Origin of the sequence: Microcoleus sp. CAWBG640 (assembly GCF_020883015.1) — a bacterium.
Classification (GTDB): domain Bacteria; phylum Cyanobacteriota; class Cyanobacteriia; order Cyanobacteriales; family Microcoleaceae; genus Microcoleus; species Microcoleus anatoxicus.
The window spans coordinates 1-43,506 of record NZ_JAHRFC010000047.1; the positions used below are offsets into that span (position 1 = coordinate 1).

Here is a 43,506-nt window from a genome sequence, read left to right on the forward strand (position 1 = left end):
AACACTCTTTGAGTCTCGGATGGATGTTTTTCAAGATATTCTCGGAGCTGGCTCATGTTTTTTGAGGTAAAATTCCATTATAATTTAAGAGCGATCGGCAAACTATTTCTTTTTGGGAGATGTCTATTACCTAGTACCCACCTAACTGAGAAAGGCTATATATGCTGACGATCGCCCAATAGTTGCAAATATATCTCACGTCATGACTTTTTGACAAGACAACTCCCGCACTCAGTCAATTTTCGGCTATGGTTGTGGCCTAGGCGCGATCGCATAGATTTTACTATACTATTGGAATTGACCTAGCTCATCTTTGGAAAAAACCGCAGCAATCCTATACAATCTAAATGCAGACCCAGCTCTACCAGACCACCTAAACCCATACCTCATGAGGTCGTTATTGTCAATGGTAAATTTTTTAGTTGATAAATTGCCTGAGTATTTTCAACCGATTACCATCCGTAAAAAACGCATGATTCAATTTTTTATAGCATTTCTCATCACCTTAATTAGTTATCAAGTAATCATAGAATTAATTACAGTACAAATTCCGATTTTCGGCTTTCACGATATTGTCGATTTGCAAAATCCCCAAGAAATACCTCCGCGACGGCGAGACTTTCCCGGCGACTATAGCCAGCAAAAATTAGAACCTTTTTTAGAGTCTTTAGTGGTCAATAACTATTGGTTTTTGTCAACCCAAGAACTTTATGATTATTTTTTAGCAACTACCCCAAAAATAGTTCCTGCTGAATATCGCGATCGCAAAAAAGTCATCATTTCATTTGACGATGGAAACAAAAGCATTTATACACACTTACTACCTATCTTAGAAAAACTAGAAAATAAATACGGTAAAAAAATTAAAGTAGTAGTATTTATTAACTCCGGCTTTTTCGGAACTCATCATTCCCTAATCAAAAAAGTCAACTGTCAAGACTTGAGAGATGGATTTAAAAAAGGATTTTACGATATTCAATCTCACGGACTAAATCACGAAAATTTAACCAAAATTTCCCTTCAAGCTTTAGACAGAGAACTGTCACAAGACCAAATCCGATTGAGAAAATGCACCCAAGACTTAGACCCCAATCAAACAGTCGCCTCTCACATAGCCTACCCCTTTGGCGCAATCAACAACCAAAGTGAGAAATATGTTGCCAAATACTACAAATCTGGATATTTATACGACAGTTTAAAATTAAAACTCCGCTTTTTCCCCCACAACCCCTATCGAATTTCCCGCTTGACTATCAACAACAAACACTCAACAAAAAAACTTATGAAAATGGCTTCAGGAAACTGGCTACACCGAACAATTGGCAAGTGAATTTGCTGAACTATATAGTTATTAAAAATACCAGAGGTTAGTGCATTGGAATACACAAAATCAGAACCACAAAACACAGTAAAAAACGAAAAAATGTTTCCTGTAGCTGCGGTTGCGAAACGCGCTGATGCCCTAGATGCACTGCGTGGCATAGCCGTTTTAGCAATGGTTTTATCAGGGACAATAGCCCGCAAAACATTACCCGCATGGATGTATCACGCCCAAGAACCGCCACCCATCCATGTCTTCAATCCTCAACTAGCTGGACTAACTTGGGTAGATTTAGTTTTCCCCTTTTTTCTGTTTGCAATGGGGGCCGCTATACCACTTGCTTTATCTCGTCGCATTGCTAAAGGAGAGAGTATAAATAAAGTGATTAGTTCTCTTTTACAAAGAGGATTTTTACTAGGTTCATTTGCGATATTCCTGCAACATATTCGACCCACTGTCATCGATCCCAACGAACCAGGCCCGCAAAAATGGTGGTTAGGCCTCTGTGGATTTTTAATCCTATTTTTTATGTTTCTTCGCTGGCCAACTAAGAAGTTTTCCTGGTTGCAAAAAGTCATAACCATTGCTGCTTGGAGTGCTGGATTTTTATTTGTATCTCGGATCAAATATCCCAACGGAATTGGGTTTGATTTCAACCGTAGCGATATTATCTTAGTTGTGCTGGCAAATATGGCCGTTTTTGGATCGGTAATTTGGCTGTTTACTCGTTCAAATACCTGGTTGCGAGTGGGATTATTAGGATTGCTGTTAGCCCTAGGACTATCTGCCCAAACTGATGGTTGGATTAAGTCAATTTGGCTGTATTCTCCTGCACCTTGGATTTTTCAATTTGATTATTTGAAGTATTTGTTTGTGGTGATTCCCGGTACTATTGTCGGGGATTTACTGTGTCGGTGGATAGAATATCATTCGCCAGAAGATGATAGGTATTCTCACTGGAACAATCGGCGATATTTCTGCATCATGGTTTTGATGTTTACGATTAATTTAGTGTTGCTAGTGGGATTACAAGCTAGATGGGTGTGGCAGACTAATTTAGTAGTTTTTGTGCTGTGTTTGTCTGGTTTAGTTTTTTTGCAAAAACCAGGAAATGTCACGGAAAATTTATTAAATCGCCTTTACGAATGGGGTTTTTATTGGGTGGTTTTGGGTTTACTATTTGAGCCTTATCAAGGTGGCATCAAGAAAGATTCAGCGACAATGAGTTACTTTTTTGTAACTACAGGTATGGCAATTTTTATGTTGATTGGCTTGACAATAATTATCGATGTGTTTCACCATAAACGCTGGTTGCAGCTATTTATTGACAATGGGGTGAATCCGATGATTGGTTATGTGGGATTTGCGAATATTGTGTGGCCAATTCTGGTGTTAAATAACTGGGAACCTGTGATTATTGAGATGACGGCAACCGATCCATTTATGGGTTTTTTGAGGGGATTTGGGTATACGGCAATTGTGGCGGTAATAGTGATGGTGTTTACTAGGTTTAAATTGTTTTTGAGAACGTGAGTTAATTAAAGGGCAAGTTTATCTTCAGGTATTGTATCGGAATGATTTAACTTTTCTAGAACACAGAGGACGCAGAGGGAGAGAATCGGACTCCGACAGAGAAACCGGGTTTTTTACTGAATCTGCGAGTAAAAACGGAGTATTTTTGTAAAAAACCCGGTTTCTCAACCCCGTGCGTAACTCCTATGGAAGTGATTTTAAAATGCCACTTTCTAATTGATAAATTGCTGCCATGATTCCGGTTTCAGGATTTTTTAGGAGTGATATTTTGACATCTTTTAAGTAACTTACAATGTGTTCCCGCAAAATCGGTCTTTCGACTTTCACTGTGTGATTGTAATCCCATAAATCCCACATGATAATCCCGATGCCGACAATCGGATCGATTAAACCTACTCCCAATTGACTCGCAACTGTACCGCCTGTTTTTGTAGCCATCTTGGCTGCGGCTTTTGTGGCAACTTTTGCTGTAACTTTGCTGCCAATCTTGCTAGCAATCCCCAAGATTAATGGCTTGGCAACTAAATAACCGCTGCCACCCACTAATACTTTTAATGATAAATTTGAGGGGTTTCCGTTATTGCTAATTGTGGTGGCAATATCATTGAGATATTTATCCCACTTTGCTTGAGGTATGTTATAATTACTTTGAACTACTTTGACATTTTTACTGATTTCTGCGATATATAGATTAACGGTATCTTGAGTGATTAATTGAAACCGCATTTGAGAGTTTCTGGGAACCAAGACGCGGTTGGCAAATTCTCTTTGAAAGTCTTCGGTTAATTTTTCGGAAACAGCTTGAGAGGCTGCATTCATATCAAATTTGTTGAGTACGGCTGATTTGAGGAAGTTGAAAGGTACGGTAAACTCCATCTTTTTTTGATTGAAGTAATCGAAGTACCAATCCAGGAAACTGTTGTCAACTCGCGCAATTAGTTCTGTTTCCCATTTGTCCAATTCTTTTGAAGCGAAATTTTCGGCAGTTGTATGGGCGGTTTGGATGGCGTTTTTAATGTCTTGGTTGACTTTGCTAAAATCGTGCGGCGGGGAAACTATGACTGCTGTGGTTGCAGTATTTGTTAAGGACTTGGAAATGATAAAATTACCTAACAGGGGAATAATTACTACCAGAATGACGATCGTCCAAATCATCGGTGTTACAGTTTTGATAAAGTGAGCGATCGCCTTGAGGCGTTCTGTTTTCTGTGAATAGGTGATTTTTTCCCGATCCTGATTCATGGTGATTCTGCAAGTGAGAAGAACTACTGGCTTGTTTCAATTATAGGTGGCGATTTGTGCGATCGTCTGAGATAATCTGGGCCCAGTTGGAACAAACTGCGTAAAACGGAGCTATCCGAAAGGCGATCGCGATTTTATATTCTCAGGAATTTTCGCGTCGCGTAAAAATTATTTGCTCGTCAGGTTGTCTGAATTCAATGTTGAAGACATCGAAGACAACTTCTCTTCCTAAAAGCAATTGTTCGCCACCTGTATCTTTTTGTAACCATGCCGTAGGAGCAACAAAACTATGTCCGTCAATAGTCATTTCTACATTTCGGATGACATACTCAACTGTTCCTCCAATGGTTTCTGCTAATAAACTTGATTCTGAATCAGCCAAAGCGTATCCTAAATCTTGACCAACTTTTAGCGATATTAAACTTAGTTCAGCACCGGAGTCTACTAACATTGCTGTGGATAATTCTATATCTCTATGCTTCAGTTTAACATAATAGTTTGGCTGCCAATCAGTGCGAGTAACTGCTCGAAAGCGAATCGGCAAAATCTGAACAGAAGCACAGTAGCGGGGAACTAAGTAAATCGCAAAAAGTTCTCCTGAAGCTTCAGCTAATCCCAAAACTTCTTGCAAGTTTTCACTGTGAGCGATTAATCGATCGGCATTATGGGCAATATATTGATTGCGATATAAATCTAATAACATCCGGCGGTTGCGCGTGAGCCATTTCAGCATTTCACGGCTTTCGCTAGGAGAGGGTGTTGTACTCATATATTTTGCGGGATGTAAAAATTAGTATAATAAAAACGGCTGGCTAGTTTCGATTATACTAGCTCGCACTTGCGATCGTGTGTTAAAAGACGAAAGTTGCGGAAAAAGTCTATAAAGCGGAGCTATTCCCAGAAAAACACTCATTTTAAATTCTTGACTCTATAAAAATTAAAGTGGTACTATCCTTGAATATACTTCAAGGTTTTAAATATGACCTTAGATCCTTTTGTCCGCAAGCTAGCTGCGATAAATCAAGCTTTATCTGCTCTTTCAGCAGAAAGCTGCACAACACCGGGATGCAATCAACCAGTGTCAAAACCAGGTCACAAATTATGCTATGACCATTGGAAAGCTAACAATGTTAAACCTGTTCAAGCTGTGTCACCGCCCAAACCTAAACCTCAACAATTTTCTGCCCCTTCACTTCTCTCCGCTACCACTATCAGCGAAAAACTAGAAATATCAAAACACAAAGTCAACCCAATTTTAGCAGAGTTAGGATTGGTGAATAAAGAGGGTAACGGCTGGGTAGCAACTAAACGGGGGATGGGTTTTGGGGCAGTGCAAAAAACCCACCCTCAAGACAATACTCCTTATGTACTTTGGCCAGAATCTATACTGACAAATCAAGTTTTTCTGGCGACTATTGAGAGCCTTAAAGGTAACAATTCGGAACCTATAAAAACAGAAGTAAACACAAAGCTAGGGTTCCGCGAGAAGTTTCGGGCTAGCGCACAGCATCGGACAACCGATGGTCATTTTGTGCGGTCTAAAGCTGAAGTTTTGATTGATAATTGGCTGTATATGGCGGAGCTAGTTCACGCCTATGAACGTCGCCTACCCATAGAGGAAGAAGCTTACTGTGACTTTTATATTCCTGGGGGGAAGGTGTATGTTGAATACTGGGGATATGAAAACGAGCCGGAGTATGCGGCGCGCAAGAAAGTGAAGCAAGAAGTGTATCAGAAGTACGAACTAAATCTGATTGAGCTTAATGATGAACATATCAAGAATTTGGATGATTATTTGCCGAAAATGTTATTAAAATTCGGCATAATTGTAAGTTGATTTAAAAGTGCGATCGCCCTTGAAGCGTGCCTCAAACTCGATCGCCCCAATCCGATTATCTTTTAGCCTGCTTTACTTAACACAAGCAGAAGGTACTGGTCAAGACTAACTCCTTCCCTTTCCGCTTTTTCTGCTAAACTTAAATGTAGAGATTTAGGAATTTGTAAAGATAGACTTCCACTATACTCAACCTCCGTTGCAGGTAAAGGAATCTCATCCCCGCACTCATAAGCAGTCTCTATCCACAATTCCCTAGCTTCCTGAATATTCTCCATCGCTTCGGACAAAGTTTCACCCTGAGACATACAGCCAGGAAGGTCTTTTATTATAGCTGTATAACCTTCAAGTTCTGGATAAAAACTGATAGCATATTTCAGGCTCAAGTAATAGTCTAGAGATTTAAGCTTGACTTTCATCTTTTAATTAAACTGTATCAGGAGCAGCTTGAATCCCCTTCAAAATACTCACTTCTAACTGATTAATTGCTGCCATAATGCCACTTTCTGGATTTTTTAGCAGTGAATTTTTAACTTGATCCAAGTAGGCTAAAATGTTCTGACGCAAAATCGGTCTTTCTACTTTGACTGTGTGATGGTAATCCCAGAGATCCCAAATCAATATACCTACAGCCACAATAGGATCTATCAGACTAACCCCAAGCTGACCGGCAACGGTTCCACCAGTTTTTGCTGCCATTTTTGCCGCAGCCTTTCCAGCAAACTTGGTCATAATTTTACTTCCTACCTTGCCTGCTAATCCAATAAGTAAAGGTTTAGCAACTATGTAACCGCCGCCGCCAATTAATACTCTTAATGAAAAATTGGATAGAGTGCCCTCCGTGTCATTAATGGTTACAGCAATATCATTCAGATACTTTTCCCACTCTCCTTGAGGGATGTTATAACTGCTTTGAATGCCTTTAATGTTATTGCCAAGTTCCGAGATATACAAGTTAGTGGTTTCTGTAGTGATTGACTCCAATCTCATTTGTGCAAGTTTGGGAACCAGTACCCGCTTAGCAAATTCTCTTTGAAAATCTTCAGTTAACTTCTCAGTAACCTTTTGAGATGCTGCTGACATATCAAACTTGTGAGTTACAGCAGAAACAATAAACTTAAAAGGAGTCGCAAACTCCATTGTTTTCTGATTAAAATAATCAAAGTACCAATCTAAGAAGCTATCGACGCGCCCGTTTAATTCTCCTTCCCATGTATCTAACTCTTTAGAAGCAAAATTCTCAGCAAGAGCGTGGGATTTGTTGATAGCACCTTGAATCTCTAGGTTAACTTTGCTCAAGTCAGGGGGTGCGGGAAGCGTAACTTTTGATACTGGAGATGATAATGAGCGGTTAGAAGTTACCGACTGTGAAATTATCCAGTTACCTAAAAGTGGAATAATTACCAGCCCGATAACACCTGCCCAAATTAGAGGGGTCACTGCTTTGAGCAACTTAGTTATGACTTTTAATCTATCTGTCTTTTCAGCATAAGTCGCGTTTTCATTTACTACCTGCTGCTCTAATTTAACTTGGCTATTTGAATCGATCGAGGGGCTGTCGGCTTGATTGGTAACATTAGTAACTAAGGCGCTCGCAGGTTCGCTGGCAGGCACTGGCTCTAAATTCTGGCTTGGCTCATCGTTCATATAAATTCCTTTGTTAATTAGAACTAAACGTTCATCTGCGTCAATCTGTCTACATCAGCGGTTCGTAAAAAAAATAAGGTGAGCAACGCCCACCCTACTATCTTACTAAAAACGACTAAACCTTCGCTTCATTCTTCACCAAATTACCCCAACCCAAATCCTTCAGCGAATTATTCCGGCGCAACGGGCGAGTCACCAACTCCAAAATATCCCGCGCATTTCCAAAGCCGTGAATCTGAGCAAAAGTAAACTCAACAGACCACTTAGTATTAATTCCCCGCGCTTCCAAAGGATTAGCGTGGGCCATACCGGTAATTACCAAGTCGATATTCTGCGCGTAAATCCGCTGTAGCTGATTGTAATTGTCCGGTTTTTCGACAATCCGAGGAGTCGGAACTCCCATCTCGTGACAAGTCTTTTCTAACAACGCCAATTCGGCGGCTTGATAGCGCTTGTCCATGTAAGGAATGCCGATTTCTGGACAAGTCATGCCGCAGCGAATCAAGAAACGTGCTAAAGAAATCTCCAGCAAATTGTCACCCATGAAGAAGACTGATTTGCCGCGAATTATTTGCAGATAATCTTCTAAACCAGCCCAGATTTGGGCTTCCCGTTCGTCTAAACCTTTGGGTTCAATTCCTAACACTGAGCAAATCTTTTCAATCCAAGCGCGGGTTCCGTCAGGTCCGATCGGGAATGGGGCACCAATTAGCTTACACTTACGGCGGCGCATCAACGTAGAAGCGGTACGGGACAAGAACGGATTCATGCCAGATACATAATAGCCTTCTTCCAAAACTGGCAATTCAGTGTAACGCTTGGAAGGAAGCCAACCGGAAACTTTGATTCCTTGCTTCTTCAATTCTAAGGTGAGCTGAGTGACAACCGGATCGGGTAAAGAACCGAAAAGTACCAGCGGTGTGTGCTTGACATATTCCGATTCATCTGCTGCAACTTCCTCTTTTTTCTTGCCGAAATTCAGCAGTTGAGAGATAGCATTGCGTTCTACTTTCTGAGATTCCATGACAGGTGCTTTTTCAGGGCACTTAGCAGCCATGGCGGCCAAAACGGTATCTTCCCCTTGGGTAAAGGCGTAGTCTAAGCCATTGGCGCGGGCTGTGACGATGGGAATGCCAATTTCGGCTTCCAGCCTTGGTGCTAAACCTTCCAAGTCCATTTTGATGATTTCGGTGGTGCAAGTGCCGATCCAGACAATTACACTGGGGTTGCGATCGCGCTTAATTTGCAAACACAGCCGCTTTAACTCTTCATAATCATTCAATTGAGCGGAAATATCACCCTCTTCCAACTCAGCCATCGCATAGCGAGGTTCAGCAAAAATCATCACACCCATGGCATTTTGCAAGAAATAGCCACAAGTCTTAGTACCGATGACCAAGAAAAAGCTATCTTCAATTTTTTGATAAAGCCAAGCTACGCAGCTAATCGGACAAAATGTGTGATAATTACCAGTTTCGCATTCAAAATTTAAAGCTTCAGGTTCAGTAGTAGTAATAGCAGTCATAGCCTAAATTTTCTCCGTTTAAATTAATTGTTTTTTGTCGGGAACTGGAACTTACGCAAGAGAATACAAAATTTGAGCAAATAAGATCTGTGTGAGGGGGAAACTGCCCTCACAGCAGGCATTTAGTTTATCTAAACCCGTGAACGCAAAATACCTTTTGGTAGTTGTGAGTTTGAGCTGATTAAGAATTAATAACTCGAAACTCACAACCGCAAGATTCCTGAAGGAGAGGAGAGATTAGGAGAGATTTGGGCGATCGCCAAAACCTTACTTAAAATCCGACAAAAAGCCCGAAATTTCTTCATCCTCGTCGTCGGAATCCAAATCACTCAGACCTAAAGCATCTAAATCATCTTCATCAGGGTCTCCGGTGGTCGCTTCCCCCAAATCATCAAGTCCCAGATCGTCGAGATCGTCGTCATCAGATACAGAGAATTCGTCAATTCCATCTTCATCCAAGTCACCTAGATCGAGTTCCAGGTCATTGGAGGTCGCGTCTCCAAAAGGGTCGGGTATCACTTCCGCCACAAAATCTTCATCTTCTTCTCCAAAGGGATCGGATATCTCTGTTTCGATATCCCCTGAAGTCAAAGTCCCAAATTCTGAGGCTTCATCTTCGTCGTCATCACCTAGGTCAAAAGCGCCCAAAGCCGAGGCTTCTTCATCTTCGTCATCATCACCTAAGTCCAGGCCCAAAGCTGAGGCTTCTTCATCCTCGTCATCATCCATGGCGAAGTCGGAGACAGCCTCTTCTTCGTCATCATCCATGTCGAAGTCAGAGACAGCCTCTTCTTCGTCATCATCATCCATGTCGAAGTCAGAGACAGCCTCTTCTTCGTCATCATCATCCATGTCGAAGTCGGAGACAGCCTCTTCTTCGTCATCATCCATGTCGAAATCGGAGACAGCCTCTTCTTCGTCATCATCATCCATGTCGAAGTCAGAGATTGCCTCTGCTTCATCATCATCATCCATATCGAAGTCAGAGACAGCCTCTGCTTCATCATCATCATCCATATCGAAGTCGGAGACAGCCTCTTCTTCCTCATCCTCAAACCCATCCAAGGATTCCTCATCAGAGGAACTAAGTGCTGACGCTACCGCGGCAGCACCGGCTACTCCAGCGACCAATCCTGCTCCCGCTAAGACCGCAGCGCCTAATGGATTAGATTTGGTGGCTGCGGGGGCTGCTGGCTCAGGGGTGGCTGCCGGAGCAGCGGTGAGAGTTGCAGCGACAGGGGTCGGAACGGCGGTCGGTGCTGTGACAGTTAGAGATTGACCAGCAGTAGGTTGAGCCGTAGGTTGAGCAATAAGTTGAACAGCATCTGAGGACATACCCAGAGCTAAGTCTGGGTCAAAATTTAGCCCCAGCACTTCGATGAGGCTGTCTGCATCCGGCTTGAGTTTTGAGAAGGGCAGCATTAATTGCTGGAGTTCCGGCTCCAGAGCAGCCGCAATTCCCAGGATGAGGTAAGAAACAGGCCTTTTCCCGCCGTCGGGTGTGGCGACCGTGTTGTCAGCCGTCATGTGCAGGAGCAGCCAAGCTCGATTTGCCTGGTAGTAGTCCAACCACTTCTGTTTGAGAGCAACTGAAAAAGTATCAAAAAAAGCCATAACCTCTTTATCCTCATCCTGATCGCTAGACCTATTAAACCATCATCAGGTTTAGCTCATCTTCCTCTTTCTTGACCACAGGTTGAACTGGATTTAGATAAAAATCTGACAGCAAGGAGAATAATTCGCGATCTGGCGTGTCATTGGGAACTACTCCTTCAGGTCTTGCCAAGATTTGGTCGGCGATATTGAGGTAGTAGTCGCAGACGTAGTTGAGGGATGGATCGTGCTCGGCCATTTCAAACAATGTTTTGCCTTTGACGCGAGAAACGCGGATGTCTTCAATTAGGGGCAACACTTCCAGCACCGGCATGGGTACTGTGTCTATGTATTTGTCAATCAAGTCACGCTTGGAGGTGCGGTTGCCAATTAAACCAGCGAGTCGCAGGGGGTGAGTGCGGGCTTTTTCGCGGACTGAGGCGGCGATGCGGTTGGCGGCAAATAGGGCATCGAATCCGTTGTCGGTAACAATCATGCAGTAGTCAGCGTAGTTCAATGGGGCGGCAAAACCACCACACACGACGTCGCCTAGTACGTCAAACAGGATGATGTCGTATTCGTCAAAGGCATTGAGTTCTTTGAGCAGTTTGACGGTTTCGCCCACGACGTAGCCGCCACAACCAGCTCCTGCGGGGGGGCCGCCTGCTTCTACGCAGTCAACGCCGCCGTAGCCTTTGTAGATGACATCTTCAGGCCAAACGTCTTCGTAGTGGTAGTCCTTTTCCTGAAGGGTGTCAATAATTGTTGGGATCAAGAAGCCAGTCAGGGTAAATGTGCTGTCGTGCTTTGGATCGCAACCGATTTGCAAAACTTTTTTGCCGCGTTTGGCTAAGGCAACGGAGATGTTGCAGCTTGTTGTCGATTTGCCAATTCCACCTTTTCCGTAAACTGCTAGTTTCACTCTTTGTTCTCCTATAGGTTTCTCTGAAAACGATCGGGGTTTGGGGTTTCACGCATTCATGTTGCGATCGCCCGGTGCGGCCATACCCAACTCCTGTGCCCTTAATGCAATGCCCCACTGCAATGCTTTTTTTGTCTCTTTCGGAGTCGGCTTTGTTATCTCTTTGAAAGCATTATTAGCTAACTTGCTGGGAAAAGAAAGGGGGCACAAAAATGAAAACGCTAGTAAATTAGTTCATTTTGCATCTTTGGGAATCATAGCTGGTTTTTCAATCTCACAGTCTATTTTTAGGTTTTTTTTAGATTTAAAAGCTATTTTATAGTATTACTTTTAAATAAATAGGTACAAAAATAAAACAAAACTTTACTTATGAAACAATCTGGACTTTGAGCTTTGAGTCTGGGATACAGACAGTTGGGGACTTGTGCGGGGAATTACTGCGGGTAAAAAGCGACTGATGGATGGGGCGAACTCGGAGTGAGTTCGACTAATGGGCTCTGGCGAGGTCAAATTCAAGTTAGCAGAAAGGGATTGCAGGTGATTTTGATGCGCTTTCTGGGATTTTGTAAAATATTGTAAATTTTTAGGAATACTTGGCTGATGACGGTTGACATTCCTGGATGCAATCCGACTAAAGAAACAGGGTTTTTTACCGACTGTGCGGGATGCAACCTGTGTATTTTTGCTAAAAAACCCGGTTTCTCAGTCCCCATGCGTCCAGAACTATGTTGACTAATGTTATGGGTTATTAGCAGCCCCAAGGGAGTAACAAATAACCAATAACTAATGACAACTGACGATCGGAATTTCGATCGCAAACTCAGTACCTACTCCAGTTTCAGAAACGCATTCCAGCCGCCCCCCGTGTTGTTCCACAATTAAGTGGTAAGAAATAGACAGTCCCAACCCCGTACCCTTACCCACAGGTTTTGTTGTAAAAAATGGGTCAAATAATTTAGAGCGAATACGATCGGGTATGCCGCCACCATTGTCGGAAATTCGGATCGCCACAAAACCCTTGTCAATCACTTCCGTGCGAATAGTAATAGCGGGAGGACTCAAGGGAGAACTAACAGTTGGCTGGGGTGGATTTGTGCTATTTCCCATGAACCATTTACCCTTCTTGATTTCTTCATCCACAGCATCTATAGCATTACTGATAATATTCATTAACACTTGATTTATCTGACCTGCACAGCACTCAACCTGGGGCAAATCGCCGTATTCTTTAATGATTTGAATAGCTGGATGTCCGCCTTGAGCTTTGAGTCGGTGCTGCAAAATCAGCAAAGTGCTGTCAATGCCTTCGTGAATGTCCACTAGCTTGATGTTAGCTTGATCCGATCGCGAAAAATTACGCATTGACAAAACTATTTGGCGGATGCGATCGGTTCCTACCTGCATGGAAGACAGAATTTTAGATAAGTCTTCCACTAAAAAATCGATTTCAATATCTGCTGCTGCTTCCCTAATTTCAGACACTGGTTCCGGGTAGTGATGCTGGTAAAGTTCCAAGAGTTGAATTAATTCTTTGACGTAATGACTGGTGTGGGAAAGATTGCCATAAATAAAATTAACTGGATTATTAATTTCATGGGCAATACCGGCAATCATTTGTCCCAAAGAAGACATTTTTTCTGTTTGGACAAGTTGACTTTGAGTTTGCTGTAACTTCCGCACAGTTTGCTCTAATTCCTGGGCTTGTATCTTCAAGGAATTTTGCTTGCGTCGCAGCACTTCTTCAACTCGCTGACGTTTAATAATGTCTCGTCTCAACAATTCATTAGATTCTAAAAGTTGAGCAGTGCGTTCTTCAACTTGTTTTTTCAAGTCGTCATGAGCTTGGCGTAGAGCTTCTTCTGCCCGTTGTCGCTCTAAAATTTCTTGCTGCAATTGCTGATTTGCCAGTTGAAGTTGGGAGGCTCTATCATCCACTGCTTGTTGCAAAATTTCGATGGTGCCGTACATTTCAGATGGATTAAAAACGGGCGGCAAACTTGACTGAGACACTACACCCAAAAGCTCTCCCTGAGTGCCAATTACGACCAAGCGGCGGACACAATGCCGCTGCATTTCCTGGTGAGCTTTCCACAGGGAATCAGTGGGAGATACACAAAATAGGGGGAAACTCATGGCATCAGCCACGGAGATTTGGGAGAAATTTAATTCGAGGGCGTGAAACTGCACGATATCGCGCTCAGTGACTATACCTACAGGAATTAATGGTGCGGAATTGGTGGTGAGAAATGGACTATTTTCGGTTGGTGCGATCGCGGGTTGTGGATGGTCAATTGGGGTGTCAACGATCGCGATGTAATTGACTTGATGCTTGACCATGAGCTGCGCTAAATCGAGGGCTGAGGCAGTTTTTGGCGCATAAATGACTTCTTTGGTCATCACATCTGCTACACAGCGTAAATTGCTTTGTAGGTTAACTGGTTGCAGAGCTTCGTAAATTGCTTCGCGGGTGATGATTCCCAAAAGTCGATCGTCGGCGTCCACTAAGGGTAAATGCCGGATTTCGTGTTGTCGCAACAGGAAGATGGCGGTGAAAATATCTGGAGAATCGGATTGTTTGAGAGTAATGGGCGATGAAGTCATCACGTCAGCGATCGTCAGACCGATCGAACAAGCGGATGCCGTGGTTAACTTGATGATATCCCGCTCAGTGAAAATACCGATGAGTCGCGATTCTTTGACTACTAACACGCAACTGCGTTTGGTAGAGTTGGAAACTGGGTGTGGTCGATCGCCCGAAATGTGACAGGATATCCGCATCGGGTTCATCAGAGCCAATACCTTGGCGATGGGAGTTTCTGGAGTAACTATGAGAGGATGGCGATCGATCGCGCTATCTAAAGGTGACGAATAGAGGGGGCGAGTTTTTTGTGTGGTGGTTGATGAACAGGATTTAATGGGTAATGGCTGTGGGTCACAATTTCGGAAATGCTGCAATTTGTGTTCCTGGAGCATAGTTTTTTATTAATTTTTCTTAATGAATTGTTACAATTTTGAAGAATTTTCTGGTCAGACGCCAGTATTAAGTACAGAACTTATGCAAAAGCTAAGAAAAAAAGGGTTTTTGAGTTAAGCGTTGGGCTTAAATCACACCAGGTTTGTTGTTCAGAAACCCAGTTTCTGAATCCTTCGTGAAGTAGTAGATGAAAGATGTTCGATCGCCTTAAATCTCATTTTTGGCCAAACCCCTTGTTTAATTTTTAATTTTTAATTGTTATGTCGTGGATGCCCTTAAGTCACCGGATTCATCATTTGCCCCTGATTTTAGCTGGTCCAATTTTACGTCGGACAGAAAGCCAGGCTGTGACTGTTTGGCTAGCTCTGAAAGCACCTCGCCAAGTCGAACTCCAGGTTTACTCGACGGAGAGCGGAACTGGCGAAAAGATCGATCGACCTTTGCTCCAAGGTACTGCTTCTACCGTGCCACTGGGCCAATACCTGCACGTAGTGGCCGTGACTGCCAAGCCGATCGACAGCAATTGCTTGACATCTGGGCAAATATATGCTTATAATATCGAGTTTGCTGGTTGCGAGTCGTCGGCAGTTCCAGGAGTGGAAAATGAGACAGAAAATCTCCTTTCTTGCCTGTGGCCTATCGCCGAGGATTTGTCGTGTTTGGGACCTGGGACGATCGGTTATTTCGATCACCAGTTGCCCACTTTTGCCCTACCACCGCAGGATTTAAACTATTTGCGGATTGTTCACGGTTCTTGTCGCAAGCCCCACGGAGGCGGACGAGATGCACTGCCAATCTTGGATAGTTCGATCGAACAGTTCGCAGGAATGGCAAATTCCAGACCTCACCAACTGTTTTTAACGGGTGACCAAATTTACGGGGACGATGTTGCCGATCCGATGTTGTGGGCTTTAACCGATGCTGGTGATGCACTATTGGGCTGGAAAGAGAATTTGCCCCTGACGAATGTTCAAATTCAAGATAATTTGTGTACCAGTATACCTAAAAATCGGGAAAAAAGAAATAAGATTCGCGATCGAGTAACAGTTTCTACGGAGTCCCAATTTCAGCAACAGCGAGAAGTTGAGTATAAATACAAACAACCAGTTGATTTGAAACCGGGAACTCGCACCGATATTGCTAGAGATTTTGGTGGCTTTACAGCAATGTTGGTGAATAAACCAGACAATGCGAAAAATCATTTGTTTGGTTTGGGCGAATATTGTGCGATGTATTTGTTAGTTTGGTCCCCTGTGCTTTGGTGCAAGGGTTTTCCCAAAGGTAAGGATATTTGTGATAATGCCAAGCAGGCAAAAGTGTGGGATCGAGAAGCTTTTGAACTGGAAAGTTTTGCTCGCAATCTGTGGAGAGTCAGGAGGGCGATCGCCAATATTCCTACTTATACCATTTGTGACGACCATGATGTGAGCGATGACTGGTATTTGAATCGAGAATGGTGTCACCGGGTGCTGGGTAAACCCTTGGGGCGACGGGTAGTGCAGAATGCTTTGCTGGCTTATGCTGTGTTTCAGGGTTGGGGAAATACGCCACAACAGTTCGATGCAGGAAATGTGGGAGAGAAATTATTAACAACTGCTGCAAAATGGTCGGATTCTGCTGGGAGTGATGATTTAGCTTGGGAAAAAGTGGGTAAGTATTTGGGGATTCCGGCTGTTGATATTGAGACTAATTTGCCCAAGTTTAAATTAGATCGAGATGTTTTAATTTTGGATCGGGATGATGAGGTGTTGGATTGGCATTTTACGATTAGAAGTTTTAAGCATGAGGTGATTGTGCTGGATACGCGGACTTGGCGGGGCTATCCGACGGAAAGTGCGATCGATCCGCCAATGCTTTTGACTCATAAAGGTTTTGAGGAGCAAATTCAGCAGCCTTTGAAAGAAACGGAATTGTTGAATGCAACTGGGAAGTTGGAGATTGAGGCAACTTTGGTTGTTTTACCTACAAATTTGGTGGGTTTGTGGATTATTGATGCAGTGCAAAAGTGGGATGTGGAGCACGGGAAGGTTTTTAATAGTGATGCGGGGGATGCTTGGAATTTTCATGAGTTGGCTTTTGTGAAGTTGTTGGCGGAGTTTTTTAAGCGGCGCGGGAGGGTGATTGTGTTGACGGGGGATATTCATTATGCTGCTGCTGTGCGATTGAGTTATTGGTCGGATTGTCATTTTGGGGATTCTAGGCCGGAAATTAACAGGCAAGATGCCTGTTCCACAGGGGAGGGGAATGAGGGAGTTTTGGGTTTGAATTTAGCGGGGTATAAGTCGAGTTGTCAGTATTCTGTGTTGGCACAGTTGACTGCTAGTGCTTTGATTAATGAGGAGTGGAAAACTCATTTGATTCATACTAAGATTAAGTCATTGTTTCCTGAGCCGAGTCACGAGTGTTTGGGATGGAATGAGCCGCTGGAATTGGTGAAAGTTTCGAGGGTTAATAGAAAGAAGTCTGTGGCGGCGGCTGTTAAAAATAAACAATCTTTGCCTGATTGGGGTTATCGGATTGATTGGATGAAACGACAAAAAGCTCGCGTGTTTTTGCAGCATACAGGTGAGGGTTTGTCAAGTAAATCTGCTAAGTTGTCGTTGGTGCAGAGATTGTGGCAGATTGTGTCGCTGTTGTGGCGCAATCGCTGGCTGCAAGAGGGTGATGAGATTGTGGGATATAGCAATATTGCGATCGTTAGTTTTCAGTGGCCCGGTGATGGTGATGGGGAGAAAGCAGTGATTCAAAATGTTTATTGGCGGCCTGTTTGGGCACCGGATAGTGTGGTTTATAGTCAATATTTTGTGTCCCTAGAAACAAATCAGGATGATTAGAAACCAGGCGGTTTTAACCGCGTCTACACAGTGATAGTTATGGGGGATTATTCGTTATATCAAATCCGTTGACATCGGAATTATTATTTCTCTCTTCTCTTTCTCTGTGTCCTCTGTGTTCTCTGTGGTTAAATCATTCCGATGCAACGGTCAACGATATTATAGGGAAACATCAAGAAAAGCATCAAAAGTTGCCCGATCGCACATAGCCACTTGAGCACCCATTTTAGTCACGCACAAAGCGCCCGCAGCAGCCCCCCAAACCACCGCCTCCTCCAAGGACAAACCAGCATCTAAGGCGGCCGCCAAACCGCCGTTAAAAGCATCACCAGCACCCACAGTATCGATCGCCTCCACCGCAAAAGCCGGGACAAACAAAGTCCGATCGGCAGTCACAGCAACCACACCGCGATCGCCCAATTTGACGATCGCATTCTTCACACCCCGCTCCTGCAATTTTTTGGCCGCTTTAATCGCAGTTTCTGTATCATGCACCGCAAAGCCGACTAATTGACTAGCCTCCACTTCATTGGGCGCGATCGTATCAATTAGCGGATAAAGCTCTAGTGGCAAATCGGAACGAGCCGGAGCCGGATCTAGAATCACTCGCACCCCCGCTTCACAGGCAATCAAAGCAGCCCTGTGGACAACTTCCAGGGGAATTTCTAACTGCAACAACAAGCTTGTAGCACCGGGCAACAGTTTTTGGAGACGTTCGATATCGGCATCACCAAGATGATTATTCGCGCCCGGAATCACAATAATATTATTTTGCCCGCCATCGTCTACGGCGATAATTGCTACACCTGAATGAGAGTTTTGGTCGATCGATATATTGTCTGTATTTAAACCAAAAGATTGTAAATTTGTCAACAATTCTTCCCCAAAATTATCATTGCCGACGCGCCCAATCATGTGAGTAGAAACGCCAAGACGGGCGGCTGCCACCGCTTGATTGGCTCCTTTGCCACCGCCTGCTGTCAAGAAATTGCTACCAATAATAGTTTCCCCTGGTACTGGCAACCGAGGGGTTTTAGCCACCAGGTCGAGATTGATACTTCCAAATACGATGATGCTCATAGGGGATGGGGGATGGGGGATAGTTCAGGGGGCGATCGGGCATGGGGACGAACAACTAACAAATAACTAATAACAAATTAACTAATAACTAATAACTAATAACAAATAACAAATAACGTGTTACAACAGGTATGATCTACATCGGTCAATTCAATGGCTGCACTCACTCTCGATCGCAATCCCTGTGTCCTGCTGGTGGAAACCGACGAAGTTCTCGCCGGACACTTGAGTCTGGACTTGAAATCCTCTGGCTACGAACCGATAGTGGCTTCTAACATCGCCACGGGGAAACTTTTAGCCCAGGAATTGCACCCAGCTTTGATTGTGATTGACAGGATGTTAGGCCCTGAGTCGGGACTATCCCTATGTTCTCACATCAGGAGTGGGGGGAGTCGAGTGCCGGTGTTGCTGTTGATCGGGCGTGATACAGTGGACGATCGGGTGGCTTGTCTGGAAGCTGGCGCTGATGATTATTTTCTTAAACCTTACCGCACTGAGGAGTTTTTGCAGTTGGTGCGGTTGTATTTGCAGCCGGATACTACCAGCAACAACCAATTGAGGTTTGGCGATTTAGTCTTGGATTTGGCTAGTCGGCGCGCCCTACGCAACGATCGCGCGATCGACCTGACTATGAAGGAATATGAACTGTTAAAGTATTTGATGGAACATCCCCGCGAGGTGTTGACTCGCGAACAAATTCTGGAAAATGTTTGGGGTTACGATTTTCTGGGTGAATCCAACGTAATTGAGGTTTATATTCGCTATTTGCGGCTCAAGATTGAAGATGAGGGTGAAAAGCGGTTGATTCAGACGGTACGTGGTGTGGGCTATGTGATGCGGGAATCTTGAAAAAGTTTGAGGGAAGCAGAATTGCAGGTAGTGGAAAGTAGAGAAACCGGGTTGATTTTGCCAAACCCGGTTGGGGCTACCTACCAGCCTTAAAAATGCTTGACAATCTCTTCTATGGCCGATCGCAACTGGGGATATTCATACTGAAAACCACTAAGTAAAGTGCGTTTCGGCAACACTTGTTGACCTTCCAAAACAACTTTTGCCCCATCTCCCAACAGCAATTCTAAAGCAAAACTTGGCACCGGCAACCAAGAAGGTCGCTGCAAAACTTCTCCTAAAGTTTCGCACAATTCATTCATCCGCACTGGATGGGGTGCTGTTGCATTCAACACACCTTCAACTTGGGGATTTTGCAAAGCATACAAAATTAAATTCACCACATCATCCCGGTGAATCCAAGAAAACCACTGTTTCCCAGTGCCAATGGGCCCGCCAGCAAATAATCTAAAAGCAGGTAGCATTTTTGCCAGAGCACCTCCCATTCCCAAGACGATTCCCAGGCGCAAAATTACTAAGCGGGTTCCGGTATTTTTCACTTTTTCGGCTGCACTTTCCCACTCTTTGCAAACCGCAGCTAAAAAATCATCTCCCCCAGGGCTATTTTCCTCAAACTCAGCGGTTTCGCTAGTGCCGTAATAGCCGATCGCCGATGCACTCACCAACACAGATGGTTTAGGATTAGCATTGGCGATCGCCTCGACCAATTTTGCCGTTGTTAATTTGCGACTATCAAGAATTGCTTGTTGGCGCGCCGCCGTCCACCGTTCCTCAGCAATCGGAACTCCCGCTAAATTTACCACACCATCGCAGCCCCCGATCAAATGCTGCCAATCACCAGACTCGGCCGGAGAGTAACCGACAATTTCCAAATTCGGATAAGCTGAAGCGGGAAAAATTCGCCGAGCTCGCTCCGAGTCGCGGGCTAAAACCAGTATGCTATGTCCTTCCGAATGTAGCCTTTCTACCAAAGGGCTACCTACAAATCCCGTTGCTCCCGCGATCGCTACTTTCATCTTTTACCCGCAATTCACATTTTTAGTATTTTAGACCATCGTCCAAACAGTCTTAGATTATACAAAACTAGAGAACCAGGTCGATCGCCTCACCACAAGCCAAAGCTTGTTTTTTCGCTAAACTGATAATGAATGCAAGGATCGCAAACAATGCCTGGAAAACAACCAAAGCTTCTAATTGCTGCCACCATCATCGCAGCAGGTAGCGCCGCGGTCTACTTTTACTTCAAGGGTTTGACTGAACAAGTATCCAACCCTCTCGAAAGTGCCAAAGTCGTACCGGAAAAAGCAATCATGGCCGCGTTCATCTCCCCCAATCCCCAAGCGCTGTCACAGTTGGAGCGATTTGGCACCCCAGGGGCTCAAAAATTAATCGGCCAGGGTTTGAAGACTTTTCAAGAACAAAGCTTAGCAGGCACTGATATTGACTATGACAAGGACTTAAAGCCTTGGCTGGGTGGCGTGATGGTGGCTTTACTCCCCCCTGATGGGGAGGCGAAGACTGAGCCTCCCAAACTGCTGCTAGTTGTCAGTGTCAAAAATAAAATTAGTGCTTGGAATTTTGCCAATAAATTAAAATCTCAGCAAGGTGCAAAAACTCAGGAAAGCGAATATCAAGGGGTAAAAATTTCTGAGATTACAGAACCAACAGGAAAGGGCTACAGCGTGGCTTTGCTTGACGATAAATTAGTTATAGCTCCGTTGAAAAAGCCTGTGCAATTGGCGATCGATACTTTTAAAGGACAGCCTTCCCTCGCCACTAAGCAGAGTGCAACTAAGTTTTTGTCTGACAGTGCAGGGGTAGAAAATCCGATCGCCACTGTTTATATTGCTGACTACCAGGCTGCAATGCAGCAATTTCAAGCTAATTTGCCTCCTGATGTTAAGTTACCTTCCACACTGTTTTCCCAGTTCCAGCAAGTCAAGTCAATGGTTGCAGGAATTGGGGTGGACAGTGCGGGATTGAGGGTAAAAACTATTGCTCAGTTAGACCCCAATTTTCCTGGGCAAAAGCCCCAAGTTGCCTCGAAATTGTTACCGAGATTTCCTGGTGAAACTATCGCTGTAGTTGGCGGCCAGGACATCGCTAAAATCTGGTCTCAAGCTACCGCAGATGCCAAAGATATCCCCGAAGTTGACCGGGGAATTCAGCAAGTGAGGGATAGTTTTAAGCGGTTGAATTTGGATGCGGATCGAGATGTTTTTGGGTGGATGAATGGGGAATTTGCGATCGGGGCGATCGGTTCCAATCAAGGCATTTTGTCTCAGTTGGGGATGGGGGCTGTGATGATTTTTGAAACGAGCGATCGCCCCGCAGCCGAAACCATGCTTACCAAATTAGATGCGATCGCCAAAAGCAATCCCACTGTCAGTGTCGCCCCCAGACAACTTCAGGGTAAGGAGGTGACGGAATGGAAAATACCCCAGCAAGGAACTTTATTCGGGCACGGCTGGCTGAATCAAAATACCATGTTTGTCGCTTTCGGCGGACCTTTAGTTGAGGCGATCGCCTCACCACCGCCACAGCCTTTAAGCACGAGTCCGAGTTTTCAGGCGATCTCGACTTCTGTGTCCCCTGGCGATCGGGGTTACTTTTATTTGGACATGGACAAAACCATGTCCTGGGCTAACCAATATTTGCTCAAAGCAGCACCAACTTTAGTTTCACCACCCACCGCCGAAGTGCTGAATTCTCTGCGAGGAGTTAGCGTTGTCACCAGCGCCCCAGAACCGTCCATTACTCAATTGGAAATGCTGTTTTCTTTCAAATCTAATTAGCACTTTTAACCTGATTCCTGGGCGAAACCTCCATTTTTCAATTACACAGATGTTGAGTTTTGTCAACCCTCTGTTAAGCAAGATGATTATGGGCAGTTACAAACACAACTCTAGACACAAATCTGCCAAGTCAAAAATTAAGTTGATTTTGTGGTAAGTTTGCCAAAAATTGCGTCTAAATGACCACAGCCACCTAAAATAAACTTTGTAGTTTGTTCAAGGGTATGCAATCTGACTGCTTTCCAACAAAATTAATGCAACTTTCATGGTGCTAAAAATTCTCCTGCTGCCCCTAGGGTTTCAATTTACATCCCCAGGCCCGATCGTCTTTGAATTCGGCCCCCTAGCTGTCCGGTGGTACGGCTTGTTGATTGCTTCTGCCGTCTTGATTGGGGTCAGTCTTTCCCAATATTTAGCCGCCAAGCGTCGCGTCAACCCTGACTTGCTTGGCGATTTGGCAATTTGGCTAGTTGTGGGCGCTATTCCTTGTGCCCGAATTTATTACGTTGCTTTCGAGTGGCACCAGTATGCCCAGCGCCCGGAGGATATTATTGCGATTTGGAAAGGGGGAATTGCTATTCATGGGGCGATTTTGGGCGGCACGATAGCCGCTTTAATTTTTGCCAAAATTCAGCAAGTTTCTTTTTGGAAATTGGCCGATTTAGTTGCCCCTTCGGCAATTCTTGGTCAAGGGATTGGACGCTGGGGAAATTTCTTTAACTCTGAAGCCTTTGGCCGTCCTACAGATTTACCTTGGAAACTGTATATTCCTCTAGAACATCGACCACAGGAATACGCGAATTTTGAATATTTTCATCCCACATTTCTCTACGAATCTCTGTGGAATTTGACAGTATTTGGGTTGCTACTGACTTTGTTTTTCCGTGATTTGCAGGGTAAGATTCGCTTGAAAATCGGTAGTTTATTTTTGGTTTATTTGACCGCTTACAGTTCTGGTAGAGTCTGGATTGAAGGGTTGCGAACTGACAGTTTGATGTTTGGGCCGCTGCGGACAGCACAGATGGTAAGCTTGACTGGGATTGTTTTAGGTTTGGGCGGGTTGGCTTGGCTTTATTATTTCGATCGCGCTTTGCCTGATGTTGTTTCCCCTAAATGCGATCGGGCAGAACTCCCTCAGCAGTCTCCGGAAGATCAATAAAAAACCCCAGAGATTAATCTCTAGGGTTCAAACCAGGGTGCATCTACCATCCCTTTGTTCTAGCCGAAACAGGTGCATCAGGAAGATCGGGTAAATTGAGCACTTTTTGTTTAAAGTTGAGTTTGACAGACCAAAATCAAAGGAAAGACACAATCCCCAATGCAGAGTGAATCCTTGATGCCAGGAGTATATATTGTCGGTGCAGGCCCAGGAGACCCGGATTTATTGACTGTTAAAGCTCAAAAATTACTGGCTGTCGCCGATGCCATCTTGTTTGCTGATTCCCTAGTACCAGAGCAAATTTTGCAGGGGGTGCGCGCCGATGCTGAAATTATCCAAACTGCCGATAAGACTCTCGAAGAAATTGTACCTTTGATGGTGGAGCGAGTGCGGGACGGCAAAAGTGTCGTCCGCCTCCATTCAGGAGATCCATGTCTCTACGGGGCTGTGGGCGAACAAATGCAAGCTTTAGCCTCTGCGGGCATTCCTTTTGAGGTCATACCGGGAATTAGCGCTTTTCAACTGGCCGCTGCTAAACTAAAAATTGAGTTGACGGTGCCCGGAATTGTCCAGACAATTATTCTGACCAGAATTAGTGGCAGAACTGAAGTGCCCCAACGGGAAGAATTGGCCAGTTTAGCGGCTCATCAAGCCAGTTTGTGTCTGTATTTGAGCGCCCGCCACGTCGAAGCTGCTCAAACTAAATTGATGGAACATTACCCATCTGATTTACCTGTAGCGATTTGCTATCGGTTGGGCTGGCCTGATGAAAAGATTTTGTTAGTTCCCCTTGACAAAATGGCTGTTGTTACTCGCGAAAATAACTTGATTAGAACGACTATGTATGTGATTAGTCCGGCCTTGGGTCAAAATGTGGAAGGGCGATCGCGTCTTTATCATCCAGAGCACGATCGGCTGTTTCGTCATTAGTCATTAGGTATTAGTCATTAGTTAGTTGGCAGTTTCCATGCCCGATGCCCAGCCCCCAAGGGGGGAGGGAATTGGGAATTGGGAATTGGGCATAGTTTCTTCCTTCTTCGTTCTTTTATTAATTACCAAACCGGGTCAACATAAAGATTAATTGTTACTTGGTCTTTTCCTGAAGGTATGCCGGAAATACAAGCACAAATTACCTCTCCGTCTTCCAGTTCCACTTCGCAAGCGTGACAAGAACCCATGAGACAGCCGGTGGGAATAGAAATTCCCGCACGTTTAGCGACATCCAGCAACAGTTCTCCCGGTTCAGCTTCAACCGTTACATTTTCTGGTAAAAAACAAATTTTTGTCATTCAAACTTCACCTCATATTTTTATGACTGTTGACTAATGTTATGGTTTATGGTTTATGGTTTATGGTTTATGGTTTATCAGTTATCAGTTATCAGTTATATCGTTTCCGGCTGCATCGGAATGATTTAACCGGACCTAGAACGCAGAGAACACAGAGGGAGATAAGAGAGATGAATAATTCCGATGTTACCGGATTTGATATTATCAGTTATCAGCAACCCCAAGCGAGTAACAAATAACCCTTCGACTTCGCGGTTCCTGAGCGTAGCCGAAGGACCCGGCACCGCCAAGAACCAATAACAAATAACCAAGAACCAATAACCAAGAACTAATAACTACCCTAAAATATGTTTGATATCTAAATGCTTTTCAACCGTATCTGCAAGACGGTCCAACAGAGCTTCCCGATGTTCCCGGTAATTAGGAATTCCTGTAGGTAGGGCTTGCAATCCTCGCTGGTGCCGCAAGTGATTTAACCAAGCCCGCCGCCAAGCTCCGTTATCAAAAATACCGTGCAAGTAAGTACCCCAAATAGATTGGGAATTATTGACCATTCCTAAACTAGGATCGTCAAACAGGGATTTAGTCAAATCTGACTCCAACATTTGGGTTATTCCTTGGTGGATTTCGTAACCTGAAACTGGTAAACCCGGTTGAGGATAATTAGATGTTACGGTGCGCTGACGGGCTATTTTATCAGGTGCGATCGCTGTTTTTAAAGGTAACAATCCCAAGCCTTTAAATTCTCCCTGTTGTCCCTCAAGGCCTTCTCGATCGACTATACTTTCTCCCAGCATCTGAAACCCCCCGCAAACTCCCATGACAGTACCGCCAGCCACTAAATATTTTTTTATGGCTTCTGCCATACCCGTTTTTCGGAGTACCTGCAAATCAGAAATTGTAGTTTTAGAACCTGGTAAAATTACTGCATCTGGATGGCCTAACTGGTCTTTGGGGCTGACATATTTGACTGTGACAGTAGTTTCCGACTCCAGGGGGTCAAAGTCGGTAAAATTAGAAATACGGGGCAAGCGGATGACAGAAATATTCAAGTCTGTGTGAGAATTGGAAGAACGTCGATCGAGTAAATCGAGAGAGTCTTCGGCAGGAAATACTTCGTCTATCCAAGGAATTACACCAACTACGGGAATGCCTGTACGTTCTTCTAGCCAAGTTAGCCCTGGATCTAAGATAGATTTTTGTCCTCGGAATTTATTAATAATGAAGCCTTTAATTAAAGCTCGTTCGTCTGGATCGAGCAATTCCAAAGTACCGATAATGTGAGCAAAAGCTCCGCCGCGGTCTATATCAACTACTAGCAAAGTCCGAGCATTCAAATGTTTAGCTACGCGCATATTTGTTAAATCGCGGTGCTTGAGATTAATCTCCGCAGGGCTGCCGGCTCCCTCGCAAACCACCATGTCAAATTGGTGACTCAACAATTCTAAAGATTCCCGAATAACTTGCCAACCTCGATCGAAATATTCTTCGTAATATTGAGTAGCTCGAATATTGGCGATCGCCCGACCCTTCATAATTAATTGAGAAGTCATATCTCCTTGGGGTTTGAGCAAAATGGGATTCATTTCTACCAAAGGTGCTACACCGGCGGCCCAAGCCTGAACTGCTTGAGCGTAGCCAATTTCTCCCCCAGCCGCAGTGACATAGGAATTCAGTGCCATATTCTGACCTTTAAAGGGAGTGACTCGCCACTGGCGGCGAGCAAAAATGCGACACAAAGCTGCAACCAGTAAAGATTTCCCTGCGTGAGAAGTTGTTCCCACTACCATAACTGCTTTCATAATATTGATTTCACCTAAATTTAATCCAAAAATTATCGAAGATTTTGTGAATGCTGAATACAAAAAGAAAAAAGTTTTTTCTAAAAAATCTGTTTTTTTACCTGGTTATGAAGGCAGAAAGCAGAATCTAAAAAGTTCTAATTTCTACCTTTTGGTTTGTGTTTTAGAGAGTCTTTTGGTCAGAGTCGGAAAGATTTTCCGACTTGGATTCATCGGCAGGTTTGTCAGTTTTCAGCAGATTGGGAGTTGGGGGATTGGGATGAATCAATTCCGGTGTATTTGCTGAGGCGATCGACTCTACCTGCTGTTTTATGGAATTGTCGATCGCCTCTGATAACAGTTCCACTTCCGCAGGTGTTGGCGAAACCACATCCACCACTGTAATTTCAGTAATTTGAATCGGAGAAATCACTGTTTCTTCTGAAATCAATTCTGCCATTGCTTCCACATCCAGAGGAAATGGTACTCCTGGAATTTCATCAGGGACGGTGCTGCTAGTTTCTGCCGCCACTTCTAGGGCTGCTTCGGCTAATTCAGATGCGAGAATTTGGTCAAACTCCGGTGTAGAAATTGCCCCTACTTCAGATGCAAGTTGTTCGATCGACTCTGAAGGCACTTTCGGTGTTGTCACCGGAGTATTGGGTATGGACTTGGTTTTCTCAGCCCCCCGGCCCAACAAACCGCCCAGACTATTTTTGATATTGCCAAACAGACTGCTGAAACCCGCCGATTTTTTAGGGGCTTTGACAGCAGTTGATTCGGCTGCTGGGGCTGCCGTTGGGGTCGCAGACGGGGACCCTTTAGCTGCTACCCTCCACATCTCCTCAAAGTCATCGACTTCTGGCTCTTGTTTAAGGTCTGGTTGAGCCTCTGCTGTCTCCAAAGTTGGTGTGGTGGCAATTTCTGAAACTTTTGCCCCGATTGTCGTGTCGCTAGTTGGTGCTGATTCTACAGAGGCTAGCGAGGTGTCAGCCACAGGAATTGCGATCGACTCCTGTATTTCCTCAGTTGCTGGTGGTGTCGAGTCTGGAAGTGGCAACAATTCAGGGGCGATCGCACTTTCTGCCACGATTTCGGGTAATGGGGAAACCACCGCAGGTTCCTCTGTTTTTACCAGGCGATCGGCAACAGGTGCCGGCACCACATCAGATTTCGGCTTGGGCGCTCTCACAAACTTAGGTTTTTTCCTTGCTGGTTCTGGTTTTTTAGCAAACATCCCCGTCAACGCGCCACCCATACCCCCCGGCAAATTTACCGACTGAGGAATCGGCGTTTGCTGAGCAATAGGTGTAACTTGTCTGCGTAAACTCAAAGTTTCCCAGGCGAACCAGCCCAAAAGAGCCACGGCCGCCATTTGACCAAGCAGGAGAGCACCGGTAATTCGCCCCGCACAAGCCCATAAAATTAACGCATAGAAAAGTCCCACCCCACTCCAGGCAAAATCGCTTTTGCGGTGAACTTCTGGAAAAAAGAAAGCAGCCATGTAAATACTGAAGCTGCCTAGACCGACCGCCAACGCTAGAAAGTATGCAAGCATATTGTCGGCACCTCCGCTTTGTCAAATAACCTCTACGGGCTAATTCTACCTTTCAGGGGTGTCCGGTGGCAGCTTTCTCTAGGACAATTTTTGACTTCTGTGAGGGAATAGGCAAGAGGGAAGAGGGAAGAAGGGGAGGGGGTAGGAGCAGTCGCGGGGGGTAGCCCCTACCAGAGAATCAAACAGCCCTGCCCTCTCCCCCTTCGGGACTATGTGTAACTTGTGATACATATCACTGATATAGATCGATGCGATCGCACGGAAAGGTGAAAGATGTTTGTATCTTGATGGTGTAAGAGAAATGATGCCAGAGTGCATCTTAATATTGGAGGCAGTGCCATGTTGGAAAAAATGTTGTTAGCCCTCGGCTTAACCCTATCACTGCAAGTATTTGCCGGACTAAGTACGTCCCCAAAATCACCTCAAAATTACGTATTTCGCTCGAACCAAACTTTGACTCAATTCCTAAAACTTCCCCTCGTTGCATTACCGAACCGTGCCGAGAGTGAAATCTAATCCTAATTTTACTTGCCAGTGCGATCGGACTGACCAAGAGTATTTTTTTGATATTTTCCTTGATAGGTTCTATTTTCGTTGTAGAGTATAGTCACTGTTAAACCTAGGAGAGTTAAAATGGCGCTTAGCGATATTCTATTAAATGAAAATAACCGAGACAATTTTGTTGATGATTGTGTAAAGTTGATCGACGAACAAGTTGCTTCCGCGTCGGGATTGGGTGGTTTGGCTCTGAAAGCGGCTTACTCTACTGTCAAGGGGATACGAGCTGATTATTGTGCCCAAGTCGTAGATCAACTGCTGCCAGACATCTCTAGCGCACTCGATCCCATGTGGACTGAAGCAGTAACCAATGGCAACCCCGTCGAATATCTTGCCCAAAGAAAATCTCAAGTAGCTGACGAATTGCTCCAAATCAGCGACGCCAGAGTCGAAAACAGCACCAGAGCCATGGTAAAAGGAGCCTATGGCAAACTGCGCCCCTCAGCTAAGAATTACGTGGAAAAGGGAATACCTGATTTAGCCAAAATCATTGATAAATATAATAGTGCCGGCTGATAACTAAGCCAAATTCAAACAACCGAATACTCACCCCGAACCCCGATTTTTTATAAAAAATCGGGGTTCTAAGTAAATCCACTTAATTAAACGTAAAATACCCATGACCGAAAAGCTGACTGCATAAGTCTTCTTCCTGAATTTCCCCCCTAGGGGGGGCAGGGGGGGGTTCTTCTTCCTGATTCCTGATTCCTGAATTTCCCCCCTAGGGGGGGCAGGGGGGGGTTCTTCTTCCTGATTCCTGATTCCTGAATTTCCCCCCTAGGGGGGGTTCTTCTTCCTGATTCCTGATTCCTGAATTTCCCCCCTAGGGGGGGGCAGGGGGGTTCTTCTTCCTGATTCCTGATTCCTGAATTTCCCCCCTAGGGGGGGGCAGGGGGGTTCTTCTTCCTGATTCCTGATTCCTGAATTTCCCCCCTAGGGGGGGCAGGGGGGTTCTTCTTCCTTCTTCCTTATTCCTTATTCCTTATTCCTTCTACTTAAAATAATTAATTCGCAGTCAATATCTGCAACATTGCCTGTCCCGTAATTCCCAACCCCAATAACATTACTAACATCGCACTAATCCCCGGTAAAATTTTCACTACCGCCAGTTGTTTTGGTAATTTATCAAACTTCCCTTTCGCATAAACTAAGATTAATCCGATCGCAGTCAAAACCAAAGCCAACCCCAAACTAAATGCTACCACCAGAGTCATGCCCAAACCCACACTACCCAAAGCTGAGGCACTCAACAGCATCACCAACGCCGAAGGACAAGGCAACAAACCGCCAGAAATGCCCAAGGCTAATAAGCTTTTCCAAGTAACAGGAGAACCGTCAGCTCCTGGTGGCAAATGTGAGTGAACGCGGCCGTCTCCATGATGGTGATAATGATGATTTATCTCTGATTTAACAGGCTTAAATTCTCTCTCCCAAGTTCCCCTGTTTAAAAGATTAACTGGTTCTTCATAGTTCAGGGTCAGCACTTTATTCCTGACACCCCAGTTTTGATTAAATTTTTTATTATTGAAATATTTGAGGAAGATCGTACTCAGTGGAAACTTATTTTTTGTTCTTTCCATAAGTAGCTTGAAGCCAATTAAAGCCACCAAAAACCCAGAGATTAAATTCAACCAAAGATTCAGCTTTTCTGGATTAATTAAATGAGAAGCAAACAGAGTAATTCCGCCCACAGCAAACACGCCCGCTGTGTGAGTAATTGTAGTAGTTGCTGCTAAAAATACAGCGTGTAGGGGAGTAGCCCGCGCACCTACTAAATAAGCACCAACAATGGTTTTTCCGTGTCCAGGTGACATCGCGTGCATGGCTCCCCAAGCAAATGCTCCGGCTAAGGCTAACAGCCAACTCCAAGTTTCATCCCAAGTTGATTCATTTTGTGTTACTAAAAATTCTCGATTTTGTGGTGTGAATACAAAACTTTTAACCGTGCCTGCTTGGACAATTGTTGCTTGACAGCTAGCTGTGTTTATTCCTGGTAAAAATAGATGATAATTAATCAAAGATTTATTTTTGTTAATTAAGTTTGAAGTAGGTAATTTAGGTTGAGATGTTTGAGATGTTGTGGGCCATGTATAGTCTAAAAATAAAGTGCTGTGACTATTAGGCTGCTGAATTAATGTGGCTGTTTTGGCTGCTATTTCTAGCGGTTTTACTGCTAGTTTTCCGGGAATTTTGCTAGGATTTTTGATGGTGATATTTTGGCTGAAAAATTTTTCAAGTTGTGCTTGGTGGTTGCGAATTTCAGCGGGTTGTAGCTGATTGTCTTGGTTGTCGTCTGCAAATTTTGTTAAGCCGGTTGGGAATGTTAGGGTTATTTCGGTTTGGGAATCGTTGATTACTATTTCTGCTACTGATAAATCTGCCCAGTGTGAGTAAGCTGGATTGGTTGAGGTTGTTAGTAATATTGAAAGTGTTAGGAAAAATAGGATGAAGAGTTTTTGGGATCGCTTTGATCTGTTTTGCATAAATATTTTTTTTAGATGATTGAACCGCAGAGGACACAGAGAGCGCAGAGGAAGAGAGGAGAGAGGATAATTCTGATTGGTCTCACAATTGATCGTTTCCTAAACTTAATGCTTGACTCGATCGCCTTTTGAAGGTAGGGTCGATTTCTTTGGCTGTTTGGAAATAGGCGCGAGATTCACGATTTTTGCCTAATTTAAGGGCGATCGCACCCGCCCGATCGAACATAGCGGCATCTCGAATGCCCGATCGCACTATTTGGGCCATCACATCCTCGGCTTTTTGCCACTCCCCAGCGCCCGAAAGCGCCCAGGCTAAGGTATCCAGCGTCGCAGCATCGCGCCGGATTTTTACTTCTGCTTGCATTAAGGCTAATGCTTCTGTCACATCCTGCGATCGACCTTTTTCTAGTAGCAAACTCGCCAAATCCCGGCGGTGCCCGAAACCGCCAACTCCAGAAACCTGTTCCTGTCGTAGCGTAGCCTCTGCTTTGTCGAGGAGTTTTTGGGAGGCGATCGCATCTCCTTGTAACTGTTTTACTCTCGCCATACCGCGATCGACAAGGCGATCGTAGATCGTCGCAGCCCCTCCCGAATAAGCAGAAACCTTGCTGTAATAACTTTCTGCTTCCCGGTAATTGCCTTGTCGCACTTCTAAATCCGCCATGTAAATCAACGCTAGCGGGTATCGAGGTAGCAACCGCAAAGTTTCCAAAAACAGCGCTTTCGCCTGCACAAACTGCCCACGACGGCTGTAAAATCGACCCAAGAGCGATCGGGTACGCGCCGAACCCGCCACTTCTCCTGGTTCCTCCAGGGCCAAAGCTTGTTTGTAATCCTGCAAAACCTCCGCATCTCTACCTTGAGATTCCCTCACCAAAGCCCTCAAAGTCAGAGAGCCCAAGTTGGGAAGCCGTTTGACTAAGGCTTCTGCTGCTGCATTCGCCTCCTTGACTTTTCCCATTGCTAAGTGAGATGTGACTGAAAGGGCGATCGCATCCTCATTGTCAAAACCCACTTGTTTAGCCAAACGCAAAGCAGTGGCAAAATCGTGTCTAGCCTCAGCAATTCTAGCTAAAACTAACAGCGCACCTTTATTATCAAAAGACAAATCCGCGATCGATCTTTGAGCAGCCTGTTGGGCCAACAAAAACCAACCACCCTCCCCAGTAGCCCGACCCATTTTCAAATAAACCCCAGCCAATGCAGCCCGGTTCAAACCACTTTTTGAATCCACAGCCAGCCGCTGCTGATAAAAAGTAATTTCTTGTTGAATAGCATCTTTCTGATTCGGATTATTTCTCAATACATCCGAAAAATGATATCGGTAATTAGCATCGAGATTTGCCGGACTTTTTTGGGAAAACTGATCCGCAATCTCACGAAAATTAGGTGGCAAATTAATCACCAAAACACCAACCACAGGAACTGCTATCAGCAGCCACAACCAAAAAACATCCGATTTAATTCCTAGTCCAGTTTTTGTTTTCATACATCCGCGTTCATCTGCGTTCATCTGCGGTCAAAAAAAGCATTTTCTATTATGGTAAGGTGCGTCGCCATCTATAATCTGCAAGTTTCACTAAATATCTGACAGCGACGCACCCTACATTCATAGAGCTGACTACCATCAACTGTCAACTGTCAACTGTCAACTGTCAACTGTCAACTGTCAACTGTCAACTGTCAACGGACTAATTCGGCAAAGCCAAATAAGGAAAACTCGGTTGTAAAGGCTTATGTCCCTGAGCCGGATTTCCGGGCGTTCCTTCATAAGAAACGTTATCGCCCACGGGAGAACCCACCAAAGCTCCCAGAGTGATATCAATCACATCATCCAAAAGCATCCGACCCCCGATCAAACTTCCTTGAGCATTTGTCGCGCTACCATAACCGCTTGGTTTGGTCGTATCAATCCGCATCACATCTGGTAAAAAAGCTCCTGCGATCGCATTTGGATCGACGTTATCCTTACCATCCAAAAGATCCACAGCATTCAGAGTCGCAACAGCTTCCTGGCGCACCGGAGCCGCAGCAGGACTCAAATCTAATCTGGGAGAAATATTATTAAATGCCTCCATAAACCCAGGAGTTACGATTAAACCTTCATTGATTGCAGGTCTAGCCAAGCGCTCAAATTGTTTGAAACCACCAACTCCATCCCTGATGGAAACCGTTGACCACACATCAAAGGTATTCGCCCCAGTTCCTGCTTGCAAAAATGCTTTCGGAACCCGCACAGCAATTGTATTGACGTTGTAACCTTTCGCAAAGTCGATCGCTTGACTTGGTTGTTTAAAACTTACTTTCGGTCCAGTGCCCAAAGCCCCAGCCCGCACTCGGAAAAATTGTTCAACATCAAAGAAGAACGGATCTTCCCGCAAACCTGCAAATACCGTCAAGTTAGAACCGCTCACAGGTACTGTATTTAAAACAGCATTAGAATTCAGCGGTGTTGTGGTAATTAAGCTATTATTAACTGTTGTCTTTGTAGTGGTTTCTACACCGCCACGAACCACGGTAACAGCCGCCGCTTGTATACCTTGATTATTAGGCGGACTAAATGCCAATCTCAGAATTATATCTGCTCGTCCCGTGGGGGTAGAATTCACATCACCTACCTGTGTGATGTGAAATTGGTAAAGAGCCGTAGTGCTGAAATAATATTGATAGCGAGCTATAGACCGCGGATTTGAATTCATGATGAATACTAAATCTCCGTCCGCAGCGCCAGAATTCTGGTCTTGTTCGCGAAACACGTACAGGTCTGTTAAATTGACTGTGCGACCTTTGATGTCTACTTCGCCGTCGTCGTGATCGGAAGCTGCAATTATCCCTGGGGTTAATACGGCAATTAGAGCTAATTCTATCGCTAGTATTGTGCGCCGAATGTTTTTGGGTAGTTTCACAGTTATCACCTTTATTGCACAGATAGTATGGATATAACTTAGTAGCACGGCTGAGGGAAAAACTCGATGGGTCATGAGTTGGCGAAGTTATATAGCAATCCTTGCAGGAGTCGTAAAGTTTTTTACCCCACCCCAACCCTCCCCTTATGAAGGGGAGGGAGTAAGAAATTCACAAATGATTTAGGATTGCTATAGCTGTCGCCACCATTACCCTGAGAACCCGAACCTAACTGGTATACGAAGGTTTTGCTATTTTGGATCTATCGGTTTTGTTAAGTTATGTAAAAATTCCTATTTTCAGATTTGCCCTCGGATTTTCTGGGAGTCAACCGATTTGAGATTTGAGATTGCGGAAGTGATAAACTGCAATATGAATTGGGAATCTCATAATTCAAAGCAGCGTAAAACTAGCCTAAAAAGGCATACTCCAGCTTTTACACCCAACTTCAAACTTACAATTATCTTTGGGTTATGTAGTGATATACGCTGAATTTTTAATTTTGGATCTGTGCAGTCAAAACACATTTTTTTCGGTACACTGAAATGACAGCTCAAAAGTCAGGGGATGAATCGCTACTATTAGTGCAGATTGCCCAGAAAGACCAAACAGCCTTAGCTAAACTGTACTATCGCTATGGTCGCGCTAGTTATGCTCTCGCTTACAAAATTCTGGGTTCGGTAGAAGAAGCTGAAGAAGTTGTACTAGATGTTTTTTCTCAGATTTGGCAAAAAGCATCAAGTTATGATGTTTCCCGCAGTCGAGTTGATACTTGGTTGTTTCTGCTGACGCGCAGTCGTTCCCTGGATAGACTTCGAGTTTTGCAGCGCAATTTTCGGACGGTTGTTGCTTCTTTGGAAAATGCGAAAGTCCCTATTTCTGCTATGGCAGAACCGATGGCAGATGCCATACTAGAAGAACGGAGCGAACAGGTTAAAGCAGCGCTGGAAGCATTGCCACCAGAACAACGAGAGGCGATTGAATTAGCCTATTATCAAGGATTGACTTGTGCTGCGATCGCTACTAAGACGGGCATTCCTGTGGGTACTATCAAAACCCGAATTCGGTTAGGTATTTCTAAATTGCGTCAAGCTTTGAGCGAAATAGTTTAAATTATGGACATCATGGAGTATGAGGAATTTAATATCCTTGCAGCGCTTCGAGCTCTCGATACTATGGACGAGTCAGAAAGTCGCGCCCTTAAAGAGAAATTGCAAGAGTCTCCACAACTTGAAACTGAATTAGATGCTGTTGAGGCTGCGGTTGCTGCGATCGCCTATACAGCCCCTCCCGTACCTGTCTCCCCCAACCTCAAACACCGTTTGTTTCAGCGCATCGCCGAACTTGCGCCAACTCCCACGGAGTTCGTTAATTCACAGCCAGTTATTGCTGCTACTGAAAACAATACTCCTTCTGTAATTGTGCGATCGCAGAATGTGAAATGGAGAAAATATAGAGTTTCAGGTATTTCGTTTGCTAACCTTTATGTCGATGGAGACAAGCGCGAATTTACCTGTTTGATGCGGTTAGAACCGGGAATCAAGTTTCCCCTACATAGACACACTGGAGTAGAAGAAGTGTTTATGTTAGAAGGAGATTTAGAGGTGGAGGGAGAAGTTTGTTATCAAGGGGATTATATTCGCTCATTTCCTAACTCTATTCATGCACCTGTAACTCGTGGCGGATGTTTATTGTTAGTGAAATCATCCATAGATAACGAAATGTTGAGTTGAGTTTTGAGTGTTTAAAACTAACAAACAACAAATAACAACTAAAAATCAACAAAGGAGTTCTGTATCATGCTAAATAGCTTGCGTTTAAGTGCGATGATAGCTGTGATGTTGATTCAAGTCCTAGTCAGCAACACCAAAAGTGCGATCGCCCAAGAACGGGAAGGATGTTTTATCGTCAACTCAGCGGGAGAAGTGATTAATTTAAATCAGTTGTGTTCTAATCAGGAACCAACAGTTAAAATTACTGGGAATGATGGGAAATTTATTGAAGACTACAAACGTTTAGCTAAAAGCTACTCCACAGCGACAACGGATAGTTTATTGCAAGCAATTCAAAGCCGCCCTGGTCAAAAAATTGCAGCAGCCAAAAGGATGTGTGCGGAGGCTAAATCGGGAGTTTCTCTGCCGGAATTAAAATTAAGAGCGATCGGGGAAGCCGCGAGTATGGAAAATCCCATTGCTAAAGAAAGTTTTCTGGCGGATACTGATATTACCGTGACTCTGGCGTCGAATCACTACTGCCCGGAATTAGCCCTTAGGTAATCAGTCAGGACAGGGTAGTGCCCTGTCATATCAAATCCGTTGGTATCGTCCTGTATTCATCTCTCTCTTCTCCTCCTCTGTGCCCTCTGCGCTCTCTGCGGTTAAATCATTCTGATGCAACCGTAAACGATATCACAGTTTGCAAAAATTAATGGTTTTGGCAATTAAAAAGCGATCGCCTTTTGAGTAAAAAAGCGATCGCCATCGGTTTAATAATTAGTTAGCAACTATGACTAATTACTAATTAAGCTGCTGGTGTTGCTGCTTCTGAGTCATCTTCAGAACCGGCTTGAGTACCAAGTACGCTGACAACCACCTGATTTGGTTCACCAATAGCTACTACTCCTGCGGGTAACACGAGTTCGTGAATGTGCAGTGCATCCCCTACATTTAAATTAGAAATATCTACTTCAATGGCATCAGGAATGCTGTCAGGTTTACACTTAACTGCTAGTTGGGTCATCACGGTATCCAAGATGCCGCCTCCCAACTTGACACCGACAGATTCGCCGACAAAATGCAAGGACAACTCAACTTCGAGGCTGTCTTGACTTCCTACCGCAAAAAAGCTGAGGTGATAGGGAAAACCTTTCCAAGGATGGCGCTGCACTTCCCGCAACAAAGTTTTTCCTTTCCAAGAAATTTCTGGAATATTCAGGTCAATTAAGACGTTGTTGACAACGCGCTGTTTGAGGAGAGTTTCAACGGCTTTGGCAGGGATAGTAAGAGCAAGGGATTCAGATCCTTGATGACCGTAAAGTACGGCGGGAATCAATCCTGAGCGACGGAGGGCATTGGGTTTGCTGCCTTCAGCTCGCTTTTGACATTCAACTGCGATTTCCATTTTCTGACTTTTGGCTTATTGTTTTCACATTTTACCAAATTTGTGGTAGTGCGATCGCACTTAATTAAATTCGCTGAAGGTATTGATAGTTTTCGTTTTCCACACACTTGAGCAATTCCAGCATTTTTCTCAAACGGTACGTTCCTGTTTGATACTCTTCTTTTTAAAGGACTCTCTGAAGATACTGATAATTTTCATTTTCCACACACTTCAGCAAGTCTAACAATTTCCTGAGACGATACGTTTCTGCTTGGTATTCTTCTTTGAGAGGGGAATCACCCAGCTTAGCAAGGACGGTATCGCTTTCGCAGATAATTGCGTCGCGGAAAAAATTTCTAAACTTCTGGCGAATATCTTGATCTAACTCAACTAAAGGTAGCTTTTCCTCCTCTTCATCTATCAAAATATTTCTGGGGACAGATTTGCCAATTTTGGAAAATTCTGATTTTGCCAACCACTCGTAAACGTCTTCAGACATTCCGACATAGTGCGGTGGCTGATTAGTTTTGAAGGCATAAAAAATCATGTCTAACATTAGCTTTCCTCCTGACCTTCCTGATTCAATAACTTACTCTCTGGAAAATTTTCTACCCAAGCTACATCTGCTTTGTCGAATACAACCTTAGCTGGTTTAGTAATTCCCCCTGTGCTAATAACTCCAATCACAGTTCCTTTTTGACATATTTCCTTAGCTTTTGTGGAATCTATTTTTTTGTTTTTCCAGGCTTTGATTTCAATATGCGGTTCATTCATTATTATTTATACTTTTTATTGTTTTGATAAATTAACTATTGAATTCTATCTGAAAATTGCGGAGTAGCTGTTTGACTTGCGGAACATCTTGCTGGTTGACTATCAAAATATCACCTTTGGGATTGTTTCCGGTTGTTCTTTTGGCTTGTATTCCTTCTTTGCTTAACTCCATTATAAGCCATCCAATCATATCTCTGTGAACTTCTAGCCGTGCTATCAGTTCATCAAAGAAAAGCCGTCCTACAAGGACGGGGCTTTAGACCCAATTTCTTGGTAAATAAGGATACACTTGACCTCGCCGTGGGTCAAGTGCACTAAATCTGCTGGAACTCTGAACTAAGTTGGTCGCGGCGAGACTGCCAAAAATTTTGAGTATGATTGGTTGATACCCAAAATGATATTTTAAGGCAACGTTAGGCTGGTGTACCATCAACAGACAATAATCCCCGCTTTGGTCCGTGAATTGGGTCTTCGACAATGATAGTTTGGTCGCGGCCAGCACCAAGAGAAACGATCGCGATCGGTACGGCCATCAAATCTGCCAAAAACTTCAAATAATCCAACGCTTGCTGGGGCAAATCTGCCAAAGTACGGCAATCTTCCGTTGATTTTTTCCAACCGGGAAGGGTTTCATAGATGGGTTTGCACTCAGCAAAAATGCGAGAACTCTTGGGGAAATCCACACAGCGTTCGCCCTCAATTTCGTAAGCAACGCAGACTTTGATTTCGTCTAATTCATCCAAAACATCTAGTTTGGTAATTGCTAGACAGTCAAGTCCGTTGATGCGAACGGCGTAGCGGCCAATGACTGCATCGAACCAACCACAACGGCGTTTCCGACCCGTAGTAGTGCCGAATTCTGCCCCTCTTTCGCCCAAAACAGTTCCAATTCCATCTACCATTTCGGTAGGGAATGGGCCTTCTCCCACACGGGTGGTGTAGGCTTTTGCGACTCCAATAACGCGATCGATCGCTGTGGGGCCAACTCCAGTTCCGACACAAGCGCCACCTGCGATCGGACTGCTGGAAGTAACGTAAGGATAAGTGCCGTGGTCTAAGTCTAATAAAGTACCTTGGGCTCCTTCAAACAGAATATTTTTCCGCGTGTGAATCCCGTCATAAATCTTCAGCGAACTGTCTACTACGTGGGGGCGCAAACGTTCTGCATAGACTCGGTATTCATCAATCACATCTTGGGGATTGAGAGGAGGCAAATTGTAGAGTTTTTCCAGAATGACATTTTTATGATTAATTGTCCATTCCAGTTGTTCTTGGAAGCCTTCCAAGTCCATTAAATCGAGCATCCGAATACCTGTACGTTCGGACTTATCCGCGTAGGTAGGGCCAATGCCGCGTCCGGTTGTCCCAATTTTATAATTGCCCCGTTGTTCTTCCGATGCCACATCAATTAATCTGTGATAGGGCATGGTGACGTGAGCAGTCTGGGAAATCATCAACTTGGCAGTAGAAATGTTGAGTTTTTCTAACTGATCCAATTCTTGAATTAAAACTTTAGGGTCAATGACCGTGCCACAGCCGATGATACATTCGGTATCGGGGTAGAGAATTCCCGACGGAATCAGATGTAGCTTGAAAGTTTGACCGTTGACTACCACGGTATGACCGGCGTTGACGCCCCCTTGGTAGCGGACAACGATATCTGCGGATTTGCTGAGCAAATCGGTAATTTTGCCTTTTCCTTCATCGCCCCACTGGGCGCCGATTACAACTACGTTAGCCAAGGGTTTTTCGCGTTCCGTTCTAGTTGACACAAACTTCGATTATCTACGGATATGTGTCAAATGTCAATCAATTTTTGATTTTTGATTTTGGATAGATTGGACCACCCCCCCTGCCCCCCAAGGGGGATTGGGAATTGGGTATTGGGGGATGGGGCATTGGGGCAACACCCCCTGCCCCCCCAAGGGGGGATGGGAACTCACTCACAAGGACTGACTAATTAATTTTTGTTACAATCAAGAAAATTGAGGCTGTTTTGCCATGAGTTTACACGCTGAGTTGCACCGCCATCTGGGTGGTTCTGTGGTTCCTAGGGTGCTGTGGCGGTATTTCGATCGCCACAATGCTGAAATGGTCGATCGATTTCAAGAATACTCGGAGTTTGAGGAGTTTTACACACGTCGGCGCAATACTCTGGATGAGTATTTGGAACTGCACACGCTGGTAGAAAGCGTTCAAACTGTTGAGACTCTGCCTTATTTCATCTATCGGTTGATGCGGGGCGCTTACGTGTTTGAAAATCTGGCTTATTTGGAGTTGCGTTATACACCTTATCTGCGAACTCCAGAACATTTGTCGCAGTCAGAACGAATTGATTTGATGGCAGAAATTGTCCGAGTTGTGGGTAAGGCAAGTCAAATTAGCGATTGTCCAATTGTCACCAGCCAAATTTTGTGTATGCACTCGCGTTTACCCTATGAAGTGAATCGGGCGATCGTCGATTTGGCTGCACAGATGGGAGAATATGTTTGTGCGATCGATTTTGCTGGGGGCGATGCTTGCATTAGCGAGCGTTTAGACGAATTTGTCGGATTATATCAGTACGCAAGGTCGATCGGCCTCAAAACAACCGGCCACCTCTACGAAACAACATCTGGCTGTTATCCCGAACTTTTGCCCTATCTGATGCGAATCGGCCACGGGATTCAAATTCCGTTAAAATATCCCGAACTGTTGCCAGAAGTAGCACGTAGGGGTCAATGCTTGGAAGTTTGCCCGACCACCTATCTGAAAACTGGAACCTTGCAAGATATGCGGGAATTGAAGGTAGTATTCGATCGCTGTTTTGAAGCCGGTGTCGATATTGCCATTTGCACGGACAATGCAGGATTGCACAACGTGCGGCTGCCTTTTGAATACGAAAATTTATTGACTCTGGATATCATTGATTTTCGGCAATTGCAAGCGTGTCAAAATGCCGCTTTCCGCCATGCTTTCGCGTGGCCATACGGGGAGCAACCTGCCAAAATCCTGACTGGTTTGTTGCAGCATGAGTCTGTGGAGTAAGATTAAACGAACCGCGAAGGCGCGAAGGACACGAAGGAAGAGAAAGAGGAAGATATAGCAATCCTAGAAATAACAAAAAGCTCTTTCTTTTCTTCCTTCGCGCTCTTTGCGTCTTCGTGGTTCGTTCAAATATGTTATATTAGAAAATAAAAGCATAAAAAAACAATGACAAATATGGACGCTTATTGGATGCCCTTCACCGCAAACCGACAGTTTAAAGCGAATCCGCGAATGTTGGTTTCGGCAAAAGATATGCACTTTACCAGCGATGATAATCGATCGATCCTCGATGGTACTGCGGGGCTGTGGTGTGTGAATGCTGGCCACGCCCGCGAGACAATTGCTGAAGCAGTTAAACAACAAGTTTTGAATCTAGATTATGCGCCGCCTTTTCAAATGGGACATCCGGCTGCTTTTGAATTGGCGGAACGTTTGGTAAAGCTGATTCCAGGGAATTTCGATCGCGTTTTCTTTACTAATTCTGGTTCGGAATCGGTGGAGACTGCGTTAAAAATTGCCATTGCCTATCACCGAGTTAAAGGCGAAGGAACACGCCAAAGATTGATTGGTAGGGAACGGGGTTATCACGGTGTTGGTTTTGGGGGAATTTCTGTCGGTGGGATTGGTCCAAATCGCAAGTCTTTCGGCAGTTTGCTGACAGGAGTAGATCATTTACCTCACACTCATAACCTAGAACACAATGCTTTCAGCCGCAAACAGCCGGAATGGGGGGCGCATTTGGCGGATGAATTGGAACGGATTGTGGCTTTGCACGATGCGTCGAATATTGCGGCGGTAATTGTGGAACCGGTGGCGGGTTCTACGGGAGTTTTGATTCCGCCAAAAGGTTATTTGGAAAGGCTTCGCGCGATTTGCGACAAGTACGGAATTCTGCTGATTTTTGATGAAGTAATTACAGGTTTTGGGCGTTTAGGTTCGAGTTTTGCCACTGAATATTTTGGAGTAATTCCTGATATCGTGACGGTGGCAAAAGGGATAACTAACGGTACTGTACCCATGGGGGCGGTATTTGTTAAGGAAGGTATTTATGATGCTTTTATGAATGCTCCTGAAAATACCATAGAGCTGTTTCATGGCTATACTTATTCTGGGCATCCACTGGCTTGTGCTGCTGCTTTGGCGACGCTGGATATTTACGAAGAAGAAAAATTGTTCGATCGGGCTGATAAAATATCCGATTATTGGGAAGATGCGGTGCATTCTTTCAAAGGCGTGCGCCACGTTATTGATGTTCGCAATTTGGGACTTGTGGCGGGGATTGAGTTGGAATCTATTGCTGGGAAACCGGGTAAACGGGCTTTTGATTGTTTTACAAAGTGCTACGAAAATGGGTTGTTAATTCGCACAACTGGGGATATTATTGCTTTGTCGCCACCGTTGATTATTGAGAAGGAACATATCGATCGCCTTGTGGAAATTTTGACGGCGGTTTTGCAGGGGATGGAATAAATCCCCGCCACCAAAATCCCCACGCTAACCACAAGTGGGCCTGGACAAATAATCCCTAGGACTTCATTAACAAGTTTAGTATCAACTGCTACATTTTGCCCAAAGCTCCGAGAGACCTAAGAAATCTACTGGTTCCCAGGAAGAGCCTGGGAACCAGGAACCTGGTAAAATGATAGTGGAATAGTTTCCGTCAAATTACAATCATGACTACCAGCGAACCCAACCTAGAAACAGTTTCTCCAGAAAGCATTTTAAGTGAAAGCGCGATCGCCGATGCCCAGGTCGAAAAAGCCACAGCCGTCACCTATGCAGAAGAAATTGAAACTGTCATCGCCAGCATGGCTGTAGATCAAAAAGTGATGGTAGGTCAAAATGAGGCGGGCGGACATCTTTGGAAGTTTAAGTACGGTAGTGTCGAAGTGTTGGTGCAACTCACTGGCGAAACGGAAGATGATACTTTGACTGTTTGGGCTTTTGTGCTTCAGTTGCCCGCGAAGAATGAAGCTGAATTAATGCGCAAACTCCTAGAAATGAATTGGCTGTCTACTTTGGAATCTCATTTTGCGATCGTGGATAATCAAGTTGCGGTAATTTCGACTCGGACGATAGCCGAAATCTCGACTGGGGAAATTTCTCGCGCTATTACGATTGTCGCGACTATCGCTGATGATAATGACGATATCTTGCAAGCTGAATATGGACTGTAGTTGTTAGAGTGCGCGACTTTTAATCGAGCCACACTCCGCTAAATTATTGGCAGTCGTGCACCTGACATTTAAGTAGCGTGCGCGAGTTTTGGGTAAATTTATTTAAAGAGAATTGGTTTTACAGATGATGCCATACGCTCTAATTCTCGTTTGTTATGTTTGAGAAGATTATGTCCCCATAACTCATTTTTGTTGTCAGAACAATCTTTGGCAAGAGCTTCACCAATCTCTTCAAAGGTCTTTTTGCTCTCTCTTTTTAGATTCTCTGGTTCAGATAGCACTCCCAGCACGAATACTCTTAATTTTAGGTCATCTGGAATATGACTTTCTACATAACTCAACCGATTTTCATCATCATCGAAATCAATGAGCAAAACCATCATTCTTTGTGGTAATTGTCGCATTTCAGACGCATACTTCTTATTAGACATCTCCCAAAAAGAAATAGTTTGCCGATCGCTCTTAAATTATAATGGAATTTTACCTCAAAAAACATGAGCCAGCTCCGAGAATATCTTGAAAAACATCCATCCGAGACTCAAAGAGTG

General features: G+C 44.4%; 38 protein-coding genes. 15 read left to right on the forward strand and 23 right to left on the reverse strand.

Annotated features, from left to right (window positions below):
- Positions 1 to 406: 406 nt before the first annotated feature.
- Complete coding sequence (locus AAFP11_RS20630; RefSeq protein ID WP_341738751.1) at positions 407 to 1,330, forward strand: polysaccharide deacetylase family protein; 924 nt, start codon at positions 407 to 409, stop codon at positions 1,328 to 1,330.
- Between the two features lie 45 nt (positions 1,331 to 1,375).
- Positions 1,376 to 2,854 carry a DUF5009 domain-containing protein gene (locus tag AAFP11_RS20635; protein WP_341738752.1) on the forward strand — a complete coding sequence of 493 codons (1,479 nt, stop codon included), beginning with the start codon at positions 1,376 to 1,378 and terminating at the stop codon, positions 2,852 to 2,854.
- 183 nt (positions 2,855 to 3,037) lie between these two features.
- Here AAFP11_RS20635 and AAFP11_RS20640 read toward each other — a convergent pair whose 3' ends face one another.
- Both AAFP11_RS20640 and AAFP11_RS20645 read right to left on the reverse strand, forming a co-directional pair.
- Complete coding sequence (locus AAFP11_RS20640; protein WP_341738753.1) at positions 3,038 to 4,096, reverse strand: hypothetical protein; 1,059 nt, start codon at positions 4,094 to 4,096, stop codon at positions 3,038 to 3,040.
- A 142-nt stretch (positions 4,097 to 4,238) separates the two neighbouring features.
- Positions 4,239 to 4,865 carry a retropepsin-like domain-containing protein gene (locus AAFP11_RS20645; RefSeq protein WP_341738754.1) on the reverse strand — a complete coding sequence of 209 codons (627 nt, stop codon included), beginning with the start codon at positions 4,863 to 4,865 and terminating at the stop codon, positions 4,239 to 4,241.
- Between the two features lie 210 nt (positions 4,866 to 5,075).
- On the opposite strand from AAFP11_RS20645, the gene AAFP11_RS20650 reads away from it, so the two are divergent.
- Positions 5,076 to 5,933 (forward strand): hypothetical protein, encoded by an 858-nt coding sequence (locus AAFP11_RS20650; RefSeq protein WP_341738755.1) that lies wholly within the window; start codon positions 5,076 to 5,078, stop codon positions 5,931 to 5,933.
- 62 nt (positions 5,934 to 5,995) lie between these two features.
- Here the strand turns inward: AAFP11_RS20650 and AAFP11_RS20655 are convergent, their stop codons facing one another.
- From AAFP11_RS20655 to AAFP11_RS20685, 7 genes are all read right to left on the reverse strand, one after another.
- A complete protein-coding gene (locus AAFP11_RS20655) occupies positions 5,996 to 6,349 on the reverse strand; it encodes a type II toxin-antitoxin system HicB family antitoxin (protein ID WP_341738756.1) in 354 nt (117 codons plus the stop codon).
- A 7-nt stretch (positions 6,350 to 6,356) separates the two neighbouring features.
- The gene (locus tag AAFP11_RS20660) at positions 6,357 to 7,577 is read right to left on the reverse strand and encodes a hypothetical protein (protein ID WP_341738757.1); all 1,221 of its coding nucleotides are present in this window, start codon (positions 7,575 to 7,577) and stop codon (positions 6,357 to 6,359) included.
- Positions 7,578 to 7,692: 115 nt separating this feature from the next.
- Positions 7,693 to 9,102 carry a ferredoxin:protochlorophyllide reductase (ATP-dependent) subunit N gene (locus AAFP11_RS20665; RefSeq protein ID WP_341738758.1) on the reverse strand — a complete coding sequence of 470 codons (1,410 nt, stop codon included), beginning with the start codon at positions 9,100 to 9,102 and terminating at the stop codon, positions 7,693 to 7,695.
- A gap of 267 nt (positions 9,103 to 9,369) precedes the next feature.
- Positions 9,370 to 10,716 (reverse strand): DUF5331 domain-containing protein, encoded by a 1,347-nt coding sequence (locus AAFP11_RS20670; protein ID WP_341738759.1) that lies wholly within the window; start codon positions 10,714 to 10,716, stop codon positions 9,370 to 9,372.
- Between the two features lie 34 nt (positions 10,717 to 10,750).
- Positions 10,751 to 11,617: a ferredoxin:protochlorophyllide reductase (ATP-dependent) iron-sulfur ATP-binding protein gene (gene bchL, locus AAFP11_RS20675; protein WP_341738760.1), complete on the reverse strand. Its 867-nt coding sequence runs from the start codon at positions 11,615 to 11,617 to the stop codon at positions 10,751 to 10,753.
- Positions 11,618 to 11,665: 48 nt separating this feature from the next.
- A complete protein-coding gene (locus AAFP11_RS20680) occupies positions 11,666 to 11,827 on the reverse strand; it encodes a hypothetical protein (protein WP_341738761.1) in 162 nt (53 codons plus the stop codon).
- A gap of 573 nt (positions 11,828 to 12,400) precedes the next feature.
- On the reverse strand, positions 12,401 to 14,590 hold the full coding sequence (locus AAFP11_RS20685) for a CBS domain-containing protein (protein WP_341738762.1): 2,190 nt from the start codon (positions 14,588 to 14,590) through the stop codon (positions 12,401 to 12,403).
- Positions 14,591 to 14,938: 348 nt separating this feature from the next.
- Between AAFP11_RS20685 and AAFP11_RS20690 the strand changes: the two genes are divergently transcribed.
- The gene (locus tag AAFP11_RS20690; RefSeq protein ID WP_341738763.1) at positions 14,939 to 17,425 is read left to right on the forward strand and encodes a PhoD-like phosphatase; all 2,487 of its coding nucleotides are present in this window, start codon (positions 14,939 to 14,941) and stop codon (positions 17,423 to 17,425) included.
- 159 nt (positions 17,426 to 17,584) lie between these two features.
- On the opposite strand, the gene rbsK is transcribed toward AAFP11_RS20690, so the two are convergent.
- Complete coding sequence (gene rbsK, locus AAFP11_RS20695) at positions 17,585 to 18,505, reverse strand: ribokinase (RefSeq protein ID WP_341738764.1); 921 nt, start codon at positions 18,503 to 18,505, stop codon at positions 17,585 to 17,587.
- Between the two features lie 153 nt (positions 18,506 to 18,658).
- Between rbsK and AAFP11_RS20700 the strand changes: the two genes are divergently transcribed.
- Positions 18,659 to 19,354, forward strand: a complete 696-nt coding sequence (locus tag AAFP11_RS20700; RefSeq protein WP_340519303.1) for a response regulator transcription factor — start codon at positions 18,659 to 18,661, stop codon at positions 19,352 to 19,354.
- 89 nt (positions 19,355 to 19,443) lie between these two features.
- Here AAFP11_RS20700 and AAFP11_RS20705 read toward each other — a convergent pair whose 3' ends face one another.
- Positions 19,444 to 20,370 carry a TIGR01777 family oxidoreductase gene (locus AAFP11_RS20705; protein ID WP_341738765.1) on the reverse strand — a complete coding sequence of 309 codons (927 nt, stop codon included), beginning with the start codon at positions 20,368 to 20,370 and terminating at the stop codon, positions 19,444 to 19,446.
- A 150-nt stretch (positions 20,371 to 20,520) separates the two neighbouring features.
- Here AAFP11_RS20705 and AAFP11_RS20710 point away from each other — a divergent pair, with 150 nt between their 5' ends.
- From AAFP11_RS20710 to cobM, 3 genes are all read left to right on the forward strand, one after another.
- Positions 20,521 to 22,149, forward strand: coding sequence for a DUF3352 domain-containing protein (locus AAFP11_RS20710; protein ID WP_341738766.1), 1,629 nt, complete (start codon positions 20,521 to 20,523; stop codon positions 22,147 to 22,149).
- Positions 22,150 to 22,414: 265 nt separating this feature from the next.
- Complete coding sequence (gene lgt / locus AAFP11_RS20715; protein WP_341738767.1) at positions 22,415 to 23,308, forward strand: prolipoprotein diacylglyceryl transferase; 894 nt, start codon at positions 22,415 to 22,417, stop codon at positions 23,306 to 23,308.
- 159 nt (positions 23,309 to 23,467) lie between these two features.
- Positions 23,468 to 24,238 carry a precorrin-4 C(11)-methyltransferase gene (gene cobM, locus AAFP11_RS20720; RefSeq protein WP_341738768.1) on the forward strand — a complete coding sequence of 257 codons (771 nt, stop codon included), beginning with the start codon at positions 23,468 to 23,470 and terminating at the stop codon, positions 24,236 to 24,238.
- 122 nt (positions 24,239 to 24,360) lie between these two features.
- On the opposite strand, the gene AAFP11_RS20725 is transcribed toward cobM, so the two are convergent.
- The 3 genes from AAFP11_RS20725 to AAFP11_RS20735 all read right to left on the reverse strand — a co-directional run bounded on the left by AAFP11_RS20725 (position 24,361) and on the right by AAFP11_RS20735 (position 27,936).
- Complete coding sequence (locus AAFP11_RS20725; protein WP_341738769.1) at positions 24,361 to 24,597, reverse strand: 2Fe-2S iron-sulfur cluster binding domain-containing protein; 237 nt, start codon at positions 24,595 to 24,597, stop codon at positions 24,361 to 24,363.
- 335 nt (positions 24,598 to 24,932) lie between these two features.
- The gene (gene cobQ, locus AAFP11_RS20730) at positions 24,933 to 26,399 is read right to left on the reverse strand and encodes a cobyric acid synthase CobQ (protein ID WP_341738770.1); all 1,467 of its coding nucleotides are present in this window, start codon (positions 26,397 to 26,399) and stop codon (positions 24,933 to 24,935) included.
- 163 nt (positions 26,400 to 26,562) lie between these two features.
- Positions 26,563 to 27,936: a Ycf66 family protein gene (locus tag AAFP11_RS20735; RefSeq protein ID WP_341738771.1), complete on the reverse strand. Its 1,374-nt coding sequence runs from the start codon at positions 27,934 to 27,936 to the stop codon at positions 26,563 to 26,565.
- Between the two features lie 633 nt (positions 27,937 to 28,569).
- On the opposite strand from AAFP11_RS20735, the gene AAFP11_RS20740 reads away from it, so the two are divergent.
- On the forward strand, positions 28,570 to 29,010 hold the full coding sequence (locus tag AAFP11_RS20740; protein WP_341738772.1) for a hypothetical protein: 441 nt from the start codon (positions 28,570 to 28,572) through the stop codon (positions 29,008 to 29,010).
- Positions 29,011 to 29,498: 488 nt separating this feature from the next.
- Here the strand turns inward: AAFP11_RS20740 and AAFP11_RS20745 are convergent, their stop codons facing one another.
- The 3 genes from AAFP11_RS20745 to AAFP11_RS20755 form a co-directional block, all read right to left on the reverse strand.
- Positions 29,499 to 30,977, reverse strand: a complete 1,479-nt coding sequence (locus tag AAFP11_RS20745; protein ID WP_341738773.1) for a sulfite exporter TauE/SafE family protein — start codon at positions 30,975 to 30,977, stop codon at positions 29,499 to 29,501.
- A gap of 82 nt (positions 30,978 to 31,059) precedes the next feature.
- Positions 31,060 to 32,466 (reverse strand): hypothetical protein, encoded by a 1,407-nt coding sequence (locus AAFP11_RS20750; protein ID WP_341738774.1) that lies wholly within the window; start codon positions 32,464 to 32,466, stop codon positions 31,060 to 31,062.
- 202 nt (positions 32,467 to 32,668) lie between these two features.
- Positions 32,669 to 33,883: a DUF4331 domain-containing protein gene (locus AAFP11_RS20755; RefSeq protein WP_341738775.1), complete on the reverse strand. Its 1,215-nt coding sequence runs from the start codon at positions 33,881 to 33,883 to the stop codon at positions 32,669 to 32,671.
- A 543-nt stretch (positions 33,884 to 34,426) separates the two neighbouring features.
- On the opposite strand from AAFP11_RS20755, the gene AAFP11_RS20760 reads away from it, so the two are divergent.
- From AAFP11_RS20760 to AAFP11_RS20770, 3 genes are all read left to right on the forward strand, one after another.
- Complete coding sequence (locus AAFP11_RS20760) at positions 34,427 to 34,993, forward strand: sigma-70 family RNA polymerase sigma factor (RefSeq protein WP_341738776.1); 567 nt, start codon at positions 34,427 to 34,429, stop codon at positions 34,991 to 34,993.
- 3 nt (positions 34,994 to 34,996) lie between these two features.
- The gene (locus tag AAFP11_RS20765) at positions 34,997 to 35,614 is read left to right on the forward strand and encodes a cupin domain-containing protein (protein WP_341738777.1); all 618 of its coding nucleotides are present in this window, start codon (positions 34,997 to 34,999) and stop codon (positions 35,612 to 35,614) included.
- A gap of 66 nt (positions 35,615 to 35,680) precedes the next feature.
- Complete coding sequence (locus AAFP11_RS20770) at positions 35,681 to 36,157, forward strand: hypothetical protein (RefSeq protein WP_341738778.1); 477 nt, start codon at positions 35,681 to 35,683, stop codon at positions 36,155 to 36,157.
- Between the two features lie 244 nt (positions 36,158 to 36,401).
- On the opposite strand, the gene AAFP11_RS20775 is transcribed toward AAFP11_RS20770, so the two are convergent.
- From AAFP11_RS20775 to AAFP11_RS20795, 5 genes are all read right to left on the reverse strand, one after another.
- The gene (locus AAFP11_RS20775) at positions 36,402 to 37,001 is read right to left on the reverse strand and encodes a 50S ribosomal protein L25/general stress protein Ctc (protein ID WP_341738779.1); all 600 of its coding nucleotides are present in this window, start codon (positions 36,999 to 37,001) and stop codon (positions 36,402 to 36,404) included.
- Between the two features lie 163 nt (positions 37,002 to 37,164).
- Positions 37,165 to 37,536 (reverse strand): hypothetical protein, encoded by a 372-nt coding sequence (locus tag AAFP11_RS20780; RefSeq protein ID WP_341738780.1) that lies wholly within the window; start codon positions 37,534 to 37,536, stop codon positions 37,165 to 37,167.
- Positions 37,536 to 37,754, reverse strand: a complete 219-nt coding sequence (locus AAFP11_RS20785; RefSeq protein WP_341738781.1) for a hypothetical protein — start codon at positions 37,752 to 37,754, stop codon at positions 37,536 to 37,538. The genes AAFP11_RS20780 and AAFP11_RS20785 overlap by 1 nt, the downstream gene beginning before the upstream one ends.
- Before the next feature lie 31 nt (positions 37,755 to 37,785).
- Positions 37,786 to 37,926 carry a hypothetical protein gene (locus AAFP11_RS20790; RefSeq protein WP_341738782.1) on the reverse strand — a complete coding sequence of 47 codons (141 nt, stop codon included), beginning with the start codon at positions 37,924 to 37,926 and terminating at the stop codon, positions 37,786 to 37,788.
- 241 nt (positions 37,927 to 38,167) lie between these two features.
- On the reverse strand, positions 38,168 to 39,496 hold the full coding sequence (locus AAFP11_RS20795; protein WP_341738787.1) for an adenylosuccinate synthase: 1,329 nt from the start codon (positions 39,494 to 39,496) through the stop codon (positions 38,168 to 38,170).
- Positions 39,497 to 39,755: 259 nt separating this feature from the next.
- Between AAFP11_RS20795 and AAFP11_RS20800 the strand changes: the two genes are divergently transcribed.
- The 3 genes from AAFP11_RS20800 to AAFP11_RS20810 all read left to right on the forward strand — a co-directional run bounded on the left by AAFP11_RS20800 (position 39,756) and on the right by AAFP11_RS20810 (position 42,958).
- Positions 39,756 to 40,781: an adenosine deaminase gene (locus tag AAFP11_RS20800; protein ID WP_341738783.1), complete on the forward strand. Its 1,026-nt coding sequence runs from the start codon at positions 39,756 to 39,758 to the stop codon at positions 40,779 to 40,781.
- A gap of 165 nt (positions 40,782 to 40,946) precedes the next feature.
- Positions 40,947 to 42,251, forward strand: coding sequence for an aspartate aminotransferase family protein (locus AAFP11_RS20805; RefSeq protein WP_341738784.1), 1,305 nt, complete (start codon positions 40,947 to 40,949; stop codon positions 42,249 to 42,251).
- A gap of 203 nt (positions 42,252 to 42,454) precedes the next feature.
- Positions 42,455 to 42,958, forward strand: coding sequence for a YbjN domain-containing protein (locus AAFP11_RS20810; RefSeq protein WP_341738785.1), 504 nt, complete (start codon positions 42,455 to 42,457; stop codon positions 42,956 to 42,958).
- A 98-nt stretch (positions 42,959 to 43,056) separates the two neighbouring features.
- On the opposite strand, the gene AAFP11_RS20815 is transcribed toward AAFP11_RS20810, so the two are convergent.
- The gene (locus AAFP11_RS20815; RefSeq protein WP_341738786.1) at positions 43,057 to 43,389 is read right to left on the reverse strand and encodes a hypothetical protein; all 333 of its coding nucleotides are present in this window, start codon (positions 43,387 to 43,389) and stop codon (positions 43,057 to 43,059) included.
- Between the last annotated feature and the right edge of the window lie 117 nt (positions 43,390 to 43,506).

Excerpts from the sequence above, each read along its gene's own strand:
- AAFP11_RS20790 (WP_341738782.1), bottom strand. The coding sequence starts at position 37,926 with ATGGAGTTAAGCAAAGAAGGAATACAAGCCAAAAGAACAACCGGAAAC.
- AAFP11_RS20725 (WP_341738769.1), bottom strand. The coding sequence starts at position 24,597 with ATGACAAAAATTTGTTTTTTACCAGAAAATGTAACGGTTGAAGCTGAA.
- AAFP11_RS20685 (WP_341738762.1), bottom strand. The coding sequence starts at position 14,590 with ATGCTCCAGGAACACAAATTGCAGCATTTCCGAAATTGTGACCCACAG.
- AAFP11_RS20800 (WP_341738783.1), top strand. The coding sequence starts at position 39,756 with ATGAGTTTACACGCTGAGTTGCACCGCCATCTGGGTGGTTCTGTGGTT.
- AAFP11_RS20735 (WP_341738771.1), bottom strand. The coding sequence starts at position 27,936 with ATGCTTGCATACTTTCTAGCGTTGGCGGTCGGTCTAGGCAGCTTCAGT.
- AAFP11_RS20750 (WP_341738774.1), bottom strand. The coding sequence starts at position 32,466 with ATGAAAACAAAAACTGGACTAGGAATTAAATCGGATGTTTTTTGGTTG.
- AAFP11_RS20655 (WP_341738756.1), bottom strand. The coding sequence starts at position 6,349 with ATGAAAGTCAAGCTTAAATCTCTAGACTATTACTTGAGCCTGAAATAT.
- cobM (WP_341738768.1), top strand. The coding sequence starts at position 23,468 with ATGCAGAGTGAATCCTTGATGCCAGGAGTATATATTGTCGGTGCAGGC.
- AAFP11_RS20780 (WP_341738780.1), bottom strand. The coding sequence starts at position 37,536 with ATGTTAGACATGATTTTTTATGCCTTCAAAACTAATCAGCCACCGCAC.
- AAFP11_RS20745 (WP_341738773.1), bottom strand. The coding sequence starts at position 30,977 with ATGCAAAACAGATCAAAGCGATCCCAAAAACTCTTCATCCTATTTTTC.
- AAFP11_RS20775 (WP_341738779.1), bottom strand. The coding sequence starts at position 37,001 with ATGGAAATCGCAGTTGAATGTCAAAAGCGAGCTGAAGGCAGCAAACCC.
- AAFP11_RS20700 (WP_340519303.1), top strand. The coding sequence starts at position 18,659 with ATGGCTGCACTCACTCTCGATCGCAATCCCTGTGTCCTGCTGGTGGAA.
- AAFP11_RS20650 (WP_341738755.1), top strand. The coding sequence starts at position 5,076 with ATGACCTTAGATCCTTTTGTCCGCAAGCTAGCTGCGATAAATCAAGCT.
- AAFP11_RS20805 (WP_341738784.1), top strand. The coding sequence starts at position 40,947 with ATGACAAATATGGACGCTTATTGGATGCCCTTCACCGCAAACCGACAG.
- AAFP11_RS20660 (WP_341738757.1), bottom strand. The coding sequence starts at position 7,577 with ATGAACGATGAGCCAAGCCAGAATTTAGAGCCAGTGCCTGCCAGCGAA.
- AAFP11_RS20645 (WP_341738754.1), bottom strand. The coding sequence starts at position 4,865 with ATGAGTACAACACCCTCTCCTAGCGAAAGCCGTGAAATGCTGAAATGG.
- rbsK (WP_341738764.1), bottom strand. The coding sequence starts at position 18,505 with ATGAGCATCATCGTATTTGGAAGTATCAATCTCGACCTGGTGGCTAAA.
- AAFP11_RS20810 (WP_341738785.1), top strand. The coding sequence starts at position 42,455 with ATGACTACCAGCGAACCCAACCTAGAAACAGTTTCTCCAGAAAGCATT.
- AAFP11_RS20630 (WP_341738751.1), top strand. The coding sequence starts at position 407 with ATGGTAAATTTTTTAGTTGATAAATTGCCTGAGTATTTTCAACCGATT.
- AAFP11_RS20705 (WP_341738765.1), bottom strand. The coding sequence starts at position 20,370 with ATGAAAGTAGCGATCGCGGGAGCAACGGGATTTGTAGGTAGCCCTTTG.
- AAFP11_RS20665 (WP_341738758.1), bottom strand. The coding sequence starts at position 9,102 with ATGACTGCTATTACTACTACTGAACCTGAAGCTTTAAATTTTGAATGC.
- AAFP11_RS20740 (WP_341738772.1), top strand. The coding sequence starts at position 28,570 with ATGGCGCTTAGCGATATTCTATTAAATGAAAATAACCGAGACAATTTT.
- AAFP11_RS20710 (WP_341738766.1), top strand. The coding sequence starts at position 20,521 with ATGCCTGGAAAACAACCAAAGCTTCTAATTGCTGCCACCATCATCGCA.
- AAFP11_RS20670 (WP_341738759.1), bottom strand. The coding sequence starts at position 10,716 with ATGGCTTTTTTTGATACTTTTTCAGTTGCTCTCAAACAGAAGTGGTTG.
- AAFP11_RS20765 (WP_341738777.1), top strand. The coding sequence starts at position 34,997 with ATGGACATCATGGAGTATGAGGAATTTAATATCCTTGCAGCGCTTCGA.
- AAFP11_RS20785 (WP_341738781.1), bottom strand. The coding sequence starts at position 37,754 with ATGAATGAACCGCATATTGAAATCAAAGCCTGGAAAAACAAAAAAATA.
- AAFP11_RS20815 (WP_341738786.1), bottom strand. The coding sequence starts at position 43,389 with ATGTCTAATAAGAAGTATGCGTCTGAAATGCGACAATTACCACAAAGA.
- AAFP11_RS20770 (WP_341738778.1), top strand. The coding sequence starts at position 35,681 with ATGCTAAATAGCTTGCGTTTAAGTGCGATGATAGCTGTGATGTTGATT.
- AAFP11_RS20760 (WP_341738776.1), top strand. The coding sequence starts at position 34,427 with ATGACAGCTCAAAAGTCAGGGGATGAATCGCTACTATTAGTGCAGATT.
- lgt (WP_341738767.1), top strand. The coding sequence starts at position 22,415 with ATGGTGCTAAAAATTCTCCTGCTGCCCCTAGGGTTTCAATTTACATCC.
- cobQ (WP_341738770.1), bottom strand. The coding sequence starts at position 26,399 with ATGAAAGCAGTTATGGTAGTGGGAACAACTTCTCACGCAGGGAAATCT.
- AAFP11_RS20640 (WP_341738753.1), bottom strand. The coding sequence starts at position 4,096 with ATGAATCAGGATCGGGAAAAAATCACCTATTCACAGAAAACAGAACGC.